This is a genomic window from Flavimaribacter sediminis, assembly GCF_019492055.1.
In the GTDB taxonomy this organism is placed as follows: Bacteria; Pseudomonadota; Alphaproteobacteria; order Rhizobiales; family Rhizobiaceae; genus Flavimaribacter; species Flavimaribacter sediminis.
In genome coordinates, this window is the sequence record NZ_JAICBX010000001.1 from 1,483,478 (window position 1) to 1,540,648 (window position 57,171).

At 54.8% G+C, this 57,171-nt stretch carries 57 protein-coding genes and 1 tRNA gene (2 of these 58 only partly in view); 25 read left to right on the plus strand and 33 right to left on the minus strand.

Going from position 1 to position 57,171, the window contains the following annotated elements:
* From K1W69_RS07065 to hflX, 6 genes are all read left to right on the plus strand, one after another.
* Positions 1-852: the end of a sensor histidine kinase NtrY-like gene (locus tag K1W69_RS07065; RefSeq protein ID WP_220227585.1), read on the plus strand. Its footprint begins 1,416 nt before the window's first position; the window shows 852 of its 2,268 coding nt (coding positions 1,417-2,268); the start codon falls outside the window, past its left edge; it ends in the stop codon at positions 850-852.
* The gene (ntrX, locus tag K1W69_RS07070) at positions 842-2,206 is read left to right on the plus strand and encodes a nitrogen assimilation response regulator NtrX (RefSeq protein WP_220227586.1); all 1,365 of its coding nucleotides are present in this window, start codon (positions 842-844) and stop codon (positions 2,204-2,206) included. Before K1W69_RS07065 ends, ntrX begins: the two co-directional genes overlap by 11 nt.
* Before the next feature lie 29 nt (positions 2,207-2,235).
* Positions 2,236-3,612 carry a Trk system potassium transporter TrkA gene (gene trkA / locus K1W69_RS07075; RefSeq protein WP_220227587.1) on the plus strand — a complete coding sequence of 459 codons (1,377 nt, stop codon included), beginning with the start codon at positions 2,236-2,238 and terminating at the stop codon, positions 3,610-3,612.
* Positions 3,613-3,638: 26 nt separating this feature from the next.
* On the plus strand, positions 3,639-5,090 hold the full coding sequence (locus K1W69_RS07080; RefSeq protein WP_220227588.1) for a potassium transporter TrkG: 1,452 nt from the start codon (positions 3,639-3,641) through the stop codon (positions 5,088-5,090).
* A gap of 218 nt (positions 5,091-5,308) precedes the next feature.
* Positions 5,309-5,557 (plus strand): RNA chaperone Hfq, encoded by a 249-nt coding sequence (hfq, locus tag K1W69_RS07085; RefSeq protein WP_220227589.1) that lies wholly within the window; start codon positions 5,309-5,311, stop codon positions 5,555-5,557.
* Positions 5,558-5,633: 76 nt separating this feature from the next.
* Positions 5,634-6,899: a GTPase HflX gene (gene hflX / locus K1W69_RS07090; RefSeq protein ID WP_370688201.1), complete on the plus strand. Its 1,266-nt coding sequence runs from the start codon at positions 5,634-5,636 to the stop codon at positions 6,897-6,899.
* A gap of 7 nt (positions 6,900-6,906) precedes the next feature.
* On the opposite strand, the gene mazG is transcribed toward hflX, so the two are convergent.
* Positions 6,907-7,728: a nucleoside triphosphate pyrophosphohydrolase gene (mazG, locus tag K1W69_RS07095; protein WP_220227591.1), complete on the minus strand. Its 822-nt coding sequence runs from the start codon at positions 7,726-7,728 to the stop codon at positions 6,907-6,909.
* Positions 7,729-7,735: 7 nt separating this feature from the next.
* Entirely contained in the window at positions 7,736-8,200 is a 465-nt protein-coding gene (locus K1W69_RS07100) for a GFA family protein (protein ID WP_220227592.1), read from the minus strand.
* A gap of 219 nt (positions 8,201-8,419) precedes the next feature.
* Between K1W69_RS07100 and K1W69_RS07105 the strand changes: the two genes are divergently transcribed.
* Positions 8,420-10,315: a PhoX family protein gene (locus K1W69_RS07105; RefSeq protein ID WP_220227593.1), complete on the plus strand. Its 1,896-nt coding sequence runs from the start codon at positions 8,420-8,422 to the stop codon at positions 10,313-10,315.
* An 85-nt stretch (positions 10,316-10,400) separates the two neighbouring features.
* Here K1W69_RS07105 and K1W69_RS07110 read toward each other — a convergent pair whose 3' ends face one another.
* Complete coding sequence (locus tag K1W69_RS07110) at positions 10,401-10,886, minus strand: anthrone oxygenase family protein (RefSeq protein WP_220227594.1); 486 nt, start codon at positions 10,884-10,886, stop codon at positions 10,401-10,403.
* An 87-nt stretch (positions 10,887-10,973) separates the two neighbouring features.
* Here K1W69_RS07110 and K1W69_RS07115 point away from each other — a divergent pair, with 87 nt between their 5' ends.
* Entirely contained in the window at positions 10,974-11,576 is a 603-nt protein-coding gene (locus K1W69_RS07115; RefSeq protein WP_220227595.1) for a TetR/AcrR family transcriptional regulator, read from the plus strand.
* A 64-nt stretch (positions 11,577-11,640) separates the two neighbouring features.
* On the opposite strand, the gene K1W69_RS07120 is transcribed toward K1W69_RS07115, so the two are convergent.
* A complete protein-coding gene (locus K1W69_RS07120; RefSeq protein ID WP_220227596.1) occupies positions 11,641-12,621 on the minus strand; it encodes an alpha/beta hydrolase in 981 nt (326 codons plus the stop codon).
* A 90-nt stretch (positions 12,622-12,711) separates the two neighbouring features.
* Here K1W69_RS07120 and K1W69_RS07125 point away from each other — a divergent pair, with 90 nt between their 5' ends.
* On the plus strand, positions 12,712-13,080 hold the full coding sequence (locus tag K1W69_RS07125) for a TfoX/Sxy family protein (RefSeq protein WP_220227597.1): 369 nt from the start codon (positions 12,712-12,714) through the stop codon (positions 13,078-13,080).
* A 22-nt stretch (positions 13,081-13,102) separates the two neighbouring features.
* Here K1W69_RS07125 and K1W69_RS07130 read toward each other — a convergent pair whose 3' ends face one another.
* The 7 genes from K1W69_RS07130 to K1W69_RS07160 form a co-directional block, all read right to left on the minus strand.
* Positions 13,103-13,927 (minus strand): MBL fold metallo-hydrolase, encoded by an 825-nt coding sequence (locus K1W69_RS07130; protein ID WP_220227598.1) that lies wholly within the window; start codon positions 13,925-13,927, stop codon positions 13,103-13,105.
* Positions 13,924-14,733: a TatD family hydrolase gene (locus tag K1W69_RS07135; RefSeq protein WP_220227599.1), complete on the minus strand. Its 810-nt coding sequence runs from the start codon at positions 14,731-14,733 to the stop codon at positions 13,924-13,926. The genes K1W69_RS07130 and K1W69_RS07135 overlap by 4 nt, the downstream gene beginning before the upstream one ends.
* Positions 14,730-16,280 (minus strand): methionine--tRNA ligase, encoded by a 1,551-nt coding sequence (gene metG / locus K1W69_RS07140; protein WP_220227600.1) that lies wholly within the window; start codon positions 16,278-16,280, stop codon positions 14,730-14,732. Before metG ends, K1W69_RS07135 begins: the two co-directional genes overlap by 4 nt.
* Before the next feature lie 93 nt (positions 16,281-16,373).
* On the minus strand, positions 16,374-17,414 hold the full coding sequence (locus K1W69_RS07145) for a DNA polymerase III subunit delta' (protein ID WP_220227601.1): 1,041 nt from the start codon (positions 17,412-17,414) through the stop codon (positions 16,374-16,376).
* Positions 17,411-18,088 carry a dTMP kinase gene (gene tmk, locus K1W69_RS07150; RefSeq protein ID WP_220227602.1) on the minus strand — a complete coding sequence of 226 codons (678 nt, stop codon included), beginning with the start codon at positions 18,086-18,088 and terminating at the stop codon, positions 17,411-17,413. Before tmk ends, K1W69_RS07145 begins: the two co-directional genes overlap by 4 nt.
* Positions 18,089-18,261: 173 nt before the next feature.
* Positions 18,262-19,434 (minus strand): D-alanyl-D-alanine carboxypeptidase family protein, encoded by a 1,173-nt coding sequence (locus K1W69_RS27430; protein WP_370688218.1) that lies wholly within the window; start codon positions 19,432-19,434, stop codon positions 18,262-18,264.
* 96 nt (positions 19,435-19,530) lie between these two features.
* Positions 19,531-20,538 (minus strand): septal ring lytic transglycosylase RlpA family protein, encoded by a 1,008-nt coding sequence (locus K1W69_RS07160; protein WP_441713161.1) that lies wholly within the window; start codon positions 20,536-20,538, stop codon positions 19,531-19,533.
* Positions 20,539-20,797: 259 nt separating this feature from the next.
* On the opposite strand from K1W69_RS07160, the gene K1W69_RS07165 reads away from it, so the two are divergent.
* Positions 20,798-21,331: a DUF3176 domain-containing protein gene (locus K1W69_RS07165; RefSeq protein ID WP_220227604.1), complete on the plus strand. Its 534-nt coding sequence runs from the start codon at positions 20,798-20,800 to the stop codon at positions 21,329-21,331.
* Positions 21,332-21,398: 67 nt separating this feature from the next.
* Positions 21,399-21,488: transfer RNA gene (locus K1W69_RS07170), tRNA-Ser, on the plus strand.
* A 76-nt stretch (positions 21,489-21,564) separates the two neighbouring features.
* On the opposite strand, the gene K1W69_RS07175 is transcribed toward K1W69_RS07170, so the two are convergent.
* Complete coding sequence (locus K1W69_RS07175; protein WP_220227605.1) at positions 21,565-21,807, minus strand: hypothetical protein; 243 nt, start codon at positions 21,805-21,807, stop codon at positions 21,565-21,567.
* Positions 21,808-21,985: 178 nt separating this feature from the next.
* Between K1W69_RS07175 and K1W69_RS07180 the strand changes: the two genes are divergently transcribed.
* On the plus strand, positions 21,986-22,186 hold the full coding sequence (locus tag K1W69_RS07180; RefSeq protein WP_220227606.1) for a hypothetical protein: 201 nt from the start codon (positions 21,986-21,988) through the stop codon (positions 22,184-22,186).
* Here the strand turns inward: K1W69_RS07180 and K1W69_RS07185 are convergent.
* From K1W69_RS07185 to K1W69_RS07220, 8 genes are read right to left on the minus strand one after another with little or no spacing between them, the layout of a single operon-like run.
* A complete protein-coding gene (locus K1W69_RS07185) occupies positions 22,171-22,458 on the minus strand; it encodes a hypothetical protein (RefSeq protein ID WP_220227607.1) in 288 nt (95 codons plus the stop codon). The genes K1W69_RS07180 and K1W69_RS07185 overlap by 16 nt on opposite strands.
* A complete protein-coding gene (locus tag K1W69_RS07190) occupies positions 22,455-22,715 on the minus strand; it encodes a hypothetical protein (protein WP_220227608.1) in 261 nt (86 codons plus the stop codon). The genes K1W69_RS07185 and K1W69_RS07190 overlap by 4 nt, the downstream gene beginning before the upstream one ends.
* The gene (locus K1W69_RS07195) at positions 22,712-23,701 is read right to left on the minus strand and encodes a phage late control D family protein (protein ID WP_220227609.1); all 990 of its coding nucleotides are present in this window, start codon (positions 23,699-23,701) and stop codon (positions 22,712-22,714) included. The genes K1W69_RS07190 and K1W69_RS07195 overlap by 4 nt, the downstream gene beginning before the upstream one ends.
* Positions 23,702-23,707: 6 nt before the next feature.
* Entirely contained in the window at positions 23,708-25,897 is a 2,190-nt protein-coding gene (locus K1W69_RS07200) for a phage tail tape measure protein (RefSeq protein WP_220227610.1), read from the minus strand.
* Positions 25,897-26,244: a hypothetical protein gene (locus K1W69_RS07205; protein WP_220227611.1), complete on the minus strand. Its 348-nt coding sequence runs from the start codon at positions 26,242-26,244 to the stop codon at positions 25,897-25,899. The genes K1W69_RS07200 and K1W69_RS07205 overlap by 1 nt, the downstream gene beginning before the upstream one ends.
* A complete protein-coding gene (locus K1W69_RS07210; RefSeq protein WP_220227612.1) occupies positions 26,245-26,397 on the minus strand; it encodes a hypothetical protein in 153 nt (50 codons plus the stop codon).
* Complete coding sequence (locus K1W69_RS07215) at positions 26,397-28,283, minus strand: prohead protease/major capsid protein fusion protein (RefSeq protein ID WP_220227613.1); 1,887 nt, start codon at positions 28,281-28,283, stop codon at positions 26,397-26,399. The genes K1W69_RS07210 and K1W69_RS07215 overlap by 1 nt, the downstream gene beginning before the upstream one ends.
* Positions 28,276-28,704 (minus strand): hypothetical protein, encoded by a 429-nt coding sequence (locus K1W69_RS07220; protein WP_220227614.1) that lies wholly within the window; start codon positions 28,702-28,704, stop codon positions 28,276-28,278. Before K1W69_RS07220 ends, K1W69_RS07215 begins: the two co-directional genes overlap by 8 nt.
* A gap of 334 nt (positions 28,705-29,038) precedes the next feature.
* On the opposite strand from K1W69_RS07220, the gene K1W69_RS07225 reads away from it, so the two are divergent.
* Both K1W69_RS07225 and K1W69_RS07230 read left to right on the plus strand, forming a co-directional pair.
* Entirely contained in the window at positions 29,039-29,422 is a 384-nt protein-coding gene (locus K1W69_RS07225; protein ID WP_220227615.1) for a hypothetical protein, read from the plus strand.
* Between the two features lie 37 nt (positions 29,423-29,459).
* On the plus strand, positions 29,460-29,702 hold the full coding sequence (locus tag K1W69_RS07230) for a hypothetical protein (protein ID WP_220227616.1): 243 nt from the start codon (positions 29,460-29,462) through the stop codon (positions 29,700-29,702).
* A gap of 1,314 nt (positions 29,703-31,016) precedes the next feature.
* On the opposite strand, the gene K1W69_RS07235 is transcribed toward K1W69_RS07230, so the two are convergent.
* From K1W69_RS07235 to K1W69_RS07250, 4 genes are all read right to left on the minus strand, one after another.
* On the minus strand, positions 31,017-31,232 hold the full coding sequence (locus tag K1W69_RS07235; protein WP_258570828.1) for a helix-turn-helix transcriptional regulator: 216 nt from the start codon (positions 31,230-31,232) through the stop codon (positions 31,017-31,019).
* 93 nt (positions 31,233-31,325) lie between these two features.
* A complete protein-coding gene (locus K1W69_RS07240; protein WP_220227617.1) occupies positions 31,326-31,856 on the minus strand; it encodes a hypothetical protein in 531 nt (176 codons plus the stop codon).
* On the minus strand, positions 31,849-33,030 hold the full coding sequence (locus K1W69_RS07245; RefSeq protein WP_220227618.1) for a tyrosine-type recombinase/integrase: 1,182 nt from the start codon (positions 33,028-33,030) through the stop codon (positions 31,849-31,851). Before K1W69_RS07245 ends, K1W69_RS07240 begins: the two co-directional genes overlap by 8 nt.
* Before the next feature lie 179 nt (positions 33,031-33,209).
* The gene (locus tag K1W69_RS07250; protein ID WP_220227619.1) at positions 33,210-33,869 is read right to left on the minus strand and encodes a serine hydrolase; all 660 of its coding nucleotides are present in this window, start codon (positions 33,867-33,869) and stop codon (positions 33,210-33,212) included.
* A 394-nt stretch (positions 33,870-34,263) separates the two neighbouring features.
* Between K1W69_RS07250 and K1W69_RS07255 the strand changes: the two genes are divergently transcribed.
* The 3 genes from K1W69_RS07255 to K1W69_RS07265 all read left to right on the plus strand — a co-directional run bounded on the left by K1W69_RS07255 (position 34,264) and on the right by K1W69_RS07265 (position 37,102).
* Positions 34,264-34,470 carry a hypothetical protein gene (locus K1W69_RS07255; protein WP_220227620.1) on the plus strand — a complete coding sequence of 69 codons (207 nt, stop codon included), beginning with the start codon at positions 34,264-34,266 and terminating at the stop codon, positions 34,468-34,470.
* Positions 34,471-34,803: 333 nt separating this feature from the next.
* Entirely contained in the window at positions 34,804-35,949 is a 1,146-nt protein-coding gene (locus K1W69_RS07260) for a hypothetical protein (protein ID WP_220227621.1), read from the plus strand.
* A gap of 16 nt (positions 35,950-35,965) precedes the next feature.
* On the plus strand, positions 35,966-37,102 hold the full coding sequence (locus tag K1W69_RS07265) for a hypothetical protein (RefSeq protein WP_220227622.1): 1,137 nt from the start codon (positions 35,966-35,968) through the stop codon (positions 37,100-37,102).
* Here K1W69_RS07265 and K1W69_RS07270 read toward each other — a convergent pair.
* A complete protein-coding gene (locus K1W69_RS07270; protein WP_220227623.1) occupies positions 37,069-37,707 on the minus strand; it encodes a hypothetical protein in 639 nt (212 codons plus the stop codon). The two genes, K1W69_RS07265 and K1W69_RS07270, sit on opposite strands and share 34 nt — an antisense overlap.
* 90 nt (positions 37,708-37,797) lie before the next feature.
* Here K1W69_RS07270 and K1W69_RS07275 point away from each other — a divergent pair, with 90 nt between their 5' ends.
* On the plus strand, positions 37,798-38,118 hold the full coding sequence (locus tag K1W69_RS07275; protein ID WP_220227624.1) for a hypothetical protein: 321 nt from the start codon (positions 37,798-37,800) through the stop codon (positions 38,116-38,118).
* A 31-nt stretch (positions 38,119-38,149) separates the two neighbouring features.
* On the opposite strand, the gene K1W69_RS07280 is transcribed toward K1W69_RS07275, so the two are convergent.
* A complete protein-coding gene (locus tag K1W69_RS07280) occupies positions 38,150-39,862 on the minus strand; it encodes an ABC transporter ATP-binding protein (protein WP_220227625.1) in 1,713 nt (570 codons plus the stop codon).
* A 382-nt stretch (positions 39,863-40,244) separates the two neighbouring features.
* On the opposite strand from K1W69_RS07280, the gene K1W69_RS07285 reads away from it, so the two are divergent.
* Positions 40,245-41,339 (plus strand): glycosyltransferase family 2 protein, encoded by a 1,095-nt coding sequence (locus tag K1W69_RS07285; RefSeq protein ID WP_220227626.1) that lies wholly within the window; start codon positions 40,245-40,247, stop codon positions 41,337-41,339.
* 24 nt (positions 41,340-41,363) lie between these two features.
* Here K1W69_RS07285 and K1W69_RS07290 read toward each other — a convergent pair whose 3' ends face one another.
* Positions 41,364-41,771 carry a YcbK family protein gene (locus tag K1W69_RS07290; protein ID WP_220227627.1) on the minus strand — a complete coding sequence of 136 codons (408 nt, stop codon included), beginning with the start codon at positions 41,769-41,771 and terminating at the stop codon, positions 41,364-41,366.
* Between the two features lie 101 nt (positions 41,772-41,872).
* Positions 41,873-44,230 (minus strand): ComEC/Rec2 family competence protein, encoded by a 2,358-nt coding sequence (locus tag K1W69_RS07295; RefSeq protein ID WP_220227628.1) that lies wholly within the window; start codon positions 44,228-44,230, stop codon positions 41,873-41,875.
* Positions 44,231-44,342: 112 nt separating this feature from the next.
* Between K1W69_RS07295 and gltX the strand changes: the two genes are divergently transcribed.
* The 3 genes from gltX to parE all read left to right on the plus strand — a co-directional run bounded on the left by gltX (position 44,343) and on the right by parE (position 49,579).
* Complete coding sequence (gltX, locus tag K1W69_RS07300; RefSeq protein ID WP_220227877.1) at positions 44,343-45,764, plus strand: glutamate--tRNA ligase; 1,422 nt, start codon at positions 44,343-44,345, stop codon at positions 45,762-45,764.
* Between the two features lie 258 nt (positions 45,765-46,022).
* Entirely contained in the window at positions 46,023-47,315 is a 1,293-nt protein-coding gene (gene gltA / locus K1W69_RS07305) for a citrate synthase (protein WP_220227629.1), read from the plus strand.
* Between the two features lie 188 nt (positions 47,316-47,503).
* Positions 47,504-49,579, plus strand: a complete 2,076-nt coding sequence (gene parE, locus K1W69_RS07310; protein WP_220227630.1) for a DNA topoisomerase IV subunit B — start codon at positions 47,504-47,506, stop codon at positions 49,577-49,579.
* 9 nt (positions 49,580-49,588) lie between these two features.
* Here the strand turns inward: parE and K1W69_RS07315 are convergent, their stop codons facing one another.
* The 5 genes from K1W69_RS07315 to K1W69_RS07335 all read right to left on the minus strand — a co-directional run bounded on the left by K1W69_RS07315 (position 49,589) and on the right by K1W69_RS07335 (position 54,757).
* The gene (locus K1W69_RS07315) at positions 49,589-49,942 is read right to left on the minus strand and encodes a DUF1428 domain-containing protein (protein ID WP_220227631.1); all 354 of its coding nucleotides are present in this window, start codon (positions 49,940-49,942) and stop codon (positions 49,589-49,591) included.
* A gap of 221 nt (positions 49,943-50,163) precedes the next feature.
* Positions 50,164-51,693 carry an AMP-binding protein gene (locus K1W69_RS07320; RefSeq protein WP_220227632.1) on the minus strand — a complete coding sequence of 510 codons (1,530 nt, stop codon included), beginning with the start codon at positions 51,691-51,693 and terminating at the stop codon, positions 50,164-50,166.
* Positions 51,674-52,939 carry an acyl-CoA dehydrogenase family protein gene (locus K1W69_RS07325; protein WP_220227633.1) on the minus strand — a complete coding sequence of 422 codons (1,266 nt, stop codon included), beginning with the start codon at positions 52,937-52,939 and terminating at the stop codon, positions 51,674-51,676. Before K1W69_RS07325 ends, K1W69_RS07320 begins: the two co-directional genes overlap by 20 nt.
* On the minus strand, positions 52,932-53,723 hold the full coding sequence (locus K1W69_RS07330; RefSeq protein ID WP_220227634.1) for an alpha/beta fold hydrolase: 792 nt from the start codon (positions 53,721-53,723) through the stop codon (positions 52,932-52,934). The genes K1W69_RS07325 and K1W69_RS07330 overlap by 8 nt, the downstream gene beginning before the upstream one ends.
* Positions 53,720-54,757 (minus strand): 2,5-dihydroxypyridine 5,6-dioxygenase NicX family protein, encoded by a 1,038-nt coding sequence (locus K1W69_RS07335; protein ID WP_220227635.1) that lies wholly within the window; start codon positions 54,755-54,757, stop codon positions 53,720-53,722. The genes K1W69_RS07330 and K1W69_RS07335 overlap by 4 nt, the downstream gene beginning before the upstream one ends.
* A gap of 91 nt (positions 54,758-54,848) precedes the next feature.
* Here K1W69_RS07335 and K1W69_RS07340 point away from each other — a divergent pair, with 91 nt between their 5' ends.
* The 3 genes from K1W69_RS07340 to K1W69_RS07350 form a co-directional block, all read left to right on the plus strand.
* Positions 54,849-55,328 (plus strand): flavin reductase family protein, encoded by a 480-nt coding sequence (locus tag K1W69_RS07340; protein ID WP_220227636.1) that lies wholly within the window; start codon positions 54,849-54,851, stop codon positions 55,326-55,328.
* Positions 55,318-55,770 carry a MarR family winged helix-turn-helix transcriptional regulator gene (locus K1W69_RS07345; protein WP_220227637.1) on the plus strand — a complete coding sequence of 151 codons (453 nt, stop codon included), beginning with the start codon at positions 55,318-55,320 and terminating at the stop codon, positions 55,768-55,770. Before K1W69_RS07340 ends, K1W69_RS07345 begins: the two co-directional genes overlap by 11 nt.
* Positions 55,771-56,039: 269 nt before the next feature.
* On the plus strand, positions 56,040-57,171 hold the 5' portion of the coding sequence (locus K1W69_RS07350; protein WP_220227638.1) for a phosphatase PAP2 family protein. It continues 950 nt past the right edge of the window; the window shows 1,132 of its 2,082 coding nt (coding positions 1-1,132); it begins with the start codon at positions 56,040-56,042; the stop codon falls past the right edge of the window.

Here is a 57,171-nt window from a genome sequence, read left to right on the forward strand (position 1 = left end):
GTCAATGTTCAGGTCACGCAGGAAGGACCGCAGCAGGGCGTCGAGTCATATGTTGTAACGTTGGACGATATTACTGACCTGGTGCTGGCGCAGCGTTCAACTGCTTGGGCGGATGTTGCGCGGCGCATCGCACATGAAATCAAGAACCCGCTGACGCCAATCCAGCTGTCCGCCGAACGTATAAAACGGCGGTACGGACGTCAGATATCCGACGATGATCGAGAAGTCTTCGATCAATGCACAGACACGATTGTGCGCCAGGTTGAAGATATCGGGCGGATGGTTGACGAATTTTCATCCTTCGCCCGTATGCCCAAGCCGACGAAAGAAAAGCATGATCTGCGAGAAATCCTCAAGGACTCCATCTTTCTCCGGGAGGTTAGCCGCAATGATATCGAATTCATCAGGGAGCTTGGCGATGATCCGATCATGGGGTATTTCGACTCCCGCATGTTGAGTCAGGCTTTCGGGAACATCATCAAGAATGCTGCCGAGGCGATAGACGCTGTCCCCTCATCGGAACCGCGCGACGGACGCAGGATAAAGATTTCCGCCAAGGCGTCTAAAGTTGGCGGCGTTGTGGTGGATGTCATCGACAACGGCAAGGGCCTGCCGGTCGAAAATAGAAACAGAATATTCGAACCCTATATGACGATGCGGGAAAAAGGCACCGGTCTCGGGCTCGCTATCGTCAAAAAGATTATTGACGAGCATGAAGGGGTGTTGGAACTGCACGATGCGCCGAAGGATTTCGATCCGAATGGCGGGGCGATGATACGTGTCAGATTTCCTTTTGACAGTTCCGTCGAGAAGGCGGACTTGACGGGAGAAAAAGAAACCGATGGTGTCTGACATACTGGTTGTCGATGATGAGGAAGACATACGGGAGCTCGTATCGGGAATTCTCTCCGACGAAGGTCACGAGACCCGGACTGCAAGTGGCAGCGACAGCGCGCTGCAGGCAATTGGCGAGCGTGTGCCCCAGTTGGTGTTTCTCGATATCTGGCTGCAGGGAAGCCGGCTCGACGGGCTGGCATTGCTGGATGAAATCAAGCAAAAACATCCGGAACTGCCTGTCGTCATGATTTCCGGCCATGGCAATATCGAAACAGCGGTTTCCGCCATTAGAAGAGGGGCTTACGATTTCATCGAAAAACCCTTCAAGGCGGATCGTCTCATCCTGGTGGCGGAACGGGCCTTGGAAAACTCCAACCTGAAACGCGAAGTCGACGAATTGAAACGGAAGTCCGGTGAGCCGACTGAATTGATCGGCACCTCCGTAGCGATTTCTCAATTGCGTCAGATGATTGAGCGCGTTGCGCCCACAAATAGTCGCATAATGATTATGGGGGAGTCGGGCTCGGGAAAGGAAACAGTCGCCAGGCTGATTCACAAAAACTCCGCGCGCTCCGAAAGACCTTTCGTCGTTCTCAACGCCGCCATGATCACGCCGGAGCGTATGGAAGTCGAACTCTTTGGAACCGAAAGTCACAATGGTAAGGAGCGCAGGATTGGCGCCCTCGAACGGGCCCATGGCGGCATACTCTATCTCGACGAAATCGCAGACATGCCGCGCGGAACCCAGAACAAGATCTTGCGGGTGCTCGTCGAGCAGAAATTCGAGCGGGTGGGTGGATCAAAACAGGTCAGCGTCGATGTCCGGGTGATTTCCTCGACTGCGCAGAATCTTCAGGGACTGATCGACAACGGCGCGTTTCGGGAGGATCTTTATCACCGGCTCGCAGTCGTGCCGATCAAGGTGCCGTCACTGGCGGAACGTCGTGAAGACATTCCGTTCCTCGTCGATCTCTTTATGAAGCAGATCAGCGAGCAGGCTGGAATAAAGTCGAGGTCGCTGAAGGAAGACGCAATGGCGGTTCTTCAAGCCCACAGCTGGCCTGGCAATCTGCGACAGTTGCGCAACAACATCGAACGTCTCCTCATTCTTACGAGAGGGGAAGAGACAGGAAACCAGATCAGCGCTGATATTCTGCCGCCGGAAATTGGTGAAATGCTTCCAAACGCCAAGGGTGGCGACCAGTCGCACATCATGACCTTGCCCCTCAGGGAAGCGCGTGAAATGTTCGAGAAGGACTACCTCATGGCGCAGATTAATCGTTTCGGCGGAAACATCTCGAAAACTGCAGAATATGTTGGAATGGAACGGTCCGCTTTGCATCGCAAATTGAAATCGCTTGGTCTATAAACACCTTGTAGATTCCACGCGGGGGACCAATGAAGGTCATCATTTGCGGAGCGGGACGGGTCGGCTACGGTATTGCGGAGCGCCTCTCGACTGAAGACAACGACGTCTCTGTTATCGATACGTCGCCATCGTTGATCCACGCAATTCGGGAATCCCTGGATGTTCGCGGCTATGTTGGTCATGGCTCTCAGCCGGATGTGCTCGAACAGGCCGGCGCCGATCAGGCGGATATGATCATCGCCGTGACGCTGTATGATGAAGTGAACATGGTCGCGTGCCAGGTCGCGCACTCACTGTTCAATGTGCCGACGAAAATCGCCCGTATTCGCGCGCAGAGCTATCTTCAGTCCCACTATCAGGATCTGTTTTCACGCGAGCACATGCCAATCGACGTTATCATTTCTCCGGAAGTGGAAGTCGGGCAGATGGTGTTGCGCCGCATTGCGTTGCCCGGCGTTACTGATGCGGTGCGATTTGCGAACGACACGATTGCCATGGTGGCGATCGAGTGTCTGGAAGACTGTCCAGTCGTCAATACGCCGCTTGAACAACTAAGCGACCTGTTTCCGGATCTGATCGCGACGGTGACTGGTATCTGGCGGGACGGTCGACTTATTGTGCCCCATTCCGGAGACCAACTACAGACCGGCGATCTTGCCTATGTCATTTGCGATCGGACGCATGTGCGGCGCACCTTGGGACTCTTCGGACACGACGAGTCCGAGGCGACGCGAATCGTGATCGCAGGAGGCGGAAATATCGGCTACTTCGTTGCTCACGCCATCGAACAGCAGCAACCATCTTCCCGCGTCAAGATCATTGAATACAACCGGGAAAAAGCACTGGACGTCGCGGATCGACTGGACCGGACCGTGGTGCTGCACGGCTCGTCGCTCGACACCCAGATACTTATAGAGGCGGACATTGAGGATGCGGATCTGATGGTGTCCCTCACGAACGACGATCAGGTGAATATCCTCTCGTGCGTGATGGCGAAACGTCTGGGCTGCAAGTCCAATCTGGCGCTGATCAACAGTCCAGCATTTCTCGATTTCACGAAAACGCTTGGTATCGACGCGCATGTCAATCCTCGGGCAGTGACAATATCCCGTATCCTGCAGCATGTCAGACGCGGACGCATTCTGGCCGTTCACAGCATTCAGCAGGGGGCGGCTGAAGTGATCGAGGCCGAAGCCCTGGAGACGTCTCCAATCGTCGGAACGCCGTTGCGGGAACTGGATCTGCCGAACGGGATCAGGATTGGCGCATTATACCGGGGCGGTCACGTGATGCGACCCGATGGAGAGAGCAAAATAACGACTGGCGACAGGGTTGTTCTGCTTGCCAAGGCGTCGGCTGTGCGCCATGTCGAGCAGTTGTTCCGCGTAAGCCTGGAATTTTTCTGAGCGCGATGCGCGGGGTCTTACATCTCATGACTTTCGGTTCGGCAGGCATGTTCGCCCTGCTTGTTCCGGCTATCATGGCGGCAATCGCCAACGGTGAAGATGATATGCTTCGGGCGATGCTGGTCTTCGCCTTCATCGGCGTTTTTCTGACCGTGGTCATACTGGCCTCAATTTCTGGAGGCCGGGAATCGTCCGACAGGGCTTTCCGCTATCTATCACTTGTCGCAACTTGGTTGACCGTCTGTTTTCTCGCCGCTTTGTCGTTCATGGTTTTAGCGGATATCGGTTTTTCTGCCGCGCTTTTCGAAGCGGTCAGCGCATTGACGACCTCCGGCGGGAGCGTGCTCGACAGGGAAAATGCGCCGCTGAGCCTGCTTTTCTGGCGGACGTCGCTCGAATGGTATGGGGGATTTCTAACCCTTTCTTCAATCGTTCTCGTACTTGCGCCGGCAGGATTCGGAGGATTGCAGTCCAGGGCCGGGTCTCTGCTTGTCGACAAACCGGAGGCTGGTCTTTATTCGCTGACGGCCTATGGCAGTCTCATGGCGCAGTACGGGCTTGTGACGATGGCTATCCTGCTTGGCCTCGTGCTTTTTGGCGTGGCGCCGCTCGACGCCGTCATGCTGGGCATGATTGCATCGGCGACGGGGGGCTTCGTTCCGTTTGTCGGTGGAATAGAAGCGCAAATTGGCGACGGTGCAATGACCGTGCTGGGCATGGGCCTTTGCCTCGGAACACTCAGCATTTTCTGGCGCCGCGCGCTGCTTCGTCGTCCTGGCCGAATATTTCAGAACTCCTTGGAGACAAAAATTGTTGCTCTCGCAATAAGCCTGGTGTCGGTTGTTTATGCGGCGAGAATTGTCGCCGTGACCGGCAATGAAACGGCGCCTGAAATCTTTAATTCCCTTGAAGAGGGATTCTTCGCGGCGGCATCGCTCGTGGCGACCAGCGGAATGGAAAGTCGACCTGGCGTCATCGCGCTGCTTCCGAATATCGTTGTTCTGGCCATAATTTTTGTCGGCGGAGGTGTTTATTCGACCTCCGGCGGCGTAAAGATTTTCAGAATCGGCGCCATGTGGATTTATGCCATCGCCGAACTGAATCGCCTCATATATCCAAACAGCGTTGCGCGGATGCGTTTTGGAGAGGCGACGGTCGATACGGCGTCGATACAGGCGATTTGGAGTTACTTTATCATCGCTGTGCTTATTATCGGCGCTGGTTCGGTGCTGATTTCGCTGACCGGAACAAACTTCGAAGCCGCCATCATCATGGCAGTGTCGCTGTTTTCCAACGCCGGGCCTGTGTATGAGGCGTTAAGGCCGGTATCGGCCGTCTCCGATGTTGGTTGGCCGCTCTATAGCTCCCTTCCAGGTGCAGTAACCTATCTTATTGGAGCAATAATCATGTTTATTGGCCGGCTCGAAGTGCTTGTCGTGTTTGCTGTTTTTAATATCCGGTACTGGTATTATCGCTGACAGTTCATATACTATAGGTAAATCGAAATGTGGATGATGCGCGAGTTAGCTGTGATTGTGCATTGCAGCGATTAGAGATTGCGGAAAATCTATCGATTTGGTAACCAAAAGTTTGGCGTATGGTCGGTGGCGGGATAGAACCGGTGAACCCGGCGATTAATTTGCGACCTGCCCGCACAATAAGAAGAAACCGGCAAGGACAAGGATGAAATAACGCGATGGCGGAGCGTTCCCAGAATTTGCAGGACCAGTTTCTCAATACTGTTAGAAAGCAGAAAGTTCCCCTTACAATTTTTCTGATCAACGGTGTCAAGCTGACAGGCGTGGTGACATCGTTCGATAATTTTTGCGTATTGTTGCGTCGCGATGGACATTCGCAGCTTGTTTACAAGCACGCAATCTCAACGATAATGCCAGGTCAGCCAATACAAATGTTCGAAGGTGAAGAACCAGCACGTGAAACCTGACAAGGGACAGGAACAGGCAGCTCGAAATACCAGAACTGTATCCGCAGAAAGGCGGGATGAGCCCAGTCGCGCGGTCGTGCTTGTACCGATTCAAAGAACGGGTGTATCCGACAATCCGCTGCGATCAAGCGAGTCTAAGCTAGCCGAGGCTGTCGGTCTTGCCGGAGCGATCGATATCGAGATTGTTCATTCGGCAATTTGCTGGCTCAACAACATCACGCCTGCAACCCTGTTTGGAAGCGGCAAGGTGGAGGAGCTGGCCGGCATCGTTCAATCGATGGAAGCTGAGCTGGTGATTGTCGATCATGCGTTGACGCCGGTTCAGCAGCGCAATCTTGAGAAAGCGTGGAAAGCCAAGGTGATCGACCGTACCGGTCTCATCCTGGAGATATTTGGCCAAAGAGCGTCCACGAGGGAAGGGGTGTTGCAGGTTCAGCTTGCTCATCTGAATTACCAGAAAGGGCGTTTGGTGCGGAGCTGGACCCATCTGGAGCGGCAACGCGGTAGCACCGGCTTTATTGGCGGGCCCGGCGAAACCCAGATCGAGGCGGACCGTCGGATACTTCAGGACAAGATCGTCAAGCTGGAGAAAGAACTTGAACAGGTGCGGCGCACACGCACGCTACACAGGTCAAAACGCAAAAAGGTGCCTCATCCGGTTGTTGCTCTTGTGGGCTATACAAACGCCGGAAAATCAACCTTGTTCAATACCCTGACCGGCGCTACTGTCCGAGCCAAAGACATGCTGTTCGCAACACTGGATCCAACGCTTCGCCGGCTAACATTGCCGCACGGACGCATGGTCATCCTGTCGGATACTGTGGGGTTCATTTCAGATTTGCCGACGCATCTGGTCGCTGCTTTTCGCGCTACACTTGAAGAGGTGCTCGAAGCGGATCTGATCCTCCATGTTCGCGACATGTCGGATCCCGACAATGCGGCTCAAGCCGCTGATGTTACCCGTATTCTCCATGAATTGGGTGTTCGCGACGAGGGTGAGGGCTCTACCAAGATAATCGAGGTCTGGAACAAGATCGACCTTCTTCCGTATGAGACTGTCGAGTCTATGGAGGCGCGCCGGGAAGAAACGACAGCCGTTCCGGTTTCCGCCACGACAGGGCAGGGCGTGGAGTTTCTTCTTGAGACGATCGAGTTGACCCTTTCTGGCAGACTGATCAACCGGGACATAACGATAGGCGTCAACGATATGAGCCAGTTGAACTGGCTATACGAGCACGCAAAAGTCCATTCGCGGGAGGACAGGGAAGACGGCAGCGTCGCCCTCAATCTGGACATAACCGAACATGACATGTCCGATCTGCAGCGCCGGCTTGCGCACTGAAAACATCTCAGTCGAACGCCTTTGCTTCGTTCCACAAAGCATCCATTTGCTCCAGTGACGTGTCGTCGATAACGGCGCCTTCTTCCGAGAGTTTTTTCTCGATATAGGCAAAGCGTTTTCTGAACTTGTTGTTTGTCCCCCTGAGGGCCATCTCCGGGTCAGCGCCGATGTGCCGTCCAAGGTTGACGAGAACGAACAGAACGTCGCCAAACTCATCTCTCACCTTGTCGGCGCCATCCATGGCGAGCGCCTCGCGAAGCTCGCCAATTTCTTCTTCCGCCTTGGCGAAAACGGACTCCGGTTCGCTCCAGTCGAACCCGGTGCGCGCAGCTTTCTGCTGTAGTTTTATTGCTTCCGTCAGTGCGGGCAGGGCGGTTGGCACGCCGTCCAGCCTGCCTTGCACCTGTTCTCCGTCAAGGCCTCGGGCGCGACGGCGTTCGGCCCGTTCCGCCTTTTCGACCGCCTTTATTTCTTCCCATTGCACCTTGACGGCATTTGCCGTATCGGCGTGCGACACATCGAATACATGCGGATGTCTCCGTATCATCTTCCGGGTGATGGAGTGCACGACGTCACCGAAATCAAACGCGCCGGCTTCTTCCGCCATTCGCGCATGAAATATGACCTGCAGAAGCAGGTCGCCCAGTTCCTCACAGAGGTCATCCATGTCGTTGCGTTCAATCGCGTCGGCAACTTCATACGCTTCCTCGAGCGTGTAGGGTTTGATCGATTCGAAGTCCTGTTTGACATCCCACGGACAGCCTGTGTTTGGGTCGCGGAGAGCAACCATAATCTCGATAAGCCGGGAAATGTCTTTTGATGGCTTCATGTTCGTCTCAATCCAGTTTTATTGCGGCAAGTCTTCGCTCCAGGCTTGCCTGCGGCCAAAATTTGTCGCGATCATAATAGCGATCCATGACGGGTACATTGTCCGGCAAACCGAGCCAGGGCTGTTTGCTTTCGGTAAAGATGTGAATATCGGGTGGATAGGCGTCCGGGTTTTCTAGTGCGCCCACGCGCACAAAACTGAATTTAGGGCCGGCGCCGGAATATACGCTCCATAGCGCAACGTGGCACTTGGGACAGCGGTATATCTTCTGACCTCTTCCACTTTCACTGGGTGTGTCGATCACCTCCGGCGCGCCTGCCTTGATCTTGATCCTGTCGGTTTCGATCAGTGCATTCATGACAAACGCCGATCCGGTTTCGCGCTGACACCATCGGCAATGACACGCATGAACGAAGAGCGGCTTTTCGATCATATCATACACGACTTCGCCGCAGCTGCAGTAACCCTTCATGGACCTGTCCTTTCGAATCCTGTGCTCAATGCTAACAGGTGGGGAGAGGGATGGTATATCCTTCTAGGCAAACGGGCAGTTTTCTCCCTCGACCCTTCAGGCGCCGCCTTTGATTGTCATACGGTTGTGGGGTCTGCGCGCTAGAAAAGCATGTCTTCACGTTCGGATGGTCGGACGTTCAGGAAGCAACGCCGCCTCAAAGCAAGCAGGGAGCCAGACATGAGCGATTACACCGTTAGAAAACTGACTGCGGATGAATGGGACGAAGTCAACTTCCCGCGTCCAAAGGAGAATGAATTCGATCGCGTTGTGGAGCGCGCGATTTCTCGAAGAGGTTTTCTCGGCGGCGTGCTCGCGTTCGGTTCCGGCGCTGCGGCCATGAGCGCCGGTCTATTGAAACCGGAAAAAGCGCAGGCCCAACAGGCGACCCGATTTGCATTCACGCCCATTCCAGCCGCAACGGATAGCGTTGTCCATGTGCCTGAAGGCTACAGCTGGCAGAGACTGGTTAGTTGGGGTGATCCTCTGTTTTCCGGAATAGATGCGTTCGACAGCGCCATCGGCGGCGCGGCCGCAGATTCCGACAAGGTATTCGGTGAGAACACGGATGGAATGGAGCTTTTCGTAATCGGTGGAAAACAGGTGATTGCCGTCAATCACGAATACACCAACAGAAAGACCAATTTACCGCAGACTGCCGATGGCGTGCCACGTGACGGCCAGGATGTTCTCAAACTCCAGAACCTGCAGGGCATTGCAGTCTTTGAAATTGTCGAAAACGATACCGGTTGGACGGTTGTGCTGGACAGCCCTTTCAACAGGCGCATTACCCAGAACACGCCCATGCAATTCAGCGGGCCTGCGACTGGTCACGATCTTCTGAAAACGGCGGCGGATGCTGACGGCGTCGAGAGCCTTGGCACGTTTAACAATTGCGGTTCGGGAAAGACCCCCTGGGGCACATATCTCACGTGCGAAGAAAACTTCAATGGCTACTTTGGCGCCACGGAAGAACCGGAGCTGACGGAACAGATCGCGGACGGTTACAAGCGGTACGGAATTTCGACCGAAGGATGGGGATATGATTATCACAAATGGGATCCCCGTTTCGACACGTCGAAAAATCCCAACGAGCCGCACCGCGCCGGCTGGATCGTTGAGATAGATCCGTCAAATCCGAAGAGCACGCCTGTCAAGCGGACTGCGCTTGGTCGTTTTAAACATGAAAACGCCGAGACAGTGCTGGCGCCTGACGGCCGCGTGGTAGTCTATATGGGCGACGATGAGCGTGGCGAATTCCTCTATAAATTTGTATCGAAGGACGCCTATGCGCCAGGCGCAGATACGTCCACCTTGCTCGACGAAGGGCAACTCTACGTCGCCCGGTTCCACGACGACATGACCGGTGAATGGGTTTCGCTCACTCCGGACACGACGGGGATGTCCGAGGCCGAGATTGCGATATTCTCACGCATTGCAGCATCGAAAGTGGGCGCCACGACCATGGACCGACCGGAATGGGTTGCGGTGAACCCAATTTCAGTCGAAGCCTACTGCGCGCTGACCAACAACAGTCGCCGCGGCGTCAAGCCAAATGCCGGCGGCGACTGGACGCCTGTCGCCGGTCCCAATCCTCGAGAAGCTAACAAGTATGGGCAGATCGTGCGTTGGCGCCCGTCCGGCGATGATCATGCCTCGGAGACCTTCGAATGGGATCTGTATGTGATGGCCGGAAATCCGACCGTGCATGAAGGGGATTACGCCGGGTCGGCCAATATCAACGAAGGCAACCTGTTCAATTCGCCAGACGGCATGGCGATCGATTCCACCGGGCTAATCTGGATACAGACTGACGGCGACGATTCCGACGAAGGCGATTTTGCCGGCAATGGTAACAATCAAATGCTCGCCGGTGATCCGGTGACAGGCCGTATAGAGCGTTTTCTGACGGGACCGAAAGGCGCTGAAGTTACGGGTCTTTGCTGGTCGGCGGATCGCCGAACCATGTTTGTCGGAGTGCAACATCCGGATGCGCCGTTCCCGGATGGTGAAGGCAGGCTGCCGCGTTCTTCTATCATCGCGATCAAGCGCGACGATAATTTGCCTGTAGGCTAGTTGTTCGCCAAGGCGGACGACAGAGACGCGCTGATTGGGCGCGTCTCGCAGAACGTTCTTGGGGCCGTGCGATCTGTTTCCAGGATCAAACTTTGGATAACCCAATCCCGGCAAAGGTGAGGGCGATCCCGGATGCAATGGTGCGCAACTGGTTCCAGAATTGCCAGCTTGGAGAGTAGTCCTGCCAAATGATTTCGGCTGCCTCAACATCTCCTGGGATGTCTACTTTCGCCAGCGCCTCGTTCATCGGCACGTTTACGCCCATCGTCAGAAGCAATCCGAAAATCAGGTAAACAAGACCGGCGGCGGCGAACCAATGTGCGGCTGACCGGAATTGACTGCGATAGGCGACGCCAGCTGTAGCGGCCAGGACTACCGGCGTCAGAAAGAACGCCGGGAAGAACACTCCGTTGCGGACAGAGGCGTTCATCGCCTGCATCGCAGCAATTGCTATGCGCGGATCAGCTTGGTCAAGACCCCACATTGTGGAGCAGACCCATGCGTAGAAAAATCCGAAAATTGCGCCGCAGAAGAGAATTGAACTTATGGACAGCGTTTTGACCAAACTCATGAGAATTACCTCTTAACCGTACATTAGTGTACACCTTTACTATTCCGTACATATATGTACGCTTATGTCAAGTAAAGGGAGCTGAAATTGGATCAGGGAAAAAGGGCGCAACGCGCCAGGCAGATCGAAAACGCGGCTTATGAACTCCTCGAGAAACGAGGCTATTCCGGCACGTCGATGCTTTCAGTGGCAAGACACGCCAAAGCGTCGAACGAGACCCTTTATCGTTGGTACGGAGACAAGCGAGGGCTGTTCATATCCATCGTTGAAAACAACGCAGCTGCGACCAGGCAAAAACTGGAGGCAGCAATTGGCGGAAACGCAGACCCGCTAATGGTGCTTGAAGAAATCGCGCCGGTGTTGCTGTCAATGCTGCTCGGCAAAAAGGCAGTGAGCCTGAATCGCGCCGCCGCCGCGGATGAGTCGGGTGAACTCGGATTGGCGATTGCCGCGGCCGGCCGGGGCATGGTGTATCCATTGATATGCAGGCTTATGGAGCGCGGCATACAAACAGGCGCGCTCAAGGCGACATCCTCCGAAACTGCTGCAGACTGGTTCTTGAACCTCTTGATCGGCGATCTTCAAATCAGACGCGTCATACACGCTTTGGAGATTCCTACCGAGCAGGACCTCCAACAGAGAGTGGATACCGCGATCTTTGCATTCAAGAAACTCTGTGAAACTTCATGAGAGACGCATCATTAGATCGCATAAGATATATTATGGAACTAGTGGCCGTTATCCAGATTGCGTTTCAATTGCCTCGCGTCACCGCATCAAGCCAGAGGTTGATCCGGACAAGTGATGTTTCAGACCGCGTAAGGCTGAAGTGATCTTGATCATCGAGCAGTTCAACAGACCTATACAACGCATTGAATAAAGGAATGAAAGCACCGGCATTCATAGCCTCGTCATCGCGGCCGACCAGGGTCAGAGATGTTTGCGGCAACGCTTCGATATCACTACGAAAGTTTGTATGAAGATTGAAATTCGTCATAAGCCGCCACGAGTACCCAAGCGTCTCAGTGCCGTTCTGAAATTGCTCAGGCATATTGAAACGGATCGTTTCAAGATGGTCGAATATGTGGACGCGGACATTGTTGAGCATTGACAGCCCGATGATGCGCGGCAAGGAAATATGGGCCCATCCGCCGTTGCCTTCGATAACCGTTGGCGCCTTGTGTCCCAGTATCGGCGCCAGAGCAATGTAATTCTCGATTTTTTCGCCGTACTCACTTGCTGCGAAGCGTATCGCCATGGCGCCGCCTGAAGAGTGACCGCCCATGATAATCGTCGTGTCCGGATCACTTGCAAGGATTATATCGACAAGGTCCGAGAGATCGTCTTCGAGTTGACCGATATAGCCGATGTCGCCACGACATTCTCCGGATCCAAAATGGCCGCGAAGGTTTGGAACATAGATTTGTGCGGCGTTGCTGTTCGACAAATAGCGCGCCATGGGATCCAGATAGCCGCCGTGATAGCCCGAGCCATGCAGCAATATCAACGAAACGGAACTTCTGGACGGATAATGGCGATAGGCCAATTGTTGTCCGTCACGCGCGGTGTACTTCTGCATTTTCTGTTGCTCCGACAGATCCGGGCCACCGTGCAGCTGACTGAAATTCAGACTTTCGGTATCCTTCACACGCGGTGGAAAGAGGATCAGAACAAATGCGATGAGCAGGTAAATGACCGGGAACAGCGCCAGCGAAATTCCGATTTTCCATATCATTGCGTCACCATCCTGATACCCATGTTGTTATCGTTGGTTATTGCATGATAGGAACAAAAAAAGAACAAATACCTCGCAGGAGACTGGGAAATGGCGGTTTCGAAAGAGTTTGCCGAATGTCTGCGAGAGCAGTTTTCGGTTGTTCCGGGGTCTGAAACAAGACGCATGTTCGGTGGCGTCGGTGTTTTTCGCCATGGCCTCATGTACGCGCTTGGCACGTCCGGGGGCCGCCTCGCCTTCAAGACGGACAGTGAAACCATTCCTGCGTTTGAGGCGGCGCATTGCGAGGAATGGATACATACGCGAGCGAACGGGACGACGGCCCGGATGGGATACTGGTATGCGCCTGACTATATTTTGGACGATCCCGAGGCCTTTGAGAAATGGGCCTTTGAAGCCTATGTTACAGCGGTGCGCGCAGACAGCAGGAAACCTGCCGGGAAACGAAAATTGAAGTAATTGGGATTTGCCGAACCCATCTTCAGGCGACAACGTCCAGATCCTGTTCAATTTGCATCATGTCGTAGGCCGGCTCGACGTTCGCCGGCGTCTCTGCAAGCACCGTCGCATAATCAAGCGGCACGTGCATATGCGTCAGGATGCCCTGTTTCGGCTGCAATCTTTCGATCCAGTCGAGAGCTTCGCCAATCGAGAAATGACTTGGATGCGGGCGATATTGCAAAGCGTCGACGATCAAGCAGTCCAGACCTTGTAGTTTTTCGATGGACTTTTGAGGGAAATCACTGACATCGCTGCAATAGGCGACATTCCCGATCCGGTAGCCGGTCGAGGTAATGCTTCCATGCAGTTGCTCGAACATATTGATTGTAAGGGGACCGCCCTCGCCCTCGATGACAACTGGTTGATCCAGAGAGTCAATAATGTTGGCGTCCACAATTGGCGGATAGCCGCTGCCCGGCGGCGTCTCGAAGCAATACAAAAACGCTTCGCGCAGGCGCGCCATCGTAGCTGCGTCGGCGTATATGGGCATGCGCTTTTTCTGGACAACGACGAAGCCTCGAAGGTCGTCTATTCCGTGCAGATGATCCGCATGGGGGTGGCTGTACAGCGCTGCGTCCAGTTTGCGCACGCGAGCGCTGATCATTTGTTCGCGGAAGTCTGGGCCGGTGTCTATGACAACGGTCGTTACGCCGCCATCCTCCGAATACTGCTCGATCAGAAGCGATGCGCGTCTGCGACGATTACGCGGATTGGTCGGATCGCAATTGCCCCAGTCGCCGTCGATACGTGGAACGCCGGGTGAAGAGCCACAGCCGAGAATCGTCAGAATTTGTCGTACTCTCATGAGGCCGCAACCAAACGGTTGTCACTGGAGGGGACCTTGGAAAATAAACGGAAGAAATTTTCGCTGGTCTGCCGGTTAATATCTTCCTCCGACACCCCTCTCGTCTCCGCGAGAACCCTGGCCGTATTGACGACGAAAGACGGTTCGTTGCGCTTGCCGCGATGTGGCACAGGGGCCAGGTATGGAGCGTCCGTTTCAACAAGCAGACGATCGGCCGGGAGGTCCGCCGCGATCTTACGCAGGTCTTCGGAATTCTTGAAGGTGAGGATGCCGGAAAACGAGACGTAACCGCCGAGTTCGACGCCGGTTTCAGCCAGAGCGCGGCCGGACGAAAAACAGTGCAGGACGAAGGGAAAAGCCCCCTTCCCGCTTTCTTCTCTCAGGATATGCGCCATGTCTTCGTCCGCCGAACGCGCGTGGATGACAAGCGGCAGCCCAGTTTCGCGCGCGGCTTCAATATGCCGGCGGAACCCGGTTTCCTGTGCTTCCCGTGGCGCATTGTCATAGTGGTAGTCCAGCCCTGCTTCGCCAATGGCGACCACTTTGGGATGGTGTGAAAGACCAACAAGCTCTTGCGCGGCTATATCGAGTTCCTGGTCCGCATTGTGCGGATGGGTGCCAACGGAGCAATAGACGCGATCATAAGCTTCTGCGATAGCGCGAATAGTTTCGAAGTGGCGCACACGCGTGCAGATTGTCACCATGCACTCGACACCGGCTGCGACCGCGCGCTCGACGATCGCATCACGTTCGCTTTCGAAATCCGGAAAATCCAGATGGCAATGGCTGTCGACAAGAGTGCTCACGCCTGCTCCGCAGCGTCCACGTGGCGCGGAAAGATAGGTTTCGGAGCAGGCAGGTCCGTTGACGGAACTAGCCGGCCAGCCTCCCCCAGCTTGTCGAAATTGCGATCGCCTTCGTCAACGGACAGAATTTCGAGCAGACGAGCGCTCGATTCCGGCATGAAGGGCTGACAAAGAATTGCGACCTGTCTCACGACCTCGATTGTGACATAAAGTACGGTCGCCATGCGCTCCGGATCAGTCTTCTTCAGCGCCCATGGCTCCTGCGAAGCAAAATAGCGGTTTGCTTCCGAAACGACGCCGAAAACAGATCCCAGAACCTGGTGGAGAGCCTGCTTGTCAATGCCGCTGCGCGCTTCCTCCAGCAATCCGTCCGCCTGCGCCAGGATCGCCCTGTCGTCATCGCTCAGGTCGCCGCATTGTGGTGTCTTGCTGTCGCAATTCTTGGCGATCATGGATAGCGAGCGTTGCGCCAGATTGCCCAGATCGTTTGCGAGGTCCGAATTGATGCGCCCGACAATGGCGTCGTGGCTGTAATTGCCGTCCTGTCCGAATGGCACCTCGCGTAGGAAAAAATAGCGCACCTGGTCCACGCCGTAATGGTCAACCATATCGAATGGATCGACGACGTTGCCAACCGACTTTGACATCTTTTCACCGCGGTTGAAAAGGAAGCCGTGCGCGAAAACGCGCTTTGGCAATTCTATGCCCGCAGACATCAGAAATGCTGGCCAATAGACCGCATGAAACCGAATGATGTCCTTGCCGATGACATGGACATTGGCCGGCCAGAATTTCCAAAGCGGCGCATCCAGATCAGGATAGCCGACCGCCGTGATGTAGTTGGTCAGGGCGTCGACCCAGACATACATGACATGGTCTTCGTCACCCGGAACCTTGACGCCCCAGTCGAATGTCGTGCGCGAGATAGACAGGTCCTTCAAGCCTCCCTTGACGAAGGAGATGATCTCGTTGCGCCGGGCGTCCGGTCCGATGAAATCCGCATTCCTGTCGTAATGTTCGAGCAGTCGATCCTGATAGGTCGAGAGACGGAAGAAGTAGCTTTCCTCCTCGACCCACTCCACGGGCGTGCCTTGAGGACCGTAGCGAACGCCGTCGCGCAATTCGGTCTCGTCTTCCTGGTAATAGGCCTCGTCGCGCACCGAATACCATCCGGCGTAGCTGTCTTTGTAGATATCGCCAGCTTCGGTCATAGCCTCCCAGATCGCCTGGCTGGCTTTCTTGTGACGTGGTTCAGTGGTGCGGATAAAATCGTCATTGGAGGCGTTTAGCGCTTCCGCCATACGCTGAAATTCAGCCGTGTTCCTGCTGGCGAACTCTGCGATCGGAAGCCCTTCCTTCCTGGCGGTCTGCAACATCTTCTGGCCGTGCTCGTCCGTTCCGGTCAGAAAATGAACCTCCATACCGTCGAGGCGCTTGAACCGGGCGATCGCATCGGTGGCGATCAACTCGTAGGCATGCCCGATATGCGGCTTTCCGTTCGGGTAGGAAATTGCAGTCGTAATATAGAAGCGGTTACTCTCACTCATTTCGGCCAATCTCTGAATTGCAGCGGCGACTGCGATCGTCCCGCGCGGGCGAACGCATTCAGCCGTCCTCATAAGCGAAAATCGACGGCGTGGCTACGCCGCCTGCAATTGAAAAATGGATGAAAAGACCGAAAGGACTGCCTGCTTGCGATCAAGATTGTAGATGTCCGCCGTATCGAGATCCCTGCCTATCTCCAAGGCGAGGTTGGCCCATCGGTCGGCCCCGTGATGATGGCCTGCCCGGGCGTCGACGATCGCTTGCTGCGAAATCCAGCCGACTGCATGGTCCTTGAAAAAGGCGTATGCCTCATCACGGTCACGGGCCGACAGCATGTCGCCCAGCTTGTGCGTGGCTTCCACCGGACCATCAGCGCCGCGCGACACGATTTGCTCAAAGGCGTCGATGATATCAAGGCCGCCATAGCGAAGCAGCAACAATGCCGTTGAAAGGCTGCCGGCGGACGATGCTGCGGTTCTGCCGAGCGTATCGGGATCCTCTGTCCGTTCCAGGCCGAGGTTCGACAGGGCTGACAGCACGTCGGAGTCGGACAACGGGTGCATATTTATGGTCATGCAGCGCGAACGGATCGTGGGCAAGAGGCGTCCGGCGGCGTGTGACACCAAAATGAACAGGGAGCGCCGAGGCGGCTCTTCAAGGATTTTCAGAATTGCGTTGGCTGCCGAACGGTTGAGGTCATCGGCCGGGTCGACGATGACGATTCGCCAGTTCCCCGTGCCCGACGTCTGTTCGTAAAACCGCCCTGCCCTGCGTACCTCATCGACTGTGATAGCCGTGCGAACGCGCCCGGTTTTGGGGTCTATCGGTCGCGCCAGATGCAGCAGACTATGCGAGGCGCCGGTGCCGATCTGATGGGTTACCGTTGATTCCGGATCGGGATCTGAAATCACCGTAGGCGCCGTATCTGCTTCCGGATGGCTCAGTATGTGATTGGCAAGTCGGAAAGCCAGCGTCGCCTTGCCTATCCCTTTCGGACCTTCCAACAGCAATGCGTGATGCATATGTCCGCTTCTATAGGCGTCAGCAAGAAAGCGCGTCGTGTCCTCATGTCCGAAAAGTCGTGTGTTGCGCTCTGGAGCTATTGCGCCGTCCAGAACGCGGGGATCATCGCTCACCGTACACCTTCCCGGCTTCGGGCCGGCCGGTTTTCCAGTCGCGTTGCGACCAATTCCTGCACGAGCCGCTCGATATCCCTTGCAATCGCATCGGCAGGCCGGGCGGCGTCAATGATCCGGCAGCGTTCAGGTTCGGCGCGTGCTATATCCAGATAAGCCTCCCTGCGTTTGATCTGAATAGCAAGTTCTTCCTTTTCATAACGGTCGGGCGCTTGCCTGTCACCCGAACGGGCCCGCGCCCGTTTCATTCCAATTTCGGCCGGCAGATCAAGAATAATCGTCAGATCCGGCGTCATGCCATTGACCGCAACGCGTTCGAGCGCGCGTACGAATTCCGGCTCAAGATTGCCGGTTACGCCCTGGTATACGCGCGAGGAATCCATGAAGCGATCGCAGAGGACAATCTTGCCGTCAAGAATCGCGGGCCGTATCAATTCTTCTACATGGTCGTTGCGCGCGGCCGCGAAAAGCAGCGCTTCCATACGAACGCCGAATTCTTCCGCGGCGCCAGAAAGCAAAACTTGTCGAACAGCCTCAGCGCCGGCGGAACCGCCAGGCTCCCGTGTCGTGACGACCTCGAAACCATCTGATTCAAGGGATTGGGCGAGATACTGGATCTGGGTTGATTTGCCAGCGCCTTCGCCGCCTTCGAATGTGATGAACAGCCCCTTCAAACGTTTTTCTCTCGCTTGTTGTTTTTCAGGTCACTCGGGACTTTGCACACGGCCCGCACGGACATCCGATACCCGGCGCCGTTTCGACAGGATCGTTTCATATTAGTATGTAAGCACCTTTTCAGGCAGCGTCCACTTTGCGTGTATTATTCGTGTGAAGAGTTAGGAATTTACTACAGCCAGAACAGCATAAGCTCCTGCAGCGCATGGAAGGCGCGTCTATGCAGCGGGCCGACCGGGACGCTGTTTGTTGCGTAAAGCGGCGTTTCCTGATTGAGCGTGTCGCCAGTCCACACTTTCAAAGCGCCGATCTGGGCGCCCTTCTCGACCGGAGCCTCCAGGGGCCAGTCGTAGACAATGCGCGCCTTGATACGCTCGGGATCCGCCACCGGAATGAAGATCGTCACTGCACTTTCCGGAGCCAGATCGACATAGGAGCCGTCGCCGCCGTAGACACTGGCTTGACCGACGATTTCACCGGCTTGAAAGAGGTCCTTAGGCTCGAAGGAGCGCAGTCCCCATTCGAGCATCTTGCGCGCTTCCTCTGCGCGTTCCTTTTCGCTGGACATGCCGCTCATTGCGAGAAACAGCCTCGTCCCATCGCGCTCGATTGAGCTCACAATGCCGTATCCCGAAGCTTCCGTATAACCGGTTTTCAGCCCGTCTACTCCGATGCCAAGCCTGAGCAGCGGGTTGCGATTGCGCTGATTGATGCCATTCCATTTGAATTCCGGTTCGGAGTACAAACGATAGAAGTCCGGATAGGTTTGTTGAGTGTATCTGGCGAGCGTCACGAGTTCCCGCATCGTGACGGCGGAATCCGGATGCGGCAGGCCGGTCGCATTGCCAAAGACAGATTTCGTCATGCCCAGCTCGCGGGCGCGCTCGGTCATCTTTTTGGCGAACAGGTCTTCCGAGCCGGAAATGCCTTCTGCCAGAATGATGCAGGAATCATTACCCGACTGAACGATAGCGCCGCGGATTAGATCACCAACCGGCACGAAGGACTTGATGGCCGCGAACATTGTCGATGTGCCGGAGGGCGCTCCGCCGGTGCGCCAGGCGTTTTCAGAAACCTGAAATTCATCGTCCAGCGAAAGGCGACCTTCGACAATCTCGTTGAACACCACTTCCATGGTCATCATCTTGGCGAGCGACGCGGGCGGCACTGGCGTGTCTTCGTCCTTGGCGAACAGGACCGATCCAGTATCAGCCTCGATCATGAAGGCCTTGTCGGCTCGCGTGTGAAATTCCTGAGCTTTGGCTTTTCCGGGGACGAAAACGACGGCGTATGCGATTGTGATCGCCGAAATGAGATTTTTGGTAAACGGTTGCGCCACGATGATCCCCTCAATTGCCCCAATGACAGGCTACCAACGGAACCTGTGCGGATCAATTGAATTGCCAGGACTAGACTGGGCGGTTGCGCTGTTCGCAGGCTCTCAAAGATTGTCCTGCTTTTGTGCGAAAGCGAGGATCGACTCTTCCGTCAACTGTCCTTCATCATTCAGAAGAGCAGCAAAGGGATCATTGGTTCGTGAACCATAACGCTCATCCAGATATGCGTTGACGAGTTTTGGTTCTTCATCTGACGAAGCAAGACCCATGATTGGTCTGTCGCGCGGAACAGGGCCAATTTCGGGCAGGTAATACTGATCCGAAGTAACCAGTCGCGGCCCTTTGCCTGTATTCGTCGATGCGATTTGCTGAGTCTCGTTGGTAAAGCCGAGTTTGGTCGATGCTTTGCTTAGCAGCGTCGGGGGGCTGAGCCTGGAAAGACCATCAGTGATCTTGTCGCCGGCGGAGGCGATCATGTTCGTGCTGCTGCCGTCGCGGAAGGACGCCATGAGATAGGGCATGTCGCGACCGTCCATACGGGCCTTGCCCATATACTCCACCCTAACCTTCGCCACTCCGGCGTTCTTGATTAGGAGCATGTCCGCAGCCTTGCTCGAAACGTCGATGATACGACCATGAGCAAATGGACCGCGATCGTTGACCCGGACCACGACGGAATTTCCGTTCTCCACATTGGTCACGCGCGCATAGCTGGGAAGCGGAAATGTCGGATGAGCGGCTGAAAGGTGATACTGGTCGTAGATCTCGCCGTTTGCAGTATGGCGGCCATGGAAGTTCGGTCCATACCAGGATGCAAGGCCAACCTTGTCGTAGCCCGGCTCTTCCTTGGGGTGATACCAGCGGCCATTCACCATGTAGGGCTTGCCGACCTTATAGGTGCCGCCGCCCTTCTTGACATTCTTCGATGTCGTAACGCGTTTGCTGGCTGAGACGCCGTACTTGTTTTCGCTGAATTTCGTCTTGTTGTTGATGTCGGCTTTGTCAGCCGGGCTCGACATGCAGGACGCCAGGGTCAGGCCGAGGCCCATGACTGTCGCGATACGAACAAATTTCCACGAAGCGTCCAAAGGCGTAGCGCCACTTTTCGTCATTTTTGCGCGGATGCGCGCCGCATTCAGCATTCCGTCCAGCCCCCGATCGAGCAATCCCCTGTCGCCTTGCTCTCTACGATATTCATGCCATTTGGCAAAGAGCGGCGACCGTTGTCCTGATCAACAATACCAACTGCCTGTTGTCAAGACGTCAACGTCAAAGCATGATCCATAAAAATCAATGTTTTGGTTAATGTCAACTCACCGTTTGCCATGGCGCAAGGCGGATCTGCCGCATTCACTTTTACAGGCGTCGCCATTGACGCGAAAACCGGGATTTGCAACACGCATGGGTAATTACTTTTGTGGCGCAACTCTTGGAAGGCACATTGTGAGAAGTATTGCAGATTTTCAGGTTCGTTATGACGGCAGCTCACGCGGTTTCTGGGGCGCCGCATGCTTTGTGGCGCTGTTATTGGTTTCTGCCCCAGCCTGCCTGGCGGACAACGTCTATCCCGACATCGTCGGCACATGGGTCGGAGAAGGCGCAGATATTCGCATGTCTTATGATGGCGGCGACGTCGTCTTCAGTTCTGAAACGATCACGCAGACCGTCACGGAACAACGCGATCGCCGGTTCACTGGCAGCATGCACTCCGAGAGCGGCGCGTCCGAAAAGTTCAGCGTCGAGTTTGTCGGGGTCTTTGTTGACAAGAGCCATTTTCGCTGGTCGGAACCGAACGGTTTCGTAGAAGGACGCATGATCGACGCCGATACGATCGACTCCTGTTACATCCGCACGGCTCCAGAGGGGCAGAACGCGGCCTGCCAAACGCTTAAGCGGGTGAAATAGCGATCTCACGTTATTTTTCTCCTGCCTGCTTGAAAAGATAAGCCTTCTGGCGCAATAAGGCGCTGCCGGAGGAGTGGCCGAGTGGTTGAAGGCACCGGTCTTGAAAACCGGCAGGCGGGAAACCGTCTCGTGGGTTCGAATCCCACCTCCTCCGCCACAGCCTCAATAAAATCAATGTTTTAGATGAATATTTCGGACTGTGACATAACCGAAGCCCTACTTGAAATAAATGCTTATCCCAGTTGTTCCGCCGCGATATCGACCTTGTCGAGAGCGTTGGCAGTCGCGGCAATCTTCGCCCGGGCCTGGTCGATCAGGTTGCGGAGATCATCATGAAACTCTTCGGAATCCTCCTTGTTTCCAAGCGCGCAATAAACGGCGCTCAGCTGACAGGAAACTGAGATCAGATCGCTGATGTACGGGTGAAGGTCGATTTGCGTGGAGACGAATTCGCGTTGGTCAATATGCTTGTTCATGTGGTGGTCCCTTTCGATGTTGACGAAAGGGAGGATGCTGGAAATCAATAACGTTTACAACATTTTGTGCTGCGTTATTTCGCTCAGAAATTAACGCAAGTAGCGTTCGTTCACTGGTTGGTTGTTTTGAAAGTTGAGTTTAGTCTACTTTGTTGCTGCAACCTATAGGGAGACACGCATGGGTGATTTCGACGAAACGATTCGATGGCTGAAGGAGAGGCGAAATCTTTACATTGAAGACCTGGAGGATATCGAAAATGGTGCACAGTATTTTCGGAACGAGGAAAACATTACCGAGAAAAGACGAGTTCGGTTGGAACAATCAATAAAAGACTTTGACGTCAAGATCGCCGCGTATGAAGCTCATAACGAAGAGTGACAAAGCCGGAACGTCGGGAGTCCTTCAGCAGATCGCAGCGTGTCGACCAGTTCGATGACGTCCCGCCACGAAAGTGTCCGTGGCCGGCCTTTGCCAGAGGACAGAGTGAACTTGCTGGCCACCTGGGTTAGCGTGTAGCCACGCTCTTCCAGAAAGCGCTGCACACCGAAATAATCTGAACTGGTGCCGGCCGGGAAGCGCCTGGGACCGCCATGAGCGGAGAGCCAGCTCTCGACGAGGTCAAAGGTCTGAGGATCTACATGTGTCGTCATGCGAGCTCCAATTTCACAACGGAATGGACTGGGTTTGCCGACTCGACCGAGAGGACGACGAACATTCTCGCATTGTCGAGCACTAGCCGATCATTCTGCTGGATGGTTTTGACGTCAGGATAAAGCGTGTGATCGACTGTCAATTGATCGTGCTTGCGGTCGAAGGTTTCGCCAAGCGTCCCTTTGCCAACGGCTTCACCTCGATCTCTGCCGGTCGGTATCGTGTGGAACTCTACGTCGAATACTGGAATCCTCATACGGTAGCCTCGCAGATCAGTTGCGTCGTGTATGGTCCGTCACCGCGAAAGACGTGGGTAGCAGTTGTGCAGCGCCACCGCCCGTCGACCAGCGAGCGGATGCCAGAAACATTGACGTAGGATTCCGCCCGGGCGCTCGGCTCGCCGTCGATCTCGAACGTCGCCTGCCCCTCACCGCGCTTCAGTGCGGCCGCCGTCGCCCTTGCCTGCTCACGTGCGTCGTTTTCGTTCTGGAAGTTCTGCCGAAGCAGATACTCCGGCCCCTCTTCGCTGGCCTGGACAACGACTTCCTTGTCGACACCCTCCAGGCGGTCGAACCAGACGGCACGAACAGTCGAGTGCTTCGGAACGTTGACCGTGGTGACATTATAGCTAAGCACGTTGCCTGGCCGCATGACCTGAATTTCTGGCAGGCTACTGGAGCTTGCCGATTGCCCCTGCCCGCGCGGAACCACGATCAATCGTCCCTCTTTCACCGAAACGGCAGCGTCCAGCTTCCTACCCAGCCTTGAAGCGAATGTGACATCGCTCTCGCCGAACTGGCTTTCGAATTCGACCGACTTTCCCGCGATCTCGTTGGACAGCGCCAGAGACAAGCCCATGCGGTCGGCGAGCTCGTCGAAGATGTCTCTGTAGGACGGATAGTCTTCTTTGCGATAGGATTGGTCGCGACCTTGCTTTGCTTCTGAAAGACCGTCCAGAGATCTTGCTGTGACTGAAATCACCTGAGGCCACCCGTTCAGGGACACCTGGTCGACGATGAAGGTTCCGAAATCCTGAATGTCATCTTCGTAGCCGGCCGAAACCTGCAGCTCGGCCCCCTTCTCAGGTGGCGCAATGACACCGTCCTTATCGTCGATGTCGATCCGGACATTGTCGTAGTCGTGGCCGACTCCATCCGTAATCGTGAGACTTAGTAGACCCGACAGAATGTTTCCTGTTACATCTGTTCCGTCGGCAATGATTTGAATCCGCGGTGTTGCCATATCTGATCACCCGTAAACCGGGCCGCCTTCCATGGATGTCTGCCGGGCATCCATCAGAAGGCTGCGCAGCTGGACGCCGAGCTTCTTTGCGATCTCATCAGCGTTGGAGCCGGTAATGTGCTGGGTGATATTCATGGTCACTCCCCCGCCTAGCTTGTGGTTCGGCGTCACGTAACTGTTGCGACCGGGCGTGATCATCTCCGTACCCCTCTCGTTGATCGAGTACGTGAAACCAGCTCGCATCGGGCCACCGGCAGCTCGGTGTCGCTTGGCGCCAGGAGCGACCGGCTCACTTGAGGTCGAGCCCCGATTATCGACAGCTTCCCTCAGGGCATTTCCGGCCTTTTTGAAGTTCCCGTAGAGGCTCATATTCTCGCCCCACCACTTGGCGCCGTTCTGTACCGCTTGCATCGCTGAGATAACCACTTCGATTGCATTGGCGATATCAGCGAAGATTTTGCCGATTTTCTCACCCCAAGAGCGCCAGGCTTCGACGTCGGGTGATGTCTGAGCCCAGTTGAAGAGCTTCTCGAATTTCTCGATGAGCCCCTGTAATTTCTCCGCCACTTCGGGAGAGATTGCGCTTTTGAAGCCCTCGCCCACGCCCTCGAGCCCTGCTTTGACGCCCTCCCACTTGAATGCCGCCAGCGTGCCGAGACCACCTACGACGATTCCGAGTGGACTGAGAACTAAGCCGAGGGCACCGGACAGGCCGGAAAAAATGAGCCCGAGCGGAGCAATAGCGGCAATGCCTACTGCAGCATATGTCCCCATCTCCAAGAGCCGCGGATTGACAGCAGCGAGCTTGTTCAGAAATGCGGTGAGTGCATCGAAGGCTTTCGATACGGTCGAAAGAACACCAGAGTTGGCGATCGCGATAAACATGTTCTCGGTTGCTGCGACAATCGCTGCCCATTCGCCGACGATACCACCCATCATGATGCCGGCCATCTTTTGGCTGACACCGGGTGACTCCCTCAGTGTTCTCTCGACGGCAGACTGCATATCGGAATAAAGGATCGCCGCCAGGCGCGAGCCCATACGGACGTCGAAGATCTGGGTTATGTCCGTGATCGTGGCATTCTTGTCGCGAAGCGTGCCCAGCAATTTCAGCAAGTCGACCTTCTGCGCGCCGACCAGGACCGCGTTCTGCATCGCTTCGGCAATGTCTGAGCGCAGGGCCTCGTCACCGAAGGACTGCACGATCAGGTCGGTCAGCTGCGCCGCCATGCGCGTTGGGGCGCCGGCCAGCGTCTTGTCGTCGAGGATTGATTGAATTTCACCAGACAAGTGCGATGCGTCGATGCCTTCCGCGAGAAGAGATCCGATGATTGATCGCGCTTCTATCTTTTCCTGGTATTTGACGAAATCTGCCATATCGATGTTCAGGCGCTCGAATGCTGCCAACATCGGCTTGGTCGGCTTGGCCATACGCACAAGGGCTGACCTTAGGGCAACACCCGCTTCACTGCCCTTTATACCGTTGCGCGCCAACTCGGCAGCCACGGCCGACACTTCTTCCAGCGACATACCAGCGATGGCCGCCAGCGGTGCGACATACCGGAAAGTGTCTCCCATTAAGCGAACGTCTGTGTTCGACGTTGTAGCCGCGTATGCAAGGGCGTCATTCACCCGCTGCATGGAGGCCGTCACCTGGTCGAACGTAGCCATTGGAAGCTTCATGGCCGTCATCACGTTCGTGGCGATGTCGGTCGCTTCGCTGTTCTGCAACTTGCCGGCCATGGCAAGTTCAAGTGTACCTCGAAGCGAGCCCATCGCCTGATCGTATGTCAGGCCCGCCCGAAAGAGTTCCTGGGCGGCTTCTATGATTTGCTGGTTGGTAAACGGGAAGTCCTTGTTGAGCTTTTGAGCGTAGTCCTCCAGTGAAGTGCGCTGCTGCTCCGTCAGGAGTCCGAAGGCCTGCATGGCGTTGCCGGCCTTTTCGAAGTTGTAGACCGACTTGGCCGCGGCGGCGGCGCCCAGACCGAGCGGGGCTCCAATGCCGGCGGCCGTGTACGTGTTGCTGCGTAAACGCCGGCCAGCGCCCGAGATAGCGCCAGGCAAGCCGCCCATGCCGACAATTCGCCGGGTCGCCTTGTCAAGCGTGCCGAGAGTGCCGGTAATCTTCTTGGCCGGACCACTGACGTGGTCGACGAGCTGCATGATCAGGCGGGCTGTTTTCGCATTGTCAGCCATTAGGAGACTCCTGGTGCTAATTTGTAGGCGAACGTCTCGTGCGGCCGCGCAAAGGCCTCGAAGAGCCTACCTGCAGGTGAAAGAAAGCCGCGAGTGCCAGACCCTGTGTCGCCGAGATCAAGCGCTGTGATTTCAGCGGCTGTGCCGAAAAGCAGCTCGATATCTGTTGTTCGACTGCGGATCTTCCACACATGGCGATACCCGGCGACAAGGCTGGATATGCGCCAGGTTTCATCGACGTCATTGAGGATCTCAAACGCTGCCGGCTTGGCCAGCGTTGTCGGCGTACCGGAATAGCCGCCGATATAGTTTCGAGCGAGGCTCAATGCTGTGTAGATGTCACTCATTCAGACCTCGTTGATTTGTCGCCCGTGTCTCCCGGCTGAAATCGGGGTCGGGCGGGCGACAGCCGTTTCCCGGCGCCCGATGGCGGCGACCAGTTCACGCCACCTTTCGCCCGGCTGCGCAAGGCCTGCCAGCCGGGAGCTTCTGAGTTTCATCAGCTGTTTGGAACTCGATACGCGCCGCGGAAGTCGACGGCGCCACATCCGAAATCAAGTGTTACCCTGAAGTCACTGCCGAGGGTGTCGAAGCCTTCGCGGACCGCGATCTGCGGACCTTCAGCGCCAGAAAGATATGAGTATTCGATCACAGGCAGGATTGTTGGGTCAGCCCACAGGTACCAGGCGTTTGGCTGATCATCTAGCCATGGGTCAACTACTGGCACCAGATCATTGGTGAAGGAATTGCTGTCTTCGTAGGTCGTTGGATACGTAGTTGAAAGCAGCTGCTTAGCATCGACTTCGAGGTCAGTTGGCACAAGCAGGTACTTCGGAGAGATGTTGATCCTGGTCTCCCCGTCGATGTCGGTCTGCTTGAGGAACGCCTTACGAGCAAGCTTCAGCCCGTCCAGATCCAGCCCGTCGGGAGCGCCAGCCAGGTTGTTGTGATCGGCGTGGAACAGCGCTTTGTTATCCTCTGCCATCGTCGGGCCGGCCCACGAATTTTCCGCCAGCAGCTTCGCCAGAAGCTTACCCTCCGTTATTGCAGCCTTTCTGCCAGCGGTCGTCGCCCACTGCGTGAACGCGCCGAGGTCGTCATTGATGAGTGCTTGGCGAGTCAGACTGAAGATTGCTGAAAAAGTGTCGATTTTGTAGCTCTCAGCCACTTCACTTCGGCTGAAGCTCTTGACCTCGCCATGCTCGTTGACCTTTTCCAGCGGACCGCCATCGGAAATCTTGATGGCCGTCTTCGGACGGAAGTCGGTCGCGGTCGATGGTTTGGCGATAACCGTTTTGAGTTTACTCTGAGAGTTCTCATAGGCTGCCATGAGAGTTCTTCGGCCGGCGCCCTGAAGAAGATTTGGGAAATCGCTTGTGCCGTGCGCAGGGCGCATGCGGCTGTAGTGTCCGCCCAAAAAGAGGTCTTCGCGGCTCATTCCACGGGTGTTTACGCCTTTGGCTTCGATAAGGCCGCGGGCGAAGTCTTCAAGTCGAAAGCCCATAAACTGCCGTGCTTCATCGGACGGCTTAGTCCCGGACATGCGGGAGTATAGCGCATCCTCCATCGCCCGTTGCTGCCGGTCAAATCTCTGATCGCTGTCGCCATAACCACCTATGGCAGATTCAGCATAGGTTGGCGTACGCTCTTCCTCTTCGATCTTTCGCTCGAGGCAAAGGTTGCGGAAGTCAGCCATCGACGTACCGCGGCGAACTTCCTCTTGTACGAATCCGAAGCTGTCGTTGTCGACATTCATCGACCGCGCCAGGTTGATCATTTCCTCGACACGCTTGCGTTCCTTCTCGGTCGGCTCGCGGCCGGCCGCACGGATCACTTCGTCGATATCCGGATTCGAATTCTCAGTCCGGGTTTGAAAGTCGGGCATTCTGTTTTCCTTTCGAGAATGAGCACCGGCATCCGCGGGAACTTGTACTGCGGAAATTTCCATGGGCTCCCAGTCGATCGCTGTCAGCGTCGGGAGTTCGTTGGTGTCACCGTCTTTGCGGTTGTATTCCCAGACCTTGTAGCCAACGCTGATATTCAGCGGGTGGCCGTCGGCCAAATCCTGAAGCAGACGTTCACCAAGCTCGCTTTTTGAGAACTTTATTTTGCAGTAGCCTTTTCCGTCCTGGATCCGGACGCTTCCCGGGACGACTGTTCCGATCCGAGTTTCCATCGAATAATTATCGTGGGTGTCCAGAAGCGGCATGGTGTCGAACCGATCCATTCGGATCGCGTCCTTCGACACATCGAGCATTTCCATGTAGTAACCACCAGAGCGCCAGTCGTAGCGTTTGACTGCGGCGCCGGTGGTCCAGATGATTTCTGCTGTACGGCTCTCAACGTCAGTTGATTGAGGCGCCTGACGATTGATGATTTCAGGCATGACCACCCCCCGCGAGTGTCATGGCAATCTTCAGCGCATTGAACACAAGCGCGTGCAATTCGACGACGATCGCACCAGGCTGGGATGAACGGACATCCTGAAGCTGCTTTCGACTGCGAACTGCGGTGAAGCACCAACCGGTGGATTCTTCCTTTTCGATCAAGATCCAGCAGCGATTTCGGTTGGCCGTGAAAAGGTGGACGAATTCCGGCTGAAGCTGCGCGATGATCGATGCAGCGAGCGGACCTGAGATATTTGCTGCCTTCATGAGCTCAGAAACTGAGAGCATCAGAACAGCGTCCATTGCCGTCATGCTTTCGCCGGTTCGACGCTCTAGCGGCAGCATTGCGGAAAGTTGATTCACTCTCGGCTGAGATAGCCCCATGGCCTTTGCTATCTGCCGTTCCGAGGGTCTTGCCATGATGGTTAATCCAATAAGATTTTCTGATCGAGTCGATTTAACGATTGCATATTAACTGATGACTCCGATAACCAGTGTGCGTCAAGAGTCCCGAAAAATATTCTAAAATGCGATTTAATATCAATGTCTTGCATACACCTATTTCTGAAGGCGGTGGTCCCACCCCCTCAGCTGATAAGTTTTCTTACAGAAACCGGAACCGCGAAAAAAAATTTGCTGAACACGCTCAAATGCTGCGCTGCGCCGCACCCGCGGGCGGGCGTGGGCGGGCCGAAGAACCTAAGGGTGGGGGGGTGGTAGGCGTGGTGGAGGTGGGATCGATGCTGAGTTCGGGATGAGTGACGAGACTGCCCGCAAGATGATGCAGGTAGCGAGCGTCTATGGCTCAAAATACGAATTAAGTTCGTATTTGCCACCCACAGCCCTTTACGAACTCGCCGCCCCGAAGACGCCACTCGAAGTCCGTAAGAATGTCGAGGCGCTTCTGGTCGACGGTCAGAAGGTCACCGTCTACCCTTTGCCCCTCACCTGCCCTCAAGGGCAGTCGCATACATCTGATCGGCTTGGCATCGAAACTGCCGGCCATTATCCGCGGAATCCAAAACATCTGACTTCGAAAACGACCGCCTTTATTTCTGAAGTCGGCCTAGAATGTGAATGGCAAAAAGAAGCTGTTAATACTAACCAAACGGCACTGCGATTAGGTTGGTTCAGCTGATCATACGTGACAGCCAGCAACATCCTGGGATGGAGAAATGAAGATGCAAGTAGAAATAGAAGATCCACATGCCATCACTTGTTGGACCTCATACAGTATCTATCCGCAGTCCTCGCCTCACGTAGGGCTGATGGTAGAGACGGATCTGGAGCTTGAGGAAGAGAATTCAGGCTATGATGCTGGGGCGTTGGCGAGCTTACAAGCTGCAGTCGAAGACTTCATCGCCGCGAATCCAAATATCAAGTTTGCCTACTACCACTCAATTCTGGCTGGCAAATGACAACGACCTCCCGTGACAAGCTTGTCTGTGTATGTGGACACGAAGGCTACTTAAAGCTTCGTGAAAGCGATCACCCGTATGGTGCCATATGGGAAGAATATAGTTTGGAAGGATTTGAAGGCCAAACGCTGACTATAACGGAATTCAAAGAACGTCCGAAAAGCGTACTTCGCCATCTAAAACCTAAATGTACTGTGTGCGGACAAACGCAAATCCGTTATAAGAAGTCACGCTAATTGGCGTTTTGAACTAGTGACAAGCTTCTCTGATCCACAGGCCACACACACGGCCTTACGACGATCAAATTCACTGGTAAGCCCCAAGGAGCGAGAAATTACATTCACCTGCTGCCGTGGAGATATTTCAGCCCGTGTCGCGAGGCAATCATCGCAATAGGCGTCTGGCGACGACTTTGTAATGAAATTGTAAACTCGCTCAGGATTGTCCATCGCCCTTCATATCAGACGGGGGCGTGTTTTCACAATCCTTATGGCCCTTTCATATGCCAGGACTTCCCTCTCCGCTCGTGCAATTGCGTCGCTTTGTTGCGAGATGCCCGTTTGGACGTCGAAATACTGTAGATCTCCCGATCTCAACAATTCGAGATCCCTACGAGTAGCTTCAGCCAATCTTGAATAATGTTCGAGTGCTTCCATCTTCATGCTCCCTAAAAAGCTCATAGGATGAGATTCGATTGGCTTCGTCAATCAAGGGCTCACTCCGGCGATAAGTGCGGCGAGAAATATAAACGCGCCGATGCATGCGAGCACACCCGGGAATTGGAGCGCCAATTTTTGCCATCTCTGATGCGGATTAATGATCACTATATCGTATCCTCTTAACTTCTTTCCTTAGTCCTTGAACCTTTGATCTAAGCAACTAACAAACGCAGTAATCCCAGCGCGGCGGGTGCATGGGCCCGCCGGGATTACTGCTGTCCTTGAACCTTCGAGAGCCGAAGTTTCCTTCAGAACGCATCCGCCCTACGCCATATGACGACGCATAGCCCGGGGGCTTCATGGAACGGTTTCTTTTGGCTCAGGCGCCTCACTGCGACGGGGCCGAACTCCCGTGCTGGTCTCGCAGTCCCACCGAGCACTTAGGTAGCCCGGTCACCATGGCAATCCCGCACTTTCCAGCTTCGCCTCCCGCGCACAGTGCTCCATTGCCACCCCTTGCGCGATTACCGGCAAAGCGCCTTGAAGTGTGAGAACGAACCGTGTACATGAAGAGAGTGCATTCCTCTTCAATTTGGTGACGTTCTCGCCTCTTTGGCGCTAACCCCGGCCCGTTCCCTCGGCCGGGGTTTTCGTTTCAGGCAACCTCCCCCCGAGCGTCGATACGTTCCTGTATCCACTGGTTGACTTCCGCCTCAACAAAGCCGATGCGTTTGGGGCCGATTTGGACTGACTTCGGAAACTCGCCCTCTGCGCGGGCGCGATTTATGAACGCTCGGCTCACGCCGGTCCGCTTCTCGGCTTCTTTCATCGAGATCAGGCGCGGTGGCCTTGTCTGACTGTTTTTATTCATTTGCTCACCTTGTCATTGTTGAACAAGGTGAGAGTTCCACTATGAGGTCTTGGCGATCTATCCCAGAACGGGAGATTTTTCAGATAACGTCTGTCACAGATTCATGTGATCGCGCGCTGCCTTCTTGTATTTTTGCACAGCTCGATAGACCGTTTTTTCTGACAAGGCCAAGCCGAGAGGTTCGACTGCTGCCGAATATGCAAATCTCTGAAAAGGACTATCGACAGCAGAGATTGTATTCGTAGAAGGGTGCTCTCCTTGCAGATCGCTCCATATTTCAAACACGTTGGCTAGTAATTGATCTCGCGTCTTTCGATTGGTTGCGTTCAACCTTCTCTGCAGGATTTGTAGGTCGTTCTCTGCTCTGTATAAGAGCTCCGCGATGCGACTTTCGATATCCGGCGGCGCTATCTCCCATGCCTGTTCCCATATGTTCGCGGCATCCTGTGTTTCCTGCAGCAGACTGACAGATTCCTCCGCCAAATCTTGTTCGTGAACATAATGGCGGATGCAAATTTCGAGGCTCGCAACAGCTTCGTCAATCGCCTCAATTGACAGGCCACGAGGCATCACAGCAATGACACTGCTCTTCTGCTCGCTGGTATAAGCAAAATCATCAGCCATCATGCTTCACCAATGCGCAATATTCCGCCCAATCGTTCATCAGATCCCGACGCTTTTCCAGTGCAGAACCACGACGATAAGCAGCTTCTGTTTTGTCCTTCAGGGTGTGAGCCAAGGCTGCTTCGGCAATATCCCGCGGGTATTCTGTGCAGTCTCCGCACCAGTCGCGAAAGGTTGATCTGAGGCCGTGCAGCGTAGCCGCTTTGTCCGGTGATGCCAGGCGCAGAGCCTTCGTCATTGCTGTGGAACTGACTGGACGATTGTCAACGTTACCCTGAAACACAAGGTCACTGATCGACCGCTGCCGCATTGCCTCTACAATTGCGATCGCGCGGTCAGACAGGGGCACGACATGTTCTTGCCCGGCTTTCATTCGTTCTGCCGGAATGGTCCACAAGCCGACTTCCGTGTCGATTTCATCGAAGGTCGCACACTGGGCCTCGCCGCTCCGGGCTGCTGTGAGCATCAGAAATTCAACAGCTCGTGCTGCTGTGCCACTCGACGTTCGTAAACCAGCTGCTAGTTTGGCGACATCAGTGTATGCCAGCGCAGCGTGGTGGCCACGAACAAGCTTCTTTCGCGCCGGCATCACCTTATCAAGTAGCCCTCTCCAGCGAGCCGGATTGCCTGCTGTGCGCCAGCCATGGGCGATGCCGTAGTCGATGACCGCCTGGATGCGACTGCGCAGCCTATCAGCCGTCTCAGGCCGTTTACTCCAATGTGGCTCCAGACAAGCTTTGACGTCACCGATGACGATTTCGGCTACGGGAAGATCGTGGAGCGGCTTTGCATATTTGCGAAGGGTCATCTCATATTGAGCCCGATGCTTCGGATTGCGCCAATCGTTCTCCTTTGCTTTCAGGAGGCCGTCCATGCAGTCTTTGAAGGTTACAATGCGGACTGGCTTTCGATCGTCAGTTGGGTCGATTCCGCGGGCCAGCTTTTCTCGAATCGCTTCCGCCTTGTCCCGCGCCAGTGCGAGCGAGACCGGCGCCGTGCCCTGCCCGTACCCGCCAAGCCCTATTTCAGTGCGCTTGTCACCACGCCGAAAAATGAAGAACCACTGTTTGGAACCACCCTTCCTGACGCGAAAAAAGAGACCGTCTCCGTCACTGTAAATTCCGGGCTTGTCCAGCCGTTTGAGGTTGGACTCCGAAAGCTTGTGTCTGGCCAAAATCTATCCCTCTTGCCATAACCGCAAGATTGGTCATATCGTCTTTTATTGATTTTTCATAGGGTTGGAGACAATAAAATCAATATGAAATGGCGGAGGGGCAGACACCTCCTCCGCCATGAATTTCGCTTAAGTTTTTGATATTAATTTCATTTTTGAATTTCTCCCTTCAGATCACTTCACAGGCCGAGTGCGGCGCTGATTTCATAAAAAATTTGAGTTGATGGATTTTCACCTGGTTCGTTGTGCGGTCCGAGCGTTGTGACAACAGCGATCGTCACATCTTCCGAGGCGATATATCCCGCCGTTCCGCCGTATCCTCCAAATGCAAAGGTCTTCTTTATCCACGGCGGCACGATCTCCATACCGAGCGAAAAGTAATGCTCCCGCGTGTTGCGGGACTTGCCGACATTGGTTTGCGCCATCATCTCTTCGAGGCCCTTTTCCGAAATGGTGTCACCGGTGGCGAGGGCCCGCATGAGTTTCGCAAGATCGGATAGATCACCGTTGAGCGACCCGGTTAAGGATGTCCATGACGCGCTCCAGTAAGTCGAATCCTCCAGAACGCCGCGTTCCATTGTGAAGGCGTGAAGCAGCGGATCCGGCAATTCCGCTGTTGTCCATATTTCGGTCTGCTTCAGATCGAGGCGATCCAGGATCCTTTCCTGCAGCAGCTCCTCATAGGGAACGCCGGCGGCGGCAAGCAGCGCCAGCATATCTTTCATTTGAGAAGTTCCCTTCATTTGACTCAGATAATATGTGCGCGCGTGATTCAAAACCTTTGAAACAGGCGCCGTTGCACAGCCCGCCATCTCAACCAAACTTGTCGGATTGCTCAACCGAGAGATGCATCAATAACCAAAAGCGCATTAAGCTGGTAGTATTATTGTAAGGGGAAACTGAAAAAATCAGTCCAGCAGTGTAATGATAAGTCGCGCTAGCGCACTTCTTTGGCTGACAACAATCTTCTGTCATCGACAAGTGATTCTTGGAATTCCTCGTCGGGCTCATTCTGTTCTCTTTCGAGAGTTCAAATTACGCCGGATGCAAATATTCAGCGCGGATCACACTCCAATACCCAGGACAAGTGTTTGGCCCCTTAAATGTGTAGGCGAACGACTAGCTCCGGACGGTCTTGCAGTCAAAAAACTAATCTCCGCAATTTCCTTGGACAGCCCCGGCCTCAATCCCTATTACTGTCGCTGGGTTAAACGAATAAAGGACTTCAGATCGATGAAAAAGTTAATTGCCAGCCTGTTTGCCGTTTCTGTTCTTGCTGCAACCGCGGCTTGGGCTGATGACGAAAAGTCCAAGGAAATGTCTGATTCCGAAACCGGGGTAGAATCGATCGCGGAGGAAGCTGAAGATGCGCCCGCCGAAATCCCAAACGCTCTGAAAGGCGACCAGATGGGCACCGAATCTGCGGATGGGGGCGATTGAGGCTGTTTCTGGTGTTCCAGGTTTGAGGTCTCATTAGAAGAACGTCTCGACCGTCTCAGCGATTTTCAATTACAGAATACGGGACGCATTGCTGTCCGGCATGCGTCCGAAAAATTTCCAAATTCCGCTCGCCATTGCAGGGTGGAACGTCCTCTCACGCATATCGTGCAAGCATTCTGCGCGCAGATCATTTCGCAACCGAGGCGCGGGTCTTTCCCATGGCGCAATTTCGTGTAGAAAGAAGCCTAATTGTGGCTTTGGCGGATATTGCGAACAAGAAGTGTTTGTTACGAAAATTGAGATTTTGGCCCGTTCCGGCCCAGGAATGCGGGCTTGAACAGATTGAAAAAGAAAATAATCCTCCACATGGGGGCGGAGAAAACCGGCAGCACAGCAATTCAGCACGTGCTTGATCGCAACCGCATGCTCCTGCGCGAGTTTGGAATCCGGTTTCCCGAATCCGCTGGATCACACATCAACCACACCTATCTTTCGGTCTATGCCCAGGATGACGACGTCTTCGACAACGTCAAGGCGCACGTCCTGAGCATGCTCAGAATGGATATCAAACAGTTCCGAAACTGGTTTGAGCAGAAATTTGCTGCCGAGCTTTCTGAGGGAAAGCCGTGGTCGACCATAGTGCTCAGCACCGAGTTGATTCACAGCCGCATTACTCGTCCCGAAGAAATTAGCCGGCTTAAAAAACTGCTCGCCGGATTTGCCGCCGATATTAAAATCCTGATTTTTATACGCCGTCAGGACGAGTTGGCGTTGAGCAGATATTCAACCGCCATCCGCGCAGGTTACGACAGTTTTGACGATGTTTTCGAGAATACTATCTCCACTCAAGCCTATTTCCGTCTTCCTCCTGATCGCCTGATTGACGACTATCGAGACTACTACAACTATCGAAACGTCATTGAGCGGATGTCCGAAATCTTCGGCGCGGATACGGTCAAGGTGGCGCTGTATCCCCATTCCTTCGGCCAGGGAGGCCTTGTGCGCTATTTTGGTTCCATCCTCGGGATCGATCCGGACCTGTTGCAGCATAGTGATGCAAAACTGAACAATGCGATGAGCGCCGAAGCCCAATTCGTAATGGCGTCAGCAAACAGCGCGGGAAAAATCTGGAAGAAGAACGGAGAACGCAATCAGGACATGAAGGATCTTCATCGTGTCATCGAATCGGCTTTTCCGGGGCCGCCACGCCAGGTGCGCCGTGAGGACGCCAGATCCTTCACGAAACGATTTGAAGATTCAAACGAGTGGGTGCGCGCCCGGTTTTTTCCGGAAAGAAAGACTCTGTTTTCGACTGCATATGAACAATATCCGGAAGCCATAGACTATTCCATTTTCGCTACAAGGCTCGCCGCGCATACGGCCACATTTTCCGAGAGGGCTGCGCGACTGACCGGATCAACCAATCTTCGGCATCTCAGGGTCATGGAGCGGTTTCTGGGTAAATCGCATCGCTTATAATTCTTTGGGAAAGGTCATGCGCGCGCCAATCCACGACGTTCTTAAATCGCAAAAAGCGCCCTCGATCCTGAGGCAGGCGGCCATCCGCGCACGCTACAGACTCAGGAACAGGCAGTTGAACCTGCTCTACCGTATGTCGGGTAACAGTCCGCAACGCGGAAGAGAATCCGAATTTTCACTGATCAGAATATTGGGTAACGACCATTATCCAAGACATGGTCGTGGACAAACCCTGGACAATCTGAAATTCATTATTGAGCACGAACCATCGCTTCCCGGCTGCCGGAAGCTGTTCATACTGAACCGGATCGTGGATCCTGAAGCTGAAGCGCTGCTCATCGCCGAACTGGAACGCGCGGACATGGAATTCATGCGAATTCCATTCGCTGCGGATGAGTATCGTGAGATTGGCTGGGATCTTGATGAGTTTGGCGGCGTCGAATTCTTTAAAACACGTAACTTTCGACGCGCGGCGAAAGTCATGCAAACAAAGATGCAGCTCTGGGCGACTTCACCGAAAATTCGATACCTGATGAACGTCAACGGCGCACGGAACACTGCGCTCGACATCGGCAGGCGGATATCGGACTGGACCTTTGCGCTTGATAGCAATTGCTGTTTCACGAAGGTGCAACTGGAACGTCTCGTTGCATCTTGCCGCGATGCGCCACACATGCCCTATGTGATCGTGCCGATGGTCAGGATCGGTGACAATCAACGCTATTTTGGTCCGGAATTGAAATATTCGCTCATCGAAGAGCCGCAGATTGGTTTTCACTATCTGACACAGGAAACCTTCGACGAACGGTATCCCTATGGCGTTTCCGACAAGGCGCATTTTCTCAAGCGCTTGAGGTTGCCCGGTAAATGGCTTTGGTGGGGCAGAGAAGCTTTCATGCCGGATGAAGCGCATCCGTTTCCCGACAGATATCGATACAAAATCAGCGCCGGCGGTGTGATACGGTTGTCCTCCGGCACGCACGGTCTTTCGGATGCCAAAGAAAAGAGCCAGAATATTCGCTACCATGGACGCAATGAGTCCATTCTAAAAACGATAGCTCAAATGGAGCAGAAGTACGGCGTTCTCGAGGACGCCAACCGCGATATTATCTTGTCTGATTATATGTTCAGTTCCGAATCTGTCGATCCATAGCGTTCGTCAAGCTCCGCGATGGCGCGGAGAATACCGTCATCTCGGTTGGCCATGCGCCGGACGGATGATTTCCTGCCAGTTTCCTGCGTGGCATTTCCGGAGTAAAGGCGCCCTACCCAACCTTCCGACATTACAAAGCGCCCCCAGTCGGCGCAGGAAGGTGCCGGCGGTATATCCCACGGGTCGACCTCCCAATGGTCCCATGGTCCCCGCACGCCCAGACGCATCAACAGTTCTGCTTTCGGCGATCTTCCATAGGGCAGCCTGGGGTCGAACCGTTCGCCGGACAGCTTATGAAACATGATCTGCGGTTCTTCGCCACTAACCGGCGAGAACTGCTCATCCAGCATGCTGTCGTTGTCAGTCAGTCTGTGCATGGGCACGATGTGATACGGGAAAATTGTCGACCGCTTTGCTGTTTGACGAATGTTCCGCCACCCCCTGCCCGATATCATGCAGTTGCCATCAAAAGGCAGGATCCATTTTGCGCGTTTTCTGCCATGTTCGAGGGCTGCATTGCGCGCGCCATTGTTGTTGATCGCGTATAGAACTTTCGGTCGTAACGCCGCTAAAACCGCGCGGTTTCTGGATTTTTCGTCAAGCATTTTTCTCGGGCCGTCAAGATATGACGACACGTCTGGATTGTTTTCAATGCGCGCATATTCATCCGGGTCGAAGTCGATCGTAAAATAGTTTTGTTCGTAAGTGTCCAGGCGGGCGATGATTTCACGTCGCCTGGTTTCGTCGAAAATGCGATTGACGACCCACCATTTCTGGCAGTCTTCGAATTCCGGCTCATGCTTCAGGCAGAATTCAAGATTGGCCAAAGTCTGACCGGGCCTATGCCGGGGAGGCAGATCGTTGCCCAGAATGCGATAGAGCGCAAAATCATCTTTTCCCTGGCGGTAAATTTCGGAGGCGCTCGATTTGGCGTAGGTCTCTCGCTCTTTCTTCAGTCGATGGGCGTGAAGGAACGGAGCAACATATTTGTTTTGAAGTTTTTGAAGTTTTTTTGAGACATACGGAGTCATTGGGCGCCGTCAGCCATTAGCCGCTTTTTTGCTTTCCATAGGTCTCGCCAAGATGGAACAGGGATCTGTAAAGGTCGCTGCTCTTTTCCAGTTCATCGTGTGTGCCGTTGGCGATGACATAGCCGTCATCGAGAAGGATGATACGATCCGCCGCCTGAATGGTCGAAAGACGATGCGCTACGATGATAAGGGTACGATTTTCCGACAGCTTAATCTGGGAGTTGATAATCATCCTCTCGCTTTCGCCGTCCAGAGCCGATGTCGCCTCGTCGAAAATGATCACCGGAGACGCCTTCAATATGGCGCGGGCAATCGCGATGCGCTGGCGCTGGCCGCCGGAGAGGTTGGTCGCATTGGGGCCTATATGCGTATCGAGACCATCGGGCAGATCTTTGGTGAATTCCTCGACGTTGGCAAGGCGCACCGCCTCGCGGATTTCTTCGTCTGTTGCGTCCGGTTTGCCATCACGAATGTTCTCGCGAATGCTGTTCTCGAACAGAAAGACATCCTGCGACACCAGTGACACGGCCTGTCGCAACTGCTTGAATCCAATCCGGTTCAAATTGACCCCGTCGAGCTTGATCTTGCCGGCGTTCGGCGAGACCAGTCTCAGAATGAGATTGATAATCGTTGTCTTGCCAGAGCCTGATCGTCCAACGATCGCAATTGTTTCACCCGGCGAAACCTTGAAGGAAACGCCATGCAGGAAAGGCTGGTTTTTCTTGTAGCCAAACTTGACGTTCTCAAATTCAAGCTCGCCCTTGATTTCATCGAGAACAATGGCGTTCTCAGCGTCCGTGGTTTCGGGTTCCTTCTTGTCCAGAAGTTCATACATTCGGCCAATCTGTATGAGTTTCCGTTGCAGCGTGACATTGACGGACGCGAGCCTTTTTGCTGGTTCGTAGGCGAACAGGAACGCCATGATGAACGCCATGAACTCGCCTGGGGTCTTGCCGTTCGTCAGGCTTTGCCAACTTGCATATACGATGAAACAGCCAACGATAATGCCGCCAAGCGTTTCCATGACCGGACTTGCGAAGGCTGCCAATCGTTCCAGTTTTAACGCCCGCTCCTGCATGCTTTCCACGGCCTTGGAAAAGGTCGTTCTGGTCTTGTCCTCAAGCTGGTAGGACTTGACTGTGCGTATGCCCTCCAGTGCTTCGGAACCCAGCGAATAGACCTGTCCGGCGAGTTCGTTCTCGGCTTTCGAAAATTCGCGCACCTTGCGGGTGATCGAGGAGAGCGAAATGATAATCAGCGGAAGCGCGAGAGCCGCAAACATGGACATCATAGGCTCCTGGAAAACCATCACACAGACCAGGCCAAGAAGCGTTAGAATGTCACGAACTATCGTCGTGGTGACAGTCAGAAAAGCATCAGCGGCAGCCTTTGCCTGAAGCACGACCTGCGCGATTTGCTTTGACGGGTGCTTGTTTGAAAGAAACATCAGGCTTTGCGACGTCAGCTTCCGGAATTGCAGTGTTTGATAGTTGGTTACGACGTCGCGTCTGAGCATGCCGTTGAAAACGACGCCGAAATAGGTCGACAGCCCCTTGATAATGGCGACTGAAATGACCGCGGCGGCGACGAACCAGGATGCGGTTACATTCTGGTCGACGAAAATCTTGTTGACCATGGACCGTGTGAGCAGGGCGAAAGCCGATGTCGAAGCCGCCACGAAAACCGAACATATCAGCCCGGCAAGATAGATGCGGACATTTCCCGGCATACTCTCCCGCAGCAGGCGTTTTATGATTGCGAGAGATTCAGATGCATTGGCTTTCATTTCACTGGTTTTAACGAGATCCAGGACTCGCGGCCTGTTGGCGGAGCTACTCAAAACGAACTCTATATTTTGTAATTGTGTTGGCGGTGGATAAAATAGTAGCAATCTTGTCGGGAGTGTCTAACATGATCGGTACAACCGCGAAATGAAAATTTGGCCGGTCGCAGGAGCGGTTTAACGAAAACGATAAAAAGTTTCAGTATCTGAGAAATGGAAGACATATCCGTCCAATTGATGGCGGTATCCTGTCAGATTTCGTCATTGCATGTTCGCAATGGCATCACAAGGACGCTGTGATCCGATACGGTCACATTGTGATGAATTGATGAATAGTACACATTTTGAAGCTTCAGATTTTGATCTCCAGAAAACCAGACCTTATCTCGGTCCTGTACCCCGGATTGGAACGTTGGCGTTGAATACACAACAGCCGGGAATTGCGAAGCAGTATCGCGCGGCGGTTTGCTGCACGACGCACAAGCGTCCCAAAATGCTGGCGAGGCTTTTGTCTTCCTGGGAGAACCTGGAAATACCGGAGAATGTGGATCCGTTTTTCATCGTAGTTGAGAATGATGCACAGGAATTGTGCCGGAAAATCGTAGAGAATGCGGAACGGCAGCTCTCACCCTACGACGTGATCTACGCCTCGGAAGCTATGCCCGGAATACCGGCCGTCCGCAACAAGGCCATTGAAACCGCGATTTCCGGTGGCGCAGATCTCATCCTTTTTGTTGATGACGACGAAACCGTCAGTACGCAATGGTTGACCGAAATGGTGCGCACCTATGATGAAACAGGCGCGTTTCTCATCGGTGGTCCGGTCTTCGGAAGCTTCGCTGAAGACAAGTCCGACACGTTCCTGTTGCGACTTATCCGTAAAGGTCTCGATGCCCGATACCGCCGCATCGCCGAAAAAGCCGAGCGGAAACTGAAAAGCAATCAGGGCCACACCATAACGGTGGTGACTTGTAACTGGCTTGCTGATGCGCGGCTGTTTACCGAGTTCGATATGTCGTTCGACGTCAGCCTTAGCGAGACTGGCGGCAGTGACGCGAAATTCTACCGAACCGTAAGCAAGTATCACAACCTGCCGACCAGCTGGTCGCCCCAGGCAGTGGTTTATGAGACTGTTCCACCCGAACGGCTCACACCGAAGTATCAATATTACAGGGGCATGGAACAATCCCGCAATTCAATGCATCAGAAGCTTGAAGAATACCCTAAAGTGGTTGTTTTTCCGATGATCCTGGGGAACATAGCAATTCGCGCTTTCACTCTGACGGCCCTTGTATTGACTATTCCCTTCAACGCAGGCCCGGCTCTTGTGCGTATCTTGCGATCCGCAGGATGGCTTGCAGGCCGAATAAGCGGATTTTTCGGCGCACGATCCAAACTGTATGAGAATTTCAACGGGTCTTAGTTTTCCAGTCTGCCGGCAAAAGGATCACCAGGTTCGTCTCGGTCCCGTGTCGATGTGATAGAACCCGCCCGAATAGTATTTGTATCCTCCGACTTCGGGCTGGGATTTCAGATAGGCGACAACCGACGAAGGATCTCCTGGCACCGAAAAATCAACTGCTTTGCATTTGAGGTGGTATGAATTCCGTGCTCCGCCCTTCCGCCAGTTTTCGTACCACCAGCGTTTTGTAGAGTTCACGGTGACCGGGCCATAGCGTTGTGACACCCGGTTAAGGACTCGCTTCAGTTTTCTTGGAACACACCATTTGGTGTCCTGATATGAAACGGTTGACGATGATGTTCCAATCCAGCCAAAACCTGGCAGACTGGAACAGCCTGACACCATCAGCATCGACGCCAGCAACGCCGACGTAATTTGTATACGCAATTTCATGTCGCCTCGCACGGTTCACCTGCGAGGCGCAAAATTGCTCACAATTGATTAAGATTGTCATGAAAAACATGGTTAATCGGCAAGTTATGCGGAACTGCAGGTCACCTGACCTGTTGAAAGCTTTTGGTGCGCCAGTCGTAGAAGCGGTGTCGGGTCCATTGTCGGAACTTGCTGTTGATTGCTCCAACGCTGGTAATGTCGCCGCCCAGAAAATATATTTCCAGCGCGCCACTGCGTCTCAGCGATCTTCCGGTGAGCAACTCAGCGCCGGAGTAGCATCGTGGCATGCGGATATGCGCAGCAGCCACGACGATGTCGGCTTCGTCACACGCGGCGCCAAGGTATGACAGATCCTCGATCGTCGCGATCTTCAGACCATTGCGTGTGCGTCCCGCGCACCACGCGCCTTTGGCGCATCTGAATAAAATTTCCTTATTTAAATCCGTATTTTGAAATAATGTATGAAAGCGTTTTCTTTTATCCGGAGTGGAGGTCGGGACGTCGTCTGAGGCGTGGATAAATGGTTTCACGATGAAATTCAGGTCAAGAGCATCTTTCCATTGATCAACGACAAAGGCGGATGGGCGCGCTTTGTTTGTTGCCACGCCATTGTCATAAAATAGGCCGACGAGTGCGCCGTCTTCTGAAATGATCGCCTCAGGCAGTTCGCCGGGCACCGCGCCCAGCCCCCAAAAAATTCCGACAATGAAAAGCGCTGCGCCGAAAAAACGCAACCATGAGCGCATCAGAACGTGTATCAGGAAGCCGACAAGCGCGACGAGAAATGGCTGAGATGCGATTCTTCCGGTAATGGCGTCGCCGCCGAGCCGTTCTGTTTGCATTGCGATCGCTACGACTGCGTCCAGCCCTGCCCCCATGATCTGCAACGGCCAGTATTCAAGGTGCAATGGCATTGCGATGAGGGAAACAAGACCGAAGGGCATGACGACAAATGTCACGACGGGCATGGCGGCCAGATTGGCAAGGAGACCGTACGGCGCGATCCGTTGGAAATGTTCGACTGCAAACAGGCCAGTTGAAACGCCAGCAACAAGGGATGTAAAGGCAATTCCCAGAAAGAATTGCAGCGCCACTTCCAATGTCCGGTTCATGGAAAGGAAGGAAGCCTGATCGTTGTTTCTCGATCTCCTCGACCATACGGAATAGGCTGATATCAGGGCGATTGTCGCCGCAAATGACATCTGGAACCCGGGACCGATAACGGCGGAGGGCTGTATCAGGATAATGATGATGGCCGCAAGCGCGACGTTTCTCAACGTCAAGGCCATTCTGTCGGTCAAAACTGCGATCAGAAAAATCACGAACATCAGCCATGCCCGTTGGGTCGAGACTGCGCCGCCGGAAATCAGCAGATAGGCTGTCGCGGCGGCAAGCGCAAAGAGTGCCGCGATCTTTCGTGTCGATCGTGTATGAACAAAGTATGGAGAGAAGCTGAGCGCGCTGCGTACGAGCAGCAAGACTGTTCCTGCGACAAGCGCCATGTGCAGGCCTGAAATCGCCAAAATATGCGCCAATCCGCTTGCACGAAGGGCGTCGACAGTCTGCTCAGATATGGAGCGTCTGTCGGCAACCGCCAGCGCGCTTGCGAGTGCTCCGGTGTCAGCCGGAAGCGCCGCTCGAATTCGGCTAGCGATTGTTTCTCGTAAACGGCTGAGCATGATGGAGACTGGCTGTGCGCCAGTGTAGTCGTTTGTCCGTTTATCGCCTTTAAGCGGCTTGCCATAGAAATAGCCATAGGCGCCGATGCCTTTGAAATAAGCGTCAAAGCCGAAGTCGTAGCCGCCGGGCAACGCTGGGCCGGATGGCGGACCCATTCTGGCGAGACCTTTTATGGCGTCGCCGATTTCCACTGGTTTGTGGTCCGCTCTCGCCAAAAGTCTAATGGTTTCCGGCGGACGCCCAATAACCGGATCAGAGGTGCGGGCGAGCCGGATCGTGTAACGCCAGTAATTTCGATAATCGACATCACGGGCTAGCACCACCCCTTCCAGTCGCGTCGTGATCTCACTGTCAAGGATAGTCGTTGATCGACGCATCGTCTCGACCTGGGCGGCTGTCATTCCAGTCGCAAGTCCGGCAAGGAGAAACACTACATATCTGTAGAATGGCCGATTCCCGAGCGCAGTGTGTGCTAGCCATGACGCCAGAAAAAATAGAAATATCGCAATTGCAGACGGCGCTCGAGCAAATCCGAACCAGACGGCGGCGCCGAAAGCCATGGCGACGGGAAACCATAGAAAATGATGTCCGTATGAGACTTCTTGTTCCCATGCCTGGCTGATGCGCATTGAAATGGAGCGCAATGCCTCGCCGTGATCCCGTAACGTGAACCTGTTTGACTTTGTAGAGGGCTTCGTCGTTTCGGAAATAGCCGAACTGTCGGTCTTCGAGGCAGACGCGGCGGAATCCTGAATGTCTTCAATCTGGTTGCTGGCCATGCCGCGATACAATCATGGGTATAGTCACACGGCAATGGTTTGGTGGGAACTTGCGCTCCAGCAGATGTGTGTTACATGGACCGCCATTTCCGGTTCCCACACAGAGGCTTCCATGTCAGGTGAAACCATCACCCGTTTCGCACCGTCCCCGACGGGATTTTTGCATATAGGCGGCGCACGCACCGCGCTCTTCAACTGGCTGTGGGCGCGTCATTGCGGCGGCAAGATGCTGCTTCGGATCGAGGATACGGACCGCAGCCGAAATTCCGACGAGGCGGTGGCGGCCATTCTTGATGGTCTAACGTGGCTGGGCGTGACATGGGATGGCGCACCGGTTTCACAATATTCTCGTGTGGAACGCCACAGAGAGGTTGCGCAGGAGTTGGTTCGACGCGGTGAAGCCTATTATTGCTATGCTTCACCACAGGAGCTTGAAGATATGCGGGAGAAAGCCCGCTCTGAAGGACGCCCTCCCCGCTATGACGGTCGCTGGCGTGACCGCGACCCCGCCGAAGCGCCCGCGGGCGTCGCTGGCGCAATCCGCATCAAGGCGCCGAAGGAAGGCGAGACACTTGTCGCAGACAATGTTCAAGGCGATGTCCGGTTTCCGAACAGCGATCTTGATGATTTCATCATTCTGAGATCCGACGGCAATCCAACCTACATGCTCGCGGTCGTGGTTGACGATCATGATATGGGCGTCACGGATATCATTCGCGGTGACGATCATCTTACCAACGCGGCGCGTCAAACGGTCATCTATCGCGCCATGGGCTGGGATGTGCCGAGCATGGCGCACATACCATTGATACATGGCCCGGACGGCGCAAAATTGTCCAAGAGACACGGAGCGCTGGGCGCAGAGGCATACCGCGCGATGGGGTTTCTGCCTGAAGCGCTTACGAACTACCTTGTCAGGCTTGGCTGGAGCCACGGCGACGATGAAATTATGTCAATCGACCAGATGATCGAATGGTTCGATATTGGCGACGTCAACAAGGGCGCAGCGCGGTTCGACGTCAAAAAGCTCGAAGCGCTTAATGCGCACTATATCCGTAGCAGCGATGATAAATATCTGACTGACGCCCTCGTTTCGGTTCTGCCGGAAATCGAAGGAGGCGCCTTTTTTGCCGAGCGTTTGACTGACATACGTAGGGCGCAATTGCTTCAGGCCATGCCTGGTTTGAAGGAACGTGCGCGCACGCTCGTAGATTTGGCGGATGGAGCGCGTTTCATCTTTTCCGAACGGCCGCTGGAAATGGAAGAAAAAGCCGAGAAGATACTTGCAGAAGGCGGCAGGGATGTTCTGGCGAAAATCCTGCCAGTACTGGAAGGCGTCGCGGATTGGTCGGTTGAGGCCACGGAAAATGCGGTTCGGGACTTCGCTGATGTAAATGAACTCAAGCTCGGCAAAGTCGCGCAGCCGTTGCGATCCTCCCTGACCGGGCGCACGACCTCGCCGGGGATATTTGATGTCCTTTCAGTTCTCGGAAAGGACGAGAGCGTTGGACGGATTCGTGATCAAATCGCGTAGCGCACGAACCCATAGTTTATCCATGCAAAGCTGTAAGCGATTGATATTATGTGACTGATTGCTACGGATTGGAATTCGGATGGTCTTTCAGGGGTTCGGTTTCTTTACCTGGGAGACTATTTTCCTATATGCCATTGCATCGATACACTTTTGCCTCTCTTGGCAGGGCGTCGGAAATCGGCTAGCAACTGCACACTAATCATTGCGGCGCTGCACATCTCGCATTCCGTTTTGTATTTTCTGTTGAAGGGGACCAGTATGACGGCATCGAACGCCAAGCTTTCCGTCGATGGGAACGATATTGAACTCAAGGTTCGTAGCGGATCCATCGGACCTGACGTTATCGACATCGCCAGCCTGTATAAACAGACAGGCACATTTACCTACGATCCAGGATTTACGTCTACGGCGTCCTGTGAATCCCAGATCACCTATATCGATGGCGATAAGGGAATTCTTCTCCACCGTGGATATCCGATCGATCAGTTGGCCGAGCACGGCGACTTCCTCGAAGTCTGCTATTTGCTTCTCTATGGCGAGCTTCCCACGAAGACCGAAAAGGCTGATTTCGATTATCGCGTGACGCGGCACACAATGCTTCACGAACAGATGTCGCGCTTCTTTACCGGCTTCCGTCGTGATGCTCATCCCATGGCGATCATGTGTGGCGTCGTCGGCGCGCTTTCCGCCTTTTATCATGACTCAACGGATATTACCGATCCCTATCAGCGGATGGTCGCCAGCCTCCGCATGATTGCGAAGATGCCGACGATCGCGGCCATGGCCTACAAATACCATGTTGGTCAGCCATTCGTTTATCCGAAGAATGATCTCGATTACGCCTCCAATTTCCTGCGCATGTGTTTCGCGGTGCCTTGTGAGGAATACGAAATCAATCCGGTTCTTGCGCGCGCCATGGACCGCATTTTCATACTCCATGCGGATCACGAACAGAACGCATCGACGTCAACGGTGCGTCTTGCCGGTTCTTCGGGCGCCAATCCATTCGCCTGTATTGCTGCTGGCATTGCGTGTCTCTGGGGACCTGCCCATGGCGGCGCCAATGAAGCCGCTCTCAACATGCTGAGTGAGATTGGCTCGGTTGATCGCATTCCGGAATTCATTGGACGCGCCAAGGATCACAACGATCCGTTCCGCCTGATGGGATTCGGACACAGGGTCTACAAGAATTACGACCCGCGGGCGAAGATCATGCAGAAGACCACGCATGAAGTGCTCGGCGAGCTTGGCATCAAGGACGATCCGCTCCTTGAGGTGGCGATCGAGCTCGAAAGAATAGCTCTGACTGATGAATATTTCATCGAAAAGAAGCTTTATCCGAACATCGATTTCTACTCTGGCATCACGCTGAAAGCGCTTGGCTTCCCAACGACCATGTTCACTGTTCTTTTCGCCCTGGCGCGGACCGTCGGCTGGATCGCGCAGTGGAAGGAAATGATCGAGGACCCGAACCAGAGGATCGGTCGTCCCCGCCAGCTCTACACCGGCGAAGAAGAGCGGGACTACGTTCCGCTATCAAGCCGCGGCTAAGGCTACAAATGAGGCCGGCACATGTTGCCGGCCTTTTTTCTGGAAGCGTTGTCGAGCTTCGGTCGCGTCACGCAGTACCTGACTGCCCGTCGATCCTCGCAAAAATACCTTGAATCTGGCACAGTGAAGCGATCCGAATCACTGTGTTCGAACCGAGACTGAAATCGCAACAAGGCGCGCCATCGACTATGGATGACAATAACGATCTGTTCTCGAAACTGACGGAATCGCCCTCGCCTGTTCGGCGAGACAGCAGCGCGCCATCCAGGGAACAGTCTGTAGAAGAGACGGAGAAAAAACCAACGCGGTCTCGTGTGCAACCGGTTTCAACTGAAGACGGCTATTCTGCGTCTGACATTGAGGTCCTTGAGGGGCTTGAGCCCGTTCGCAGACGTCCGGGAATGTATATCGGCGGCACGGACGTCGGCGCATTGCATCACCTTTTTGCGGAAGTGATCGACAACTCCATGGACGAGGCCGTCGCAGGCCATGCCAATTTCATAGAAGTGGAGCTGGGAGCGGACGGTTATTTGACCGTGACCGACAATGGAAGAGGCATCCCGGTCGACGCACATCCGAAATTCAAGGACAAATCCGCTCTCGAAGTCATAATGACGACTTTGCACGCCGGCGGCAAGTTTGACTCCAAGGTCTACGAAACATCCGGTGGTCTGCACGGCGTCGGCGTCTCGGTCGTCAATGCGTTGTCGGATCGGCTGGAAGTAGAGGTCGCGCGTGGTCGGCGGCTATACAGGCAAATATTCGAGCGTGGAATACCCGCCGGAAAGCTGGAAGATCTCGGTGAGGTTCATAATCGCAGGGGAACACGGATTCGCTTTCATCCCGACGCCCAGATATTCGGAGACAATGCGCGTTTTGAACCGGCGCGTCTTTTTCGCATGGCTCGCTCCAAGGCTTACCTGTTCGGGGGCGTTGAAATCCGGTGGAATTGCGATCCTTCTCTGCTGAGTGAAAAGGACGAGACGCCTGACAAGGCAGTCTTCCATTTCCCGGGCGGATTGAAGGATTATCTGGAAGCCTCCATCGGCGCCGACCACAAGGTGACGCGGGATTCCTTTTCCGGGCGCAGCGAGAAAAAAGGCGGACACGGAACGGTCGAATGGGCGGTTACATGGTACACGGGCGAACCCTTCATGAATTCCTACTGTAACACGATACCCACTCCCGAAGGTGGGACGCATGAAGCCGGGTTCCGGCTCGCTTTGACGCGCAGCCTCAAGGCTTATGCAGAGCTTACCGGCAACAAGCGCGGCTCTATCATTACGACGGACGATGTGATGATTTCGGCTGCCGGCATGCTTTCGGTGTTCGTGCGCGAACCCGAATTCGTTGGGCAGACCAAGGACAAGCTGGCGACCGTTGAAGCACAGCGTCTCGTGGAGAACGCAGTCCGCGATCCCTTCGATCATTTCCTTGCCGATTCGCCGCAGGATGCGGCGCGCCTTCTCGAATGGGTTGTCGAGCGCGCTGACGAACGAGTTCGCCGACGCAAGGAACGCGAAGTTAATCGCAAGTCCGCCGTCAGGAAATTGCGGCTGCCTGGAAAGCTCGCCGACTGTTCGCAGGGAACAGCGGCCGGCGCGGAATTGTTTATCGTCGAGGGAGATTCGGCTGGCGGATCGGCAAAGCAGGCGCGAGACCGTTCGAACCAGGCTATTCTTCCGCTACGCGGGAAAATTCTGAACGTCGCCAGCGCAGGCCGCGACAAGCTTGGCGCCAACCAGCAGATCGCCGATCTCATCCAGGCGCTGGGCTGCGGCACGCGCACAAAATACCGGGAAGAGGATTTGCGCTACGAGAAGGTCATCATCATGACCGACGCCGATGTTGACGGCGCTCACATAGCCTCTCTGCTGATCACATTCTTTTATCAGGAAATGCCTGACATGATCAGTGAGGGGCACCTGTATTTGGCGGTGCCTCCCCTGTACAGGATCACCCAGGGCAGCAAGACGCTTTATGCGCGGGATGACCCACATCGCGAAGAACTGCTGCAAACGGAATTCACCGGCAAAGGCAAGGTAGAAATCGGACGCTTCAAAGGCCTCGGGGAAATGCTGCCCGCGCAGTTGAAAGAGACGACGATGCACCCAAACAAGCGAACCCTTCTCCGCGTCGAGATTGATGACGCGGCAATAGAAGACACCCGTACCGCAGTTTCAAATCTCATGGGAACAAAGGCGGAAGCGCGGTTCCAGTTTATCCAGGAAAGAGCTGAATTCGTCGAGGATCTGGATATCTGACGCGTATGATCACGCTTCGAAGATCATTTCGAAGCCGCCGTAGATCAGCCGCCTGCCGTCAAACGGAAACTCGAATTGATCCGGCTGCATCCTGGGATCTTCCATCACTTTCTGCATGCCTTCATTGCGCGCATCGCGCGATGGCCACGTTATCCAGGAAAACACCACCGTTTCATTTTCTTCCCGCTTAACAGCCATGGGGAAGGATGTAACTTCACCGTCGGGCACGTCGTCGCCCCAGCATTCCACCACTGTCAATGCGCCATGCTCCTTGAAGACAACAGCCGCATCTTTGGCGTGCTTGAGGTATTTTTCCCTGTTCGCGTTCGGAACTGCTGCAACAAAGCCGTCTACATAGGGCATGGTTTAATTCCCATCATCAGATTTTGGCTCAGGGCCGAGCGGCAGACTATTGCCGTATGGTGACGATTGAATGTTCATCGCTTCAGTAATGTCAGCTTCGATATTCACCGCATGTTAGCTGATACTTTTATTACAGGCGTCCCGAATGTCCGGATTGACGTCATATTCTTCTGCAGGCCTTGCGCCGACCAGGCGAGTAAACTCCGGCACGCCGCCACCGTTCAGCTGGCGGCGGTTTGCACCAGTCGGCGAACCTCGTCTACGACCACCTTTCCCATCGCATTTTTAGGCAAGGCGTCGACAAAAAGGATTTCCTTTGGTTGTTTGAAGCGCGCAATCCGCTCTTTAAGCGCCGAATGGACTGTTTCGGCCGTGAGCGTGTCATCGGCGCGGGTCACCACGGCGACCGGCGCCTGACCCCATTTCTCATCAGGGCGGCCAACAACGCAACATTCGCCAATTCCCGGCAATTCGCTCAAGACGCGCTCGATCTCTGCAGGATAGATGTTTTCACCCCCGGAAATCAGAACATTCTTGAGCCTGTCCCGAAACCAGTACAGCCCGTTGCTGTCGCGTACAGCCACATCGCCTGTCCTGAACCAGCCGTCCTTCGTGTTGTCTCGCGTCGCAGCGGGATTGTTCCAATAACCGCTAAAGCAGTTCGGGGCTTTGACCCAGACTTCACCGGGTGTTCCATCCGGCGCGTCCTGGCCCTCGGCATCGACAATACGGATGGAACTATGAAGCCCCCGCCGTCCAATGGAGCCGACGGTGTGGAATGCCTCGTCGATTGTTTGATAGATAGACACGGGTCCGGTTTCGGTCGCTCCATAGATCTGAACGACCGGAATCGATTTCGCATGCACTTCTTCGATCAGTGATACGGGAACATCAGTCGATCCTATCGCCATGCATTTCAGGCGAGATGGATTGAATTCTTCCCAATCCGGATGAGAGGTCAGCGCGCGCAAGATCGTCGGAACCACGGTCACAAGAGTGACAGTGTCGAAGAGTTCCGGCGCGTAGAAGGCGTTCGGATCGAATTGCGCATGCAGCACCACGGTTCCGCCTGCCAGGAATGTCGGCAAGGTCTGTATGTTCAGGCCGCCTACATGGAACATTGGCAGGATGTTCAAGGTCACGTCGGTGTCGGACATGCGGAAGGCGTGACGGCTGCTCAACGCGTTCCAGAATACCGCCTGCTGTGTAATGACCGCGCCTTTCGGTCTGCCGGTCGTGCCGGATGTGTAAACCAGCAATAGCGGATCTGTTATCCGTCCGGGTTCCGCCTGTTGTGTTGATGCTGTGCCGCCATTCAGGCAGACCCTGGCTTTCACTATGTCATCGAGTTCCCGCGTGACGCGCGGAAGTTCTGACTCGAACGTGGTGTCGTGAAACAGGACCCGTACGCCGGCGTCAGACAGCACATAGTTCAATTCGTCAGCGGCAAGTCGCCAGTTTAGAGGAACCAGCATGAGACCCAGACGCGCCGCGGCGAACAGCAGAATGATCTGTTCGTCGCTGTTCTTGCCGTACCAAGCGATACGATCGCCGCGTTTCAAGCCGAGATCACCTGAAAGATACTCGGCCTGGTTTGCAATCTTCTCACGCAGCTCGCTGTAAGTTGTTTCCTGACCGTTGAAGATCAGCGCAGCCTTGTTTGGCGCGAACTCTGCGTGACCGGTAATCCACGTGTCGATGGTCTGCGCTTCGACCGAACTATCCATGCTGTCAGGCAGCATCTTCGTCATCGGTCTCGCCTTCCTCGTAGAGCGCCTCGCGTCCGAGCTTGTCCATGCACAGTTCCGCCGTCCAGGGAAGCATCAAAGAGCCGCAGCGGCTGTCACGATAGAGCCGTTCGAGCGGCAATGTCCGAAGCATGGACTGCCCGCCACAGGTTCTGATCGCCAGTCGCGATATCTCGTTTGCGTTTTCCATGACGGTGTATTGCGCCGCCCATGCCCGCATGACGGACGCCTTGTCCGGACCCGGACGGGCTTCCGAAATCGCCTGGAACCAGATGGCCTTGGTCTGCTCAAGCATGATCCGCATCTGTGCAGCCGCGAGTTGCTTTGTCGGATACATGCGCCGTTTCACCGGAGGCATGCCTTCGATTTCGCCACGCAGATACCGCACCGTGAAATCATACGCGGCCTGGGCGATGCCCATGTAACTTGGCGTCAGCGTCATGAACATATGAGGCCAGTTTTGCGCCGCTGAATAATATATGCCGCGAGGCATCAATTGTTCCTGATAAGGAACGAACACATCGTTGAAGATCAGCGTACGCGACACCGTTCCACGCATGCCCAGGGGATCCCAGTCGCCGACCACCGAGACGCCTTCCGCCGTATTCGGAATGGCGATATACATCGTATTGCGCCGCGAGGGTTTCTCGTCCGAGTGCTCCAATTCCGTGCACAGGACGCCATAATAGTCGGCGTGACCTGAGAGAGAGGCGAAAATCTTCTTGCCGTTAACGATCCATCCGCCATCCGATCTGACCGCTGTCGTGCCAAACGCCTTGAAACCGGCTGCCGCTGCGCCGCCTTCAGAGAACGGCTGCGCATAGATCGCGCCCTCTTCGACAATTCGTGCGTAATGATGTTTGCGATAGGCTTCGTGCTCTTTTCGCTGGCTATCGTCCATTTCAAGGCCATCGGCAAGAAAGCCGGTCCATAGGCAGGAACTGACGTGCATGTTGAAGGTAAGCGCCGTCGCGCCGCAATAACGGCCGATTTCCGCAGCCGTCAGCATATAGGTCTGGTAGTCGGCCCCTGCCCCGCCAAATCGTTCCGGAACGCAAATACCCAACAGGCCGGAAGTCGCAAGGTCCTGATAGTTTTCCGTCGGGAATGTCGCTTCGCGGTCATACTCGAAAGCGCGCTGGGCGAATTTTTCCTGTCCAAGCTTGCGCGCGACCGTCGCAAGTTCGATTTGCTTGTCCGTCAGTCGCCAGTTCTCCGGCTCGAAAATGGCCGTATCACCACTATCCATTGTTAAACCTCTTCTTCAGGAAATCCGATATGATTTGATTGGTTTTTTCAGGCTCCTCGACGTTGACGAGGTGACCTGCATTCTCGACGAGATGGAACTCCGCTTCGCGCATTTTGGAAGCCATCCGCTCCATGGTTTTTGCTGGCGCCGTGCGGTCCTCACCACCAGCTATAAGACACGCCGGGCAATCAATATTCGCAATGCCGTCGCGCCGGTTAAAAGCAACCAGGCACTCGAGAACTGCGCGATAGGTTTCGACGGGCACATCGGCCATCCAGTCAATCGCCGCATCGATCACGGCGGAGCTTGCCGACAATCCGATCATGGTTGGAACCAGCCGTTCTGCGACTTGTCGCATTGAATTTCCGGTCTCCAATGGAGCAAGCCTTTGTTCAAGAAATTTCTCCTTGAATTCCGGGTCGCGCCCGCCGAAAGCAGACGTCGTTGCGATAAGGACAAGGGAGGCCACCTGATCAGGACATCGAAGCGCGTAGTCCATCGCAATCATCCCGCCTATGGAGTGGCCGACAAGGTGGACGCGCTCGAACCCTTTGACATCCAGAAATTGCCCCAACTTTTCAGACAGTGTTTCAAAATTGACCGGTGAAACTGTTTGAGACTCGCCGTACCCCGGCATGTCCCAGGACAGGATGCGCCTATGCAGGCCGAGGCCGTCCAACTGCGGGCGGAAGCTTTCGGCTGCGCCGCCGATTCCATGCAGACAAACGAGAGGCGCCCCTCCCCGCCCACTTTCCAAATAGGCGACGCCGGCGGCGTGCATCATGACGTCAACTTGCCGTTTTCGACCACGCAACGGTCATCGAGACGGATCGTGCAGCCCATCATCGGCAGGTCGAAATGCCCGTCCGTGAAGCGGTTTGCGAATTCATTGGCGCCGGTTGAATACAGGAAGTTTCCTGCGACCGCCCGCAGTTCCGTCCCGTTGCAATCCCGCTTGTCATACATTGTCAGCGCCTCGTAACGGGCGGCTCGGTTCAGCCCCCATCCGACATGGCTGGTCGCGAATGCGTTCTTGTCGCCAAAGGCGTCGAGGTAGTCGCGCATGAGGCGGGCGTCGACGCCACTGCCTTCAATTCCGGTGACGTAGTCATCTTCCAGATGGAAAACGACCTGGCTGTCGAAATAGCGTTTGAAAGTAAGGTTCATGTCGCCCGGTTGGAACACCAGACGGCCGTTGACGGAACCTGCGGCGGGAAAGCTGACGACAATGCCGCCGGGCCAGTGTGCAAGCGTTCCCGGGCGATCCGTCCATCCCCATACGCCAACGGTTGAGGCGCCGTCCATGTTAACCGTCAGATCGGTGCCGGCGTCGCTCGTTACTGTCATCGCGTCGGCGCCACGGCACAGTTTCACCGCAGCTTTCACATCCTCCATCAGCGAAAGCTCCGGCTTGCACCGTTCAAGCGCGTCCGGGTGCTCATTGGATATGTTGAGGATGCGTGTCCCGCTTTTCAGGATGCCTGCTGTTTGTGGCGCATGCATCAGACCTTCGACAGTAAGGTCGATAACAACATCCACGCCGCACAGCGCGGATACGGCCGCTGCCTGACCATTCAATGCGGTGGATGCTCCTGTCGACCGAAGGATCGCCGGACCCGGTTGCGGAGGCGTGGGCACCGTGACATGGAAATAGGTGGCCTCGGTTCGCGCCAACGCGAGTTCTGCAAGTTGAACATTCAATGATCGGCTTTGCGTCTCTGAAAGAATGGCGACGGATTGGCCAGCGTCGATGGCGCAAAGATCCATCACCTGCTGGAAAGCGTCGATCCACTTGGCTTCAACCCTGTCCTCTAACACTGCGGCCTCCTTCTTCGATCCCCGTTTCATTTGCAATGTATATGAAAATGAAATATATTAAAAGTCATATATATATTCACAGGAGATGGTGATGCGTGACAAGCGCGGCCTACGCAACGCCCTTGGAAAATTCGCAACCGGCGTCGCCGTTGCAACGACAGTCACGCAGGATGGCAAACCTGTCGGCGTAACCATCAATTCATTCACCAGCGTCTCGCTCGAACCGGCGCTGGTTCTGTGGTCCCTGACCCGCAACTCGCCAAATCTCCGGCATTTCACCGGACATGGTTGGTTCGGAATCAATATATTGAGCGCAAGCCAGTCAGAGGTAAGCCGCGTTTTTGCATCGCCGACGCCAGACCGCTTCGAGAAAATCGACTGGCGATACGGAATTCATGGAGTGCCGGTTCTTGATGGAACGCTCGCGAGGTTTGAATGCGAAGTTGAACGGGTAGCCGATGGCGGCGATCATCTTGTATTCTTCGGTCACGTACACGCGCACAATGAGGAAGAACGCGAACCGCTTCTCTTCTTCTCGGGACAGTATGGAACCGCAAACATTGCAAGCTGAAACGGACATTTCTACCGACAGACCCTTTACGGGCGACTATCTGTTGTATCTTCTGGCCCAGGCCAGCGCCGCCGCCAGCAACAGTTTCCATGCTGATCTTGCGGCGCTCGGCGTATCTGTGCCGAAATGGCGCATACTTGCCAGTCTTCATCCAATCGGCCAGATGACCATTGGACAACTGGCGAAGGAGTGTTTGCAAAAGCAACCCACATTGACCCGCATCGTAGACAGGCTGGAGCAGGATGGTCTCGTCAGGAGATCCCATTCCCTGTCGGATCGTCGAGAGGTGCGGGTCAGCCTGACTGACAAAGGCAGGCAACTGACAGCCAGCCTTGTCGCCAGGGCAAGACACCACGAGGCTGCAATCTTGGACAACTACAGCGCCGACGAGGTCGAGGCTCTGAAAGAGACTCTCCGGGAACTCATAAGACGCGCATCCTGAGCCGGTTGGATTATTCAGAAAGGTAGATGCCAGAATACTATTCTAGCGCCGGAAGCCAATCAGCCACCAAAAGCACGCATGGATTGCATTGAATAATTATGCAATCTTGTTGCGATTATTGTTACCTTTGCGATTAAAATGGCGCGATTAACCATTATTAGTCGCATATTTATCACGTATTTTTCACGCTTACCTCACCCCAGTCGATCCACTTCCAGTGTAAAATCTCGACCAAACCAGAGCAGCATCGCCTGCTTTAGGAGTTTGAGATGGCGCACAAAAATACGAACTATCGACCGGTTGATTCCGGGCGGAACAGGGCGGCGAAGGCGCTCACCCGCCGATCCATGGCTACCTTCATGGCGGGTGAGCGCCCGACTTTGTCAGTTCCTTCAAACGAAGAAGACTGCCACCGTTTCTCTACTGTCAGCGTGAGCAGTTTTACCAAGGGACTGCCACACAATCCCTATGGCATTGCGAACCGGAGCGCCTTCGAAGAGTTCGTGACGAGTTTGACATCCGAAACGACCGACGCCTCAATTCTGACTGGTTGCCCTGACGATGAATTCATGGGTTGGGAGGGCGCGCGAGACGGACATGCCTTTACTCTGAACGGAGCGGACCCCACGACTGTTGCGTTGCCGCCTGCACCCAGACTTGGATTTTGCGAGGCTACCGCCGAACTGGCGGAGCTTTACGCCATGGCCCTTGTACGGGATATACCGTTTAGAGCGCTGACAGATCAAGAAACCCTGATCGGATTTCGCTACCCTTCGACCCATCCGTTGAAACCTGGCAAATCGGCTAATATTGGCGACCTTTTTGAAGAACTGGAGAAACTCGCCTGGTTTGACAAGGCGCGCACTGTCGCAACCTCCTTTGGCGGGCGGCGATTGACGCAACCGGAGTTGCGTCGCAGGCAGGTGAAATGGCTGTCGAACCTGGATCGCGTATCCGTTGACGCGCTTCTCTCAGGAGCGCCGGTCGGCGGAGAAACCTGGCTGTCACAGTTTCTTTTGATAGGAAGCGGAGCGTGCGAACGACATCCGACACGCAAGGTTTCATGCGGTGTGATTTCTGCCGGCGCCCATTCAATCGAGCAGCGCATAGCAGCGCCGGCGCCCGGACTCGATTACCTGACGAACTGGCATGACTGGTTGCGTAGCCAGAACGGCGCCAGGGCAACCGGCTCGCCTGCTGCAGCTGACCGAATCAGGTTCGTTTCGACGCCACGTGATCTCTCAGCATATGGTCGTTTTGATCCCGTTCACCAGCCATTTGTCAATGCAGCGCTGATCCTGCTTGGCAACGACGCGCCGCGCGACGCCGGCCTGATGCGCAGCAAAAAGGGCTTGTCAGCGAGTTGGGGTTTCACAGAGATCAATCGCCTGCTGGGAGACG

Excerpts from the sequence above, each read along its gene's own strand:
- K1W69_RS07100 (WP_220227592.1), bottom strand. The coding sequence starts at position 8,200 with ATGAAGGGTTACTGCAGCTGCGGCGAAGTCGTGTATGATATGATCGAA.
- K1W69_RS07215 (WP_220227613.1), bottom strand. The coding sequence starts at position 28,283 with ATGCCTGAAATCATCAATCGTCAGGCGCCTCAATCAACTGACGTTGAG.
- K1W69_RS07270 (WP_220227623.1), bottom strand. The coding sequence starts at position 37,707 with ATGCTTGACGAAAAATCCAGAAACCGCGCGGTTTTAGCGGCGTTACGA.
- K1W69_RS07080 (WP_220227588.1), top strand. The coding sequence starts at position 3,639 with ATGACTTTCGGTTCGGCAGGCATGTTCGCCCTGCTTGTTCCGGCTATC.
- K1W69_RS07200 (WP_220227610.1), bottom strand. The coding sequence starts at position 25,897 with ATGGCTGACAATGCGAAAACAGCCCGCCTGATCATGCAGCTCGTCGAC.
- metG (WP_220227600.1), bottom strand. The coding sequence starts at position 16,280 with ATGAGTGAGAGTAACCGCTTCTATATTACGACTGCAATTTCCTACCCG.
- K1W69_RS07175 (WP_220227605.1), bottom strand. The coding sequence starts at position 21,807 with ATGAACAAGCATATTGACCAACGCGAATTCGTCTCCACGCAAATCGAC.
- ntrX (WP_220227586.1), top strand. The coding sequence starts at position 842 with ATGGTGTCTGACATACTGGTTGTCGATGATGAGGAAGACATACGGGAG.
- K1W69_RS07320 (WP_220227632.1), bottom strand. The coding sequence starts at position 51,693 with ATGACGAAGATGCTGCCTGACAGCATGGATAGTTCGGTCGAAGCGCAG.
- K1W69_RS07315 (WP_220227631.1), bottom strand. The coding sequence starts at position 49,942 with ATGCCCTATGTAGACGGCTTTGTTGCAGCAGTTCCGAACGCGAACAGG.
- trkA (WP_220227587.1), top strand. The coding sequence starts at position 2,236 with ATGAAGGTCATCATTTGCGGAGCGGGACGGGTCGGCTACGGTATTGCG.
- K1W69_RS07220 (WP_220227614.1), bottom strand. The coding sequence starts at position 28,704 with ATGGCAAGACCCTCGGAACGGCAGATAGCAAAGGCCATGGGGCTATCT.
- K1W69_RS07120 (WP_220227596.1), bottom strand. The coding sequence starts at position 12,621 with ATGATATGGAAAATCGGAATTTCGCTGGCGCTGTTCCCGGTCATTTAC.
- K1W69_RS07180 (WP_220227606.1), top strand. The coding sequence starts at position 21,986 with ATGGGTGATTTCGACGAAACGATTCGATGGCTGAAGGAGAGGCGAAAT.
- K1W69_RS07125 (WP_220227597.1), top strand. The coding sequence starts at position 12,712 with ATGGCGGTTTCGAAAGAGTTTGCCGAATGTCTGCGAGAGCAGTTTTCG.
- K1W69_RS07280 (WP_220227625.1), bottom strand. The coding sequence starts at position 39,862 with ATGCCGGGAAATGTCCGCATCTATCTTGCCGGGCTGATATGTTCGGTT.
- K1W69_RS07185 (WP_220227607.1), bottom strand. The coding sequence starts at position 22,458 with ATGACGACACATGTAGATCCTCAGACCTTTGACCTCGTCGAGAGCTGG.
- K1W69_RS07160 (WP_441713161.1), bottom strand. The coding sequence starts at position 20,538 with ATGACGAAAAGTGGCGCTACGCCTTTGGACGCTTCGTGGAAATTTGTT.
- hfq (WP_220227589.1), top strand. The coding sequence starts at position 5,309 with ATGGCGGAGCGTTCCCAGAATTTGCAGGACCAGTTTCTCAATACTGTT.
- K1W69_RS07130 (WP_220227598.1), bottom strand. The coding sequence starts at position 13,927 with ATGAGAGTACGACAAATTCTGACGATTCTCGGCTGTGGCTCTTCACCC.
- K1W69_RS07325 (WP_220227633.1), bottom strand. The coding sequence starts at position 52,939 with ATGGATAGTGGTGATACGGCCATTTTCGAGCCGGAGAACTGGCGACTG.
- K1W69_RS07240 (WP_220227617.1), bottom strand. The coding sequence starts at position 31,856 with ATGGCTGATGATTTTGCTTATACCAGCGAGCAGAAGAGCAGTGTCATT.
- K1W69_RS07225 (WP_220227615.1), top strand. The coding sequence starts at position 29,039 with ATGAGTGACGAGACTGCCCGCAAGATGATGCAGGTAGCGAGCGTCTAT.
- K1W69_RS07265 (WP_220227622.1), top strand. The coding sequence starts at position 35,966 with ATGCGCGCGCCAATCCACGACGTTCTTAAATCGCAAAAAGCGCCCTCG.
- mazG (WP_220227591.1), bottom strand. The coding sequence starts at position 7,728 with ATGAAGCCATCAAAAGACATTTCCCGGCTTATCGAGATTATGGTTGCT.
- K1W69_RS07285 (WP_220227626.1), top strand. The coding sequence starts at position 40,245 with ATGAATAGTACACATTTTGAAGCTTCAGATTTTGATCTCCAGAAAACC.
- K1W69_RS07290 (WP_220227627.1), bottom strand. The coding sequence starts at position 41,771 with ATGAAATTGCGTATACAAATTACGTCGGCGTTGCTGGCGTCGATGCTG.
- gltX (WP_220227877.1), top strand. The coding sequence starts at position 44,343 with ATGTCAGGTGAAACCATCACCCGTTTCGCACCGTCCCCGACGGGATTT.
- K1W69_RS07330 (WP_220227634.1), bottom strand. The coding sequence starts at position 53,723 with ATGATGCACGCCGCCGGCGTCGCCTATTTGGAAAGTGGGCGGGGAGGG.
- K1W69_RS07195 (WP_220227609.1), bottom strand. The coding sequence starts at position 23,701 with ATGGCAACACCGCGGATTCAAATCATTGCCGACGGAACAGATGTAACA.
- K1W69_RS07340 (WP_220227636.1), top strand. The coding sequence starts at position 54,849 with ATGCGTGACAAGCGCGGCCTACGCAACGCCCTTGGAAAATTCGCAACC.
- parE (WP_220227630.1), top strand. The coding sequence starts at position 47,504 with ATGGATGACAATAACGATCTGTTCTCGAAACTGACGGAATCGCCCTCG.
- K1W69_RS07255 (WP_220227620.1), top strand. The coding sequence starts at position 34,264 with ATGAAAAAGTTAATTGCCAGCCTGTTTGCCGTTTCTGTTCTTGCTGCA.
- K1W69_RS07190 (WP_220227608.1), bottom strand. The coding sequence starts at position 22,715 with ATGAGGATTCCAGTATTCGACGTAGAGTTCCACACGATACCGACCGGC.
- K1W69_RS07205 (WP_220227611.1), bottom strand. The coding sequence starts at position 26,244 with ATGAGTGACATCTACACAGCATTGAGCCTCGCTCGAAACTATATCGGC.
- gltA (WP_220227629.1), top strand. The coding sequence starts at position 46,023 with ATGACGGCATCGAACGCCAAGCTTTCCGTCGATGGGAACGATATTGAA.
- K1W69_RS07230 (WP_220227616.1), top strand. The coding sequence starts at position 29,460 with ATGAAGATGCAAGTAGAAATAGAAGATCCACATGCCATCACTTGTTGG.
- K1W69_RS07235 (WP_258570828.1), bottom strand. The coding sequence starts at position 31,232 with ATGAATAAAAACAGTCAGACAAGGCCACCGCGCCTGATCTCGATGAAA.
- K1W69_RS07210 (WP_220227612.1), bottom strand. The coding sequence starts at position 26,397 with ATGAAACTCAGAAGCTCCCGGCTGGCAGGCCTTGCGCAGCCGGGCGAA.
- K1W69_RS07105 (WP_220227593.1), top strand. The coding sequence starts at position 8,420 with ATGAGCGATTACACCGTTAGAAAACTGACTGCGGATGAATGGGACGAA.
- K1W69_RS07110 (WP_220227594.1), bottom strand. The coding sequence starts at position 10,886 with ATGAGTTTGGTCAAAACGCTGTCCATAAGTTCAATTCTCTTCTGCGGC.
- K1W69_RS07295 (WP_220227628.1), bottom strand. The coding sequence starts at position 44,230 with ATGGCCAGCAACCAGATTGAAGACATTCAGGATTCCGCCGCGTCTGCC.